Origin of the sequence: Fulvivirga sp., from assembly GCF_040218215.1 — a bacterium.
In the GTDB taxonomy this organism is placed as follows: domain Bacteria; phylum Bacteroidota; class Bacteroidia; order Cytophagales; family Cyclobacteriaceae; genus Fulvivirga.
Window position 1 is genome coordinate 692,059 of record NZ_JAVJQL010000028.1, and the last position, 57,671, is coordinate 749,729.

Sequence of the window (57,671 nt, forward strand, 5' to 3'; positions counted from 1 at the left end):
TGGGTATAAGGAAATTGTAAGTACGGTAACAGGCCATGAGGCTTATGGTACTCTAAAATTTGAATCCGGGGTTCACCGTGTTCAGCGTGTACCACAGACAGAAACACAGGGCAGGGTTCATACATCAGCGGCCACGGTAGCGGTTTTACCCGAAATGGACGAGGTAGATGTGGAAATTGATATGAATGATGTGCGAAAGGATACCTTCTGCTCATCTGGACCCGGTGGACAATCTGTAAACACCACCTATTCCGCGGTACGATTAACACACGCACCTAGCGGTCTGGTAGTATCTTGTCAGGATCAGAAGTCTCAGATCAAAAACTTTGAAAAAGCACTTAAAGTGCTGCGCTCAAGACTTTATGAAATAGAATTGGCCAAACATAACGAAGCAGTTGGTGCTCAAAGAAAATCTATGGTAGGTAGCGGTGACCGTTCTGACAAAATCAGGACCTACAACTACCCACAGAGTAGGGTAACTGACCACCGTATCAACTATAGCCAGCACAATTTGCCTGCTGTTATGGATGGTGAAATAGATGAATTTATCAGCCAGCTAAGAATAGCAGAAAGTGCTGCAAAAATGGAAGATGGGGCAATGGAATAATCCATGGTTTGCATCGTTAACATAAAATCTTGAAGCGGTTATTAGTTATTCCAGTATTGTATTGTCTCTTTTTCTCGTGTACGCCAGAAGAAGAGAAATTTACTTTTGACTCGACCGCCAGCCTTAGATTTTCTGCTGACACCATATATTTTGATACTTTATTCAGCACCATTGGTAGTGTTACCAAAAGGTTCAGGGTGTATAATGATGCTGAAAATGCAGTAAATATCAGCAGCGTTTCACTTGGCTCAGGTAGTGGTTCTTCATATTCCATTTTTGTCAATGGCATAGCAGGCCCTGAAGTTGAGAATGTGCGCCTTTTGGGTAAAGACAGCCTGTTAGTGTTAGCAGAAGTGACCATTGACCCTCAAGATCAGGATTTGCCCTTTGTAGTTTCTGATCAGGTAAATTTCAATACCAATGGCAACCTGCAGTCCGTTGAGCTGGTTTCATGGGGGCAGGATGCCAATTTCTTAAGGGATTCGGTATTGGTTTGTAACACCACCTGGACAGCAGAAAGGCCTTATGTGCTTTACAACTCAGTTTTGATAGAAGAAGGCTGCACATTGACTGTTGAAGAAGGCACACGCATTTACTCCCACAATGGTTCTTTCATATTTATACAAGGAACCATTTTAGCCAATGGCACGGCAGAAAACCGAGTAACATTTACAAATGACCGCTTTGATGAACAGTTTGCTGATGCTCCCGGGCAGTGGGGTGGGCTCATATTTTTAGTAGGCAGCAACAGCAATCAAATTGACTTCGCAGATATAAGAAATGCCAATGTGGGCATCTATTTAGGCACACCGGATGATGACGATGAACCAGATTTACGCCTTACCAACACGCGCATTGAGAACATGGGTGGTAATGAGCTGATCCCGAGTATTGATAGTCTGGTGCAGCCAGGTTTTGGTTTGTTGGCCATCTCTTCAGACCTGTATGCAGCCAATGTTTTGATCAATAACTGTCAGTTAAATGCAGTAGGTAATCTTGCTGGTGGTAATTATACCTATGAGCACTGTACATTCGCCAACTTCTCATTCAACTTTTTCCGCAGAGACCCTGTACTTGTGTTGTCTGACAACCTCTTGCTGGGCGATAATTCAGTTTTGTTAGGTGACCTTAACTTCTCCATGACCAATAGCATTGTTTGGGGAAGCCTTAGAGACGAACTTTTAATTAGTAATTCCGGGGAAACCAGCACAGAAATACTGTTTACCAATAACATCCTAAAAAGCCAGAATAATGCCTTCGCTGATGTGGATAACCTCCTCAATGAAGACCCTAAATTCTTTGATCCAGGCGAATTCAACTTTCAACTGGATACGCTCTCACCAGCCAAAGATACGGCCATTGACTTAGGAATATTAATTGACCTTGAGGGCACCAATCGTGATGATAAACCCGATATAGGCGCATTTGAAAGAAAAGAAAATTAAGCCCTGAAACCATTTAAGACGCTGATGGTTTTATCAGTATGAAATCAAAGGCTATTGTGTGGTTTAGGAACGATCTTAGATTGCTTGACAATGAAACACTCGTTGAGGCAGCGGCCAATTTTGATATCGTTCCAGTTTATGTTTTCGATCCAAGGCATTACGGTGTAACTAATTTAGGTTTTACCAAGGCAGGCTCATTTAAAACCAAATTTCTAATTGAGACATTGGTCCAGTTAATAACTGATTTGCAAAAAATCGGTTCAAATCTGGTCATAAGAATAGGCAAACCTGAAATCCTCATTCCTGAAATAGCAAATGAGATAAATGCAGTAAAGGTTTATGCGAGCAAGGAAGTGACCTATGACGAAATAATTATAGAAGCTGCATTGGAGGCCACACTTTTTAAGAATGGCATTGCATTGAAACTCATTTGGCAGCAAACACTTTTTCATCAAGAAGATGTACCATGGCCAATTAAGCAAGTGCCAGATGTTTTTACACAATTCAGAAAGGAAGCTGAGAATACAGTTAAGGTAAGAGCGCTTTTCCAAAAGCCAACCAAATTGCCAGTAGTCACCAATATTGAATTAGGAGAGCTGCCAACCTTGAGTCAATTGGAACTTAAAGAAGTGGTTAACGACAAGCGGGCAGTCTTGGATTTTGAAGGCGGAGAAGCAGCAGCCAACAAGCGCCTGGATAACTATTTTTGGAAAAAGGATTTGCTGAAAAGCTACAAAGAGACAAGAAATGGTCTTGTAGGAGCCGACTACTCTTCAAAGCTTTCGCCCTGGCTGGCAGTAGGTGCTATTTCACCTAAAACCATCTACTACGAGGTAAAAAAATATGAAAAGGTTCGTGAAAATAATGACTCCACTTACTGGCTCATTTTCGAGTTGCTCTGGCGTGATTTTTTCAAGTTTATGGCCAAAAAACACGGCCAGAAAATCTTTCTTGAAAATGGAATCTCTTCATTAGATCTGAGCCTTAAAAATGACCTGGATATTTTCGAATTATGGAAAAACGGCAAAACGGAAGATGAGTTCATCAATGCTAATATGAATGAATTGCGAATGAGCGGGTTCATGTCCAATCGTGGGCGTCAGATTGTAGCGAGTTACCTTATTCATCAACTTAAAGTCAACTGGACATGGGGTGCCGCATGGTTTGAGCACTCACTGATAGATTATGACCCTTGTAGCAACTGGCTCAACTGGGCGTATATAGCGGGTGTGGGCAATGATCCAAGAAATGGCCGCGAATTCAATATTGAAAGCCAAAGACTGCAACATGACCCTAAAGGCGAGTATGTAGCACTTTGGAACTAAAAAATATCTCCGTTTAAGGCCAATACAAGCACTTCTTAAATTTTATCTGTAGAAAGTTATTGCTCATAATTTCTAAACTCCGTATGTTTGCTATCTGGATTTAGTCTAAATAATGATTAACGAATTTTATACAGAGCAGACGGATAGTGAATCTTTCAACATTTTTGAAAAGAACACACCTATGGACAGCTTCGACTGTGTATTGAAAAAATGCTGTAAAAAGTATAAGAAGAAGGGTAGGCACTGTAAAAAATGTCCGAGGTTATGATGACGCTGGATAACAATCAATTGGAATTGGTTTACGAAACCAATAGAGCTTCACTACATCAGTGTGATACTTCAGAGATATATACCTTACGCTTTAATTCAGAAGTTGTGGAATTTAGGGTTTGCCAGTTGATTGCATTCAAAAGAAAAATCCAGAAAATTGACTTGGCTCAAATGTTTGCTGATGATACTGCTGATATAGAGATAGTTTACATGCCGCATTGTGACAGACTATTTGCTCTCAATATTCACGATGTACTTCAGTTAAAGGAGCTATTTGCCGGAGCATTTACCATGCTTGAGCTTAACAGCATGATCCACAAAGAGCTGGTAAGAAGACCTTTGTAAATCGCTTCATTTCTTTAGACTAAATTTAAATTGCTTTTAAATTCGGCAAGGGTTCAACTTTTGTTGTTCATTTGCGGTTGTACCATAAAGAAATTTCCGACATGAAAGATATATTAAGGAGACATTCCGTACTGAAAGATGAGATTGTTGATGTGATCAACAAACAAATAAAAATGGAGGCCCAATCATCGGCTGCTTACCTGGCCATGGCTGCATGGTGCGATGTAAATGGCTATGACAACTGTGCCGAATTTTTCTTTAATCAATCTAATCAGGAAAGGGAGCATCAGCTGAAATTCTTTCATTATTTGGTAGATATGGAGTGTGAAGCTATCTCTCCGGCAGTAGGTGACTCTCAGCATGAGTTTGATAAACTGAGAACGGTTTTCGAAAAGTCATTGGAAATGGAAATTGCAGTTACTGATTCTATTCATGATATGGTTCGTGTTTGCAGAAAGGTCGGTGATTTGGCTACAGAAGAATTTTTGAGATGGTTTGTGCAGGAGCAAATTGAAGAAGAATATGTGTCAAGAAGATGCCTTGAGTTATTTGACGTGCTTGGTGAAGACAAGCTGGCATTAGGCATGATTGAAGATCGTATCCTTAATGTAAAATATGATGGTGCTGGAGCTTAATAAATAAAATCTCCCCGGACTTGTTCCAGTGTATTTATTAAATCGTCATTTCGACTGAGGTACGAGGGAGAAATCCCACTATTACTGTGGGAGACCTCTCTCTGCCAACTGGCGGATTCGAGGTGACGTTACTATTTTTTGTTTGCTCTTTCTCATGAAGTATTTGAATTTCTGAAGGCTGCTTTTATTGATTGCTTTTTAAATGAAAGTCTTAGTGAATTAAAAGGCACCTATCTTGATCCAACTATGCTTCATCGTTTTCCGATTTTTTCGCTGTATCTATCAAAAAACCCTCGTCAACCTGTAATAATCAGAAACAGTAATTCTAAAAGCCTCTTTAGCCTGATGGGTATCGAAAATAGGCTTCCATTCTTCACCTGCTTTTATCTCAAATTGATAGCCCTGCACCAGCAGCTCATAGGCATCTGTGCAAAAATTAAGCATGGCCTCCCGGTTCATCTCATTGAGATTTATTTCCTTAACATCACCATTATTCGGATGCTGCACTCTTAATTCAATGTTTTCACTACCTATAGCCTCACTGGGTTCTACTAACAAATAAGCCTCATCTTGCAGGTAATTGACCACAATGGCCACGTTTAAAACCCGCTCTTTTGCATTTTTACTTCTATCAGAAAACCTGAACACATTAAATTTGGCAGCCTTGTTCTCTTCCAAATCATAATAGGACTGCCGTACATTTTTAAAAAAAAGCTGCGTATCGGTTCCAATTTTGAAAGTGAGATCAGCTCGATCAATGGTTTTGTCATCATCTATTTTACAAGCCGAAATAGTCAATAACAAAAGAAATGCAATTCGCTTCATGTGGTTATTAACAATGAATCACATTGTTGGTTTCAATTGTGTAAATAGCTTAATTTAGATTCAAATTAAAAACCTATGGGAAAGACAGCTAAAATCTTATTAATCGTTTTTGGAGCATTTGTAGTCATTATTGGAATGCTAGTCATGTGGTTTGTGGGTGTTTACAATACCTTACAAGAAATGGATGAGGATGTTGCCGGAAAATGGGCGCAGGTTGAGAATGTTTATCAAAGAAGATCTGACCTCATTCCCAATCTCGTTAACACGGTGAAAGGCTATGCCGACTTTGAGCAAGAAACACTAACAGGAGTTATTGAAGCCCGATCAAAAGCTACTTCTATAAATATTGACCCTTCAAATTTGAGTCCGGCTGCTATTAGTCAGTTTCAATCTGCACAAGATGGTTTGGGTTCGGCCTTGTCCAGGCTATTGGTAACCATTGAGCGCTACCCTGACCTTAAAGCCAATCAGAATTTCCTGGAGTTACAATCACAATTGGAAGGTACAGAAAACCGAATTGCCGTAGAGCGTAAAAGGTTTAATGATGCTGTACAGACACTAAATGCCAAAATCCGTAAAATACCCGCCTCTATGATTGCCCCTATGGCTGGTGTAGAACGCAAAGGATATTTCGAAGCGGACGAAGGGGCTGAAAAAGTGCCTGAGGTGAAATTCTAAAGAAAAAACATTAGCGAAAAAGCAGGCATGCCTGCTTTTTTGTTGTTATATGCCATGAGTTCAAATCCAGGTACATATCTCCTTGAGGAACGGAACAGTAAATTCTTGCTGTACTTAGGCGTGTATTCATCCGAACAAGGGATGTCTATACTTCTAAGGGATTTAGAGATTGTGAACATCTCACTGGGAACATCCGATTACAAAAACTTGAGTTGGGCAACTGAAACTGAATTTCCAACTTTTAGAACATCTGGTGAACTTTTGGACTTCCTGAACTCAAATGAAGTTTGGTTTTTAACATTTGAAGTGGATTTTAAGGATTATGGTTCATTAAAAACTCATGATGATGGGGAGTGTCACTTTGAACTTCTGAACAAGTCTGATGTAATCGAACTAATCAAGAAGTCAGCCCCTGAAAAATATTCTAACCTAATTCTTGCGAAGCTTCTTGAACTGCCTAACAAATACCTGACAGTGAACTCCAACGGTGAACTTCAAGTGTACCATACTTTCGACCAATATCTAGAGGAGAACCAAGACACAAAATTATGAGCTGGGACTTATTTGTACAAAATTGGGGTGACGTAAAAACACTTGATGAGATACCTGACGATTTCCAACCACAACCTATTGGCACTCGAACTAAAATTATCGAACGGATCAAGGAGGTTGAACCAACAGTGAACTTTAAAGATGAATCCTGGGGAATTCTTGAAAATGATCAATTTTCAATTGAATTCAACATGGGAGATGATGAACTTTTGAACTCGTTCGCAATGCATGTAAGAGGAAATGAGCTTGCAATCCCATGTATTGGTAATATTTTGAAACGTCTGAACCTTCGAGCAACGGACGGATCTACTCCAGAATTCTTTGATACGAACAACGCTATCAAGAGCCTCAAGAACTGGATTGAATTTCGCAACAAGGTACTTAGGAATACAGGCACATAACAGGCGCTAAAAATCCATAGTCTTATGAGCTACTTGCAAAGAGCATTTGAATCAGATACTTTTATAGAAATTAAAAGCCAAGCCTACGGATTTTAGCTTGGCGTTAGCAAGCATAAACACTTTGAGATTCACGAACCTTCTTAATAGTAGTGCATGGGTATTTTTATTCTTGAGCATACTGCTTTTTATTCCAACTTGGGGAGGTTCAGTCCGACTCATGATTGTATCTGCATCATTTGGTTTTGCTAACTTCTTAACCAGGCGAAAATCCAGAAAAAGCAAAACTATTGTTGGGTCAGGAATTTATGCTTTTTTCATCCTCTTAACTCTATATTTAACAAGAAGCGTGGTTATTCATCTTGATGGAACACCAGAAAGAGTGAGCATACTAACCAATGTAGAGGGCGAACCTGAAATTCATTCAAATTTCCGATGGAAAAAACATATTGAGGCTGATAGTACCTTTGTAATTCGAACGTCTTCTCCGGGTTTCCTGTTGGAGGATATCAACTTTGATCTCAAAGACAAATCTGGAAAGAACATTGGAGGTAGGGGAACTACAACAACATATGGAACTTGTGGAAATAATGCGCTAATTATTTCTCTCCAAACAATTTACTTGGATTTTGACCCTCGAGCGGATTCAACTGACACAGTAAACTTTCAGGCATTGAAGAATGAACAACAGAAAGTCTGCGAAAGCCTAAACTAACAAGAGAAAAAAATCACCCGCCCATCAGAGTCACCTAAAAGGGACTCTGATGAGTTTTAAGGTTATTATGAACATCAACAATCCATGACAAAGAAAATTAAATGGGGAATCATCGGCCCAGGAAAAATCGCCCATAAATTCGCAGCTGATTTAGTTATTTCAAAAGACTCAGTTTTATATGGTGTGGCCTCTAGAGACCTTGATAAAGCAAAAGCCTTTGGTGAAAAGTACGGTGCCACTAACTGTTATAGTTCTTATGAGCAATTAGCGGAAGACCCGGAAATTGATGTGATCTATATTGCTACCCCACATGTCTTTCATTACGAAAATACCATGATGTGCCTTAAAAAAGGTAAGGCCGTATTGTGTGAAAAGCCGATGGGAATAAATTCTGATCAGGTGGAAGAGATGCTTCAAGAAGCAGCCAAACAGAAAGTGTTTTTAATGGAAGCCATTTGGACACGTTTTATACCTGCAACAGAAAAAATGCTCGCGCTACTTGAGCAGAATGCTATAGGTGATGTGTTATTCGTTCATGCAGACTTTGGCTTCAAAGGAGATGGAAACCTTGAAAGTAGACTCCTAAATAAGAAATTAGGCGGAGGTTCTTTGTTGGATATTGGAATTTACCCTATTTACTTAAGTCTTCTAGTTTTAGGAATCCCCACAGACATAAAAGCTATGGCTCGCATGACGGAGACAGAAGTCGATAGCTACTGTTCCATGCTCTTCAATTACAGTAATGATTCTAAAGCCATTTTAGAATCAACCATAGAGGCCAAAACGCCAACTGAGGCCTGCATTTATGGTAGCGAAGGAACCATTAAACTTCATAGTAGGTTTCACCACTCTAATAAAATCACGCTGACTCAAAATGGAACAGATGAGGTCTTTGATATTGGGTACAAAGGCAATGGATATTTTCATGAGATAGAAGAAGTGAATAATTGCCTGCGCCAAGGTCTAACACAGAGCCCAAAACTACCCTTTAAGCTAAGTCTTGATTTAATTAAAATCATTGACCGCGTTAAGAAAGAAATTGGGCTAGAGTATTAAACTGGTTCTGGAGGGTTAGATTTTCAACCTATTATAATCGGCAAAACGAAAAGTACATTTTATACAGTTCAAGGTTAATTATCCGATACAGACAACATTTTATTTTTACATCAAAAACCACTTCAGGAGCTTTCAGAAACAGATTAGAAACAAAAAGACACATTCTGAAAAATGTACTTTTCATTTTGTCTGTAGAGGCTGAAGTATACATGAAAATTGGACATAACCAGATTTCTTAATCACCGTTTAGTTGTTGATTATACCACTCATTTCTCTCCGTAGATAGTATATTAATTCAGACGCAATCTTATTGATACCTTTGTGATATCCAAAATATGTACTTTTCGTTTTGCCGATTATACTTTTTAAGATAACCATTTATATAAAATTCACGGTTACTTAAGATGGTTGATTATCAAAAGGTAAATATTTCAACTAAATTAGATTGAAATCAATTTAATCATCATGAATCAATCCATCAGACCTCTTTTAGTTTGTCTATTATTTTTCCCACTCCTGCTTGTCGCGCAGGACTTCTCTGCATTTAAGTTTAGAAACCTCGGGCCACTTCGTGGAGGCCGTGTTACGGCTGTTGCTGGAACAAGAGTAGAACTCGGCACATTTTATTTAGGTGCTACTGGTGGTGGTGTTTGGAAATCAGTAGACTATGGTACTACTTGGGAAAATGTTTCCGATGGCTTTTTTGATACTCCTTCTATCGGATCTATTTCCGTTGATCAAAAGGATCCTAACATCGTCTATGTAGGTACAGGTACCGATGGGCTAAGAAGCAATGTGATTGAAGGTAAGGGAATGTATAAGTCAATAGATGCCGGTAAAACGTGGCAACATATTGGGCTTGAAAAGGTTGGCCAAATCGGTGCCGTTGAAATACACCCTGATAACCATAACATAGTTTATGTAGCTGCCATTGGTAATCCATTTACCCCTAATCCAGAAAGAGGAGTTTATAAAACTACAGATGGTGGCGAAACATGGAGCAAGGTATTTTATGTTTCTGATAAAGTGGGTGTAAGGGACATTGTGCTTTTACCAGGCAATCCTGAGATTGTTTATGCTACAGCATGGAAAGCCCAAAGAACACCTTGGACAATTATTAGTGGAGGTTCTCAAGAAGAAGGCGGAATTTATAAGTCTATGGATGGTGGTAAAAACTGGAAGAAACTTACTAAAGGTTTACCTACCGGGCTGATTGGTAAAATAGATTTGGCGGTACCTGATGTTGATTCAAAAATATTATATGCCCTTGTAGAGGCTCCTGATGATTTGGGTGGAGTTTATAAATCTGAGGATCAGGGAGCGTCATTTAAGCTAATGTCTAACGAAGGTGGTTTGCGTACACGCCCATTTTATTATACTAATATTGAGGTTGATCCGACTAATCCTGATAAGCTTTATGTAATGGCCACTGGTTATTATACTTCTGATGATGGAGGTAAAAACTGGAAGCGAAAGTCAGTACCTCATGGCGATAACCATGACATGTGGATCAACCCAGACAATTCGGATTTATTTATTCAAAGTAATGATGGCGGAGCTAACGTCACGCATAATGGCGGCAAAAGCTGGTCAACACAATACAACCAGCCAACATCTGAAATTTATCAGGTGGAGGTTGATGATCAATATCCTTACTGGTTATATGGCGGCATGCAGGATAATTATACCACTGTTGCCGTTCCTAGTAATCCTCCAGGATCTATTCAGGCTTCTGATGTAGGTTGGATAATGAACACTGGTGGATGCGAAACCGGACCTGCCGTACCAAAGCCAGGCAATCATAATATTGTTTATACCAATTGCAAAGGCCGTTTTGGTGTTTTCAACAAGATTACCGGAACAGAAAAGGCCTACTATGTTGGTGCTGCCAATTTATATGGTCATGATCCAAAGGATTTAACTTATAGGTTTCAAAGAGTATCTCCAGTTCATGTTTCTCCACATAATCCTGATGTTGTGTATCACACGTCACAATATGTGCACAGAACAAAGGATGATGGCAAAACGTGGGAAACTATTTCACCGGATTTAACAGCTTTTGAAAAGGACAAGCAGGTTATATCTGGTAGCCCAATTACAAGAGACATAACAGGTGAAGAGTATTACAGCACCATTTATGCTATCAGGGAATCATCAGCTAAAAAAGGAGTGATCTGGACGGGTGCTAATGATGGGCCGGTCTATGTAACTACAGACGATGGCGCCAACTGGAAAAATGTTACGCCAAAAATGCCATCAGGAGGAAGAGTTGATGCCGTTGAGCCTTCACCGCACAACCCTGCCAAAGCTTATGTTGCTGTTTTGAGATATCAGCTTGGGGATAGAAAACCATATATCTATAAAACTACAGATTATGGTAAAAGCTGGACCCTGCTAACAGATGGCACTAACGGCATGGATGCTGATACTCCAACAAGGGTAATCCGTGAGCACCCTGATAGAGAAGGTTTACTATTTGCAGGAACTGATGATGGCTTATTTGTTTCTTTTGATGATGGTAAGAAGTGGCAATCTTTTCAGCAAAATTTGCCTATCACTCCTATCACAGACATCAAGCTACACCAGGGAGACATTGTAATGTCAACTATGGGTAGAGGCTTCTGGGTTGGTGACAATATTAATGCCCTCATTAACTACAATGGAACGGGTAGTGAGGCTGCTCTTTTCATTCCAAAAGAAAGCATTAGAAATAGAGAAACCTATATGGGGTTTGATGAAGAGGAGACGCCTCAGTTCTCCAAACCTGGAGTTTATGTAGATTATTACTTGCCAGAAAAGACAAAGGGCGCATTAAAATTAGAATTTATTGATGCCGAAGGTAAGGTTGTGAATACCTATTACAGTGATACAACCGGCACTAAGATGGCACCTATTAAGGAAGAGAACATGGCACTTAATAGCACAACTTATATTGTGGATAAGTCGCTCAATAATCAAAAAGGTATTAACAGATTTAAGTGGGACATGTCTGCTACAGGCCCATGGGATTTCAGAGATAATAGAAAATATAAAAATGGCCCATTGGTAGTACCAGGTAAATTCACTGCCAAACTTTATGTTGGTGATAAAGTGCTGGAGCAGGCATTTGAACTACTTCCAGATCCTAGATTGAAAGAGGCCAATACTTCTGTAGCTGATATTCAGGCCCAATATGAGTTTAGCAATAAAGTAATTGCCTTAATGTCAGAAGCTCGAATGCTGGAAGATAAAATCAATAAGGAGCTAAAGAAAATCAATGCCAAGGAGAAACTGGAAGAAACTGATAAAACCAGGAAGGCTCAGCTAGAAGGTTATTTAGAAGAAATTCGTGAGAAGGACATCACTTATCCACAGCCTATGATCATCGATCAGATAGAATATTTGTACTACATGACAACAGGTGCTGACCAGATGATGGGGAAAGATGCCTACGATCAATTGGAGAAATTAACCAAGCAGTTTGAAGCGTTTAAAGCAAAGGCTGAGATCAAGTAAACATAAAAAACTCTGTGCTTCTCTGCGACCTCTGTGGTTTAATTTACCGTAGAGACACAGAGTTTTAAAATGTGGTAAGAAGGATTTACTCCTTCGTAAACCTGATGCTTGAGTCGTCAGCACGAATACTGAATTTAGCATTTCCACCTGCCAACTCCAGCACAGTCTCTTCCTCTTTTTCCCTGATAATCTCGAAATCATTGGAAGAAGATACCCTGCTATCATCATGGCGAATGTCAAATCTGCCACCACCACCTAGGGTCACGATATAAATCCCCGCGTCATCACCACGGATATAATAGTCACCATCATCATCAAGTGTTGTGGCCAGTTTAATGTCACCATCATTCACTGTGGCGTCTATCCTTGAGAATGCCGCATTATCAATTTCTAAATCACCATCATCCATTCTTACTGATAATCTTCCTGCCGCCTTGTCCATTCTTATATCTCCATCATCCAAATCAAATGAGAAATCTCGGCCATTGCAGTTTTTAAAATCTGCATCGCCATCATCAAGGTCAAGCACTATTGATCCATCTATATTGCTGATGAAATAGTCGTCATCATCTCCATCCAAATCAAGGTTCACGCCTCTGGGTGCTTCAATATCTATTTTGTAGGTCTCGCTCATATAGCCAACAAAGGAAATATGGCTCCCTGATGAGCGCTCGATAATTTCAAGGTTTCCACCTCGCTCTTCCACTTCAACGGCAAACTCTTGTGTGCCCATTGTCCAGCCTTTTGTGGTTATTTTTCGCATCACCTTGACGCGTACGTCAGTTCGGTCAGAACCACTTATGGTTATATCGGCATCGCTTGTTTTCAGAACGATAGTTCCTGACAAGTTCATAGCATAAGATTCATCGAGGTTAAATTCCCCATCCTGGGCGAATAGAAGAGTGCTTGAGAATAAAGCAGCAATTAGCAGTAAATTATTTTTCATGATAGTTTGTTGATTGAGTCTGATAGTTAGACCACACATTGTGGCAAAAGGTTGCGTTGGAATATGACAATTGCCTGAGATTGATTAATAATTACCAACAATCGTCATCTCGGAAATTTTATTCATTTCGTTTTTTAAAGAATAAAATTATCCGTGATTGGCCTTAAGTCGCAAAGAGATACCGGATAAATAAAGGTTTAAAAAAAAATTAAACCTTTATTTTCCGGCATGACGGTTATTTTATAAATCCAACCTAGATCATTCTAAATATATAGAATGCTTTTACTGTTTGACTGAAAAAATAAAAAAGCGCTACTTTACGTTGATTACAAAGCAGGTGAAAAAATTAATTTACATATCGATTTTAGCTCTTTTGCCGAATATCCTATTGGCACAAGAAGATGTTGACCCAAATAGCACGGATGAGCGTTTTTCCATAAGTTCACCGGTAACAATCGACCTTGATGAAAGGGAGGATTATTTGGAAGATGTAGAGGTAAAAAAGAAGAAACGCAAGCGCAAGGTTTTTTATGGGTTAAAGACCAAAAAGAGATTTACCAGAGAGGGTTTTGGAGAAAGAATGACCTACGAGCTGTTTTTTGTATTGAAAGAACCCATTGAACTTGACACCTACGTGCGTGACATCTACTGGTATGACTACAGAAGGCAGGAAATTAGAGTTGGTGGCAAGGTAGATCAAAAGTATGGGGCAATACTGCATGGCACATATAAAAAAATGCAGGGTGATCAGGTGTTAAAAGAAGGCATATTTTTTAAAGGTATGAAACATGGGCGCTGGATGGAGTATGATAAAAATGACCTGCTGGTAGACAAAGAAAAGTACTACAAAGGCTGGCCAAGAGAATCACAAGTTACTTATTATGACCGTGAGCATGATCATATGAGGGAGATTATTCCTATTGAGTATGGTGAAAGGGAAGGCAACTACTATTACTTTTTTGAAGATGGCCGCGTAGGTGTAGCGGGGGAATACAACTGGGACAACCGCGTTGGCGACTGGGTGGAGTATTATCCTTCAGGGCGTAGAAAGAAAATCATCCGCTATTCAAAAGACGCTTTTGATGATGAATTTAGACCCTTTATCTGGAAAGAATGGAATGAAAAGGGCAAGCTGGTTTATGAGAAGCGGTAGTCGATTCATATTGTTGAAGTCTGTCAAACAAGCACTAGCTAAGGCATGATATTAGAAATGGAATACCCAGTACTGCGTTTGGTATTACGCTATGTTCTGCCCCTAATATTATTTATGGGTTTAATTTACTTCATATCCGAAGAAATCATTTTACTAGACTTAATAGTTCTAGGGATTTTGTCAATACTCTTATACAGTATATTTTTTCAATTTGAATATAAAAAAATCAAAATTAACCGAGAACAAATTTTAATAGAGTATCCAGTTAGTTTTATTAGAAATACAAAAATCATAAATGTCAATGAAATTGAGTTAGTTCAATTTAAGCCAATAAACAATTCTTGGGCGGATCCCTTTATAAAAATTTATGTTGGAGAGCAAAGACGCATTAAATTGACTTTTCCAAAACACATGCTAATCAGTATTGTCAATCATTTGGAGATTTTGAATATAAAAGTTGAAAAAATATCATATTAGTACCGTGCTAGCCAGTGCTAAAAGTAAATAGTCTACTAATAAAAAGCATCTCGGCTAGCGCTCGTTTGCAACGAGTGCTTTCAGCTACTCTTAGCTCAACTATAACTAATGCCAGTGCTCACCAATTAACGAGTACATTTAATCTTTTCCTTATTTCAACATCAAGCCATATCTTTATTGGATGTCTGAAAAGTATAAGTTTCACAATCCGGAAGGCCTTTATTTTGTTACCTCAACCATTGTTTATTGGATTGACTTGTTTTCTAGAAATGAATTCAAACATATAATAGTGGAATCTTTGAAATATTGTCAGAAGGAAAAAGGTTTAACCATTCACGCTTGGTGTTTAATGTCCAGTCATCTTCATATGATCATTAGTGCTAAGAATGGTGATTTAGCTAGCATAATTAGAGACTTTAAAAAACACACATCAAAAAGGATAATTAAAGAAATGGATTTGATCAATGAAAGCAGGAAGGAATGGCTTTTACGTGCATTTAAAAAATCGGGAGAACCATTGACTAGAATAACCAATTACAAAGTCTGGCAAGATGGTAATCAACCTAAGGAAATAGTTACCAATCAATTTCTAGATCAAAAATTAGATTACATTCATCATAATCCTGTGGAAAACGAAATTGTTGAAGAACCTGAACACTATCTTTATAGTTCGGCTAGAGACTATACTGGGGTTAAAGGTTTGTTGAATATTGAACTTTTGGTATGATAAGCACTCGTTAAAAACGAGCGCCAGCTAAGGTGTTGCATTTAAACAAGGTATATGAAGAATATGAAAAAGATATGAATGAAGGGAAACCAATTGATGATGCTTTTCTTGCTAAAAATAGACTGTCAATATATGGAGTAATTATCTTTGGAATTCTATCTTTAGTTGGCCTATTTATGGAGTTTTTTTAATATAGGTTGTGAGCTAGCGCTCGTTTTTAACGAGTGCAATTAGATATTTTTCTAATAAAAAGCATCCTCAAAATGCTCAATCGTAAACTCACCTTTAGATTTTACCAGGGCGATAACATCAAACCGCACATCTCCTTTCCAGTCTGTTTCCTGAATGTAGTGCTCTGCCCCTTCCATAATTTTGGCTGCTTTTTTATCATCTACGGCAACTTCAGGTTCTCCAAAGGCCGTATAACTTTTGGTTTTTACCTCTACAAACACCAAAAGCTGTTCGTTGGTACAGATAATGTCTATCTCTGAGCGTCTGTGCCTGAAGTTGCGGCAGAGTATTTTAAAGCCTTTGCTTACCAAATAGTCGGCTGCGGCCTTCTCACCCTCAAAACCAATTTTAGCTTTTGTGTTCATAGAATTATCTACCTTTGAAGCTTGTTATAATGCGGTGTCATTGCAGAAAATTTCTTCTTAAACTAAATTAAAAGAAGAAATTTATCCGTAATCTCAATATCTGGAAAATAGATTCCTGAGATTTATTGTCTATATAAATTTAAGACATTATTTCACCGAATGGTCAGTAAGAAACATAAAAAGTGAACCACATTCTCAATAAAAAAGTAAAATTTATAGACTTAGGCCTTATCGATTATCAGCAGGCATGGGATTACCAGACTGGAATTTTTGATGGCATTGTAAAGCTTAAGATTGAGAACAGAAAAGTCACTGAAGCAGATCAAAAGCCAACCAGCAATTACCTTCTATTTTGTGAGCACCCGCATGTTTATACTTTGGGTAAAAGTGGTAGTGAAGAAAACCTTCTGCTTGATGAAAAAGGCTTAACAGAAAAGCAAGCCACCTTTTACAAAATCAATAGAGGTGGCGATATCACCTATCACGGTCCGGGTCAGATTGTAGGTTATCCAATTATTGATTTAGATAATTTCTTTACTGATATTCATAAATACTTGCGTTTGCTTGAGGAAGCTGTGATTTTAACGCTGGCTCATTATGGTATTGAGGCGGGTCGAATTGAAGGTCTCACAGGTGTATGGCTTGATTATGAGAAGCAGGAAAACCCAAGAAAAATATGTGCTCTTGGGGTGAAATCGAGCCGTTGGGTGACCATGCATGGTTTTGCATTTAACGTCAATGCTGATCTTAATTATTTTAATAATATTATACCCTGTGGCATAGATGACAAGGCCGTGACTTCCTTGAACAAAGAGTTGGGTCATGACCTGCCTATAGAGGAAGTGGAACTAATACTTAAGAAGAATATAGCGAGCCTTTTTGAAATGGAGCTAATATGAAAAAAGACATTAAAAAACCGCAAGTAAAAAATGTAACGGTGGCTATTGCCAAAAAAACCAATGAGCTTAATGTTGATGAGTGGTCGGTCTATCTGATCAACCAGAACAACTTTAAAATAGAAAACACGTTAGTGGCTTCAACGGGTTATGGGGAAACGGCTGGCGAAATTCAGAAAACATCTACCTTAAGACACTTCCTGGAGACCATAAACCCTCATAGTGCCACTTTAATTGAGCCCATCGCTGAAGATATTTTTCACCTAAACAATGAATACTGGGTGAGTTATTATGTTGAAGGAACCCTATTCGATAAAAGATTCATTTTTCTTCCAGATTCGATAAAAGACGAAAATTTAACTTACATTAAAGAGTTAGATACCAAAGGCATATTGCATTCGTGATTCGCGATATAAAAAATATTCTTTTTCTCGATATTGAAACAGTAGGACAAACTACTGATTATCAAAGCCTTGATGAGCGGCTAAAAAACCAATGGGCTAGAAAAGCGTCATTTTTAAAAAAGGAAGAGGGCATTACAGATGAACAACTGTTCTTGGACAGGGCTGGAATTTATGCTGAGTTCGGAAAGGTGGTAGTTATAGGTCTTGGCTACTTTCATATAGAAGGAGAAGAAGTTCAACTAAGAACCAAAGCCCTGTCTGGAGATGATGAAAAAGAACTCTTGTTGGAATTTAAGCACTTGCTGAGCAAAATGGCCCCTGATATTAGGCTTTGTGCACATAATGGAAAAGAGTTCGACTTTCCCTATTTAAGTAGAAGAATGCTGATCAATGGCATAGCATTACCAACGGCACTTAACCTTTCGGGGAAAAAACCATGGGAAGTTAATCATCTTGACACCATGGATATGTGGAAATTTGGGGATTGGAAGAACTACACTTCTTTGGATCTTTTGGCAGCCATTTTTGGCATCGAATCCAGTAAAACGGATATGGATGGCAGCATGGTTAACACAGTTTACCACGAACAAAAAGACCTGAATAAAATAGCGAAATACTGCCTTCAGGATGTAGTAGTTACAGCCAAGCTGTACACAAAACTACAGAGCATCGAGCTCCCTGAGATTAAGGTAATTGAAACCTGAATGCACTAACGCTTAACCAATTAATAATTTTTCACAGAGCACTACCCGCCAAAATAGTTGCATCTTTACAACATCTTATAGATAAAAATAATGAGCAAAAAACGAAATAAAACCAAGTCAGGTAAAGCTGACGATATAAAGCAAAAGCTCGCCCACAAAATAGTTAACCTACTTAATTCAAATATTAATAGAGCCTACACGGTAAGTCAAATCACTAAAAAACTTGGCTTCCGCAGAAAAGATTATAATCGTGAAATACCATTTGTTGTCAACCTGCTGGAAAAGGAAGGCAAGATTGGCCAGTTAAGCAATGGAAGTTATAAAGGCAATCACGAGCCTGATTTTGTAGTTGGCAAGGTAGACCATGTAAACCAGCGGTTTGCCTATGTTATCACTCCCGATGAAGAGGAGGATATTTACGTAGCGGCCAAAGACTTGAAGTATGCCATGGATGGTGATACTGTTAGGGTTGGAATTAAAGACAAAAAACATGGTAAGCACCGTGAGGGTTTTGTACTTGAAGTAGAACAGCATGGCAAAGACCAAATTGTAGGAAGAATAGAATTCTCACCAAGGTTTGCCTTCGTAATACCTGACAATCGAAAAATCCATCAGGATATTTTCATCAACCTTAATGATACTAGTGGTGCTGCCCATAACGACAAAGTTATTGTCAAGATCACCCAGTGGCCATCTGACGATAAAAGTCCTGAAGGCGAGGTGATCAGGGTATTGGGCAAGGCTGGTGACAACAATGCGGAGATACACTCTATCATGGCAGAATTTGACCTTCCTTTTGAGTTTCCCAAACATGTGGAGGAAGAAGCGGAGGCCATCAGTGATAAAATTTCTAAGAAGGAGATTGAAGCCCGGAAGGATTTCCGTGATGTATTGACATTTACCATTGACCCGGCTGATGCCAAGGACTTTGATGATGCCATATCCTACAAACCATTAGACAATGGCAATATTGAGATAGGTGTCCATATTGCTGATGTTACCCATTACGTGCTCCCGGGTACTGATTTGGAGAAAGAAGCCTATGACAGGGCCACTTCAGTGTATCTGGTAGACAGAACGGTGCCTATGCTTCCTGAAAAGCTTTCTAACGGATTGTGTTCGTTAAGGCCTAATGAAGATAAGCTGACTTTTGCCGCGGTATTCGAGATGGATGAAAATGGCGGAGTGATTAATGAATGGTTTGGAAGAACGGTGATTCACTCTGACCGTAGGTTTACTTACGAAGATGCCCAGGAAGGTATAGAAAGCGGAGAGGGTGATTATTGCAAGGAGCTTCAGACATTAAACGCATTGGCAAAGAAACTTCGGGAACGAAGATTTGGACAGGGTGCAGTGAATTTTGAAACCACAGAAGTAAAATTCAAGCTGGACGAAAACGGAAAGCCTTTAGGGGTTTTCCCAAAAGTGAGAAAAGATGCTCATAAGCTTATTGAAGAATTTATGCTGATGGCAAATAGGCAGGTGGCGCGCTTCGTGTACAACAAGAAAAAGGGGGAGGAGAAGCTGACCTTTGTTTACAGAACACACGACTATCCTGACCCTGAAAAGATTGATACATTTGCCACTTTTGCCAGAAGGTTTGGCCATGAAATGCAAACAGAAGAACAGGCCATTTCTAAATCACTGAATAAATTGATGACCAATATTGAAGGCAAGCCTGAAGAAAATGTTTTGATGCAATTGGCTATCAGGTCAATGGCAAAGGCAAAATATACCACAGAGGCCATGGGCCACTTTGGGTTGGCGTTTGATCATTATTCGCACTTCACATCTCCTATCCGTAGATACCCTGATATGATGGTGCACCGATTACTCCAAAAATATTTGGATGGTAACAAGTCGGCCAAAAAGGAAGATTATGAAGAGAAATGTGTCCACTCTTCTGAAAGGGAGAAAAGAGCCGCTGAAGCAGAAAGGGCTTCCATTAAGTACAAACAGGTTGAATTTATGTCAATGGTGGAAGACAAAGTGTTTGACGGCATTATTTCTGGCGTTACCGAATGGGGTATTTTTGTTGAAATAGTAGAGACCAAATGCGAAGGTATGGTGCGGATGGTTGATCTTAAGGATGACTATTACGAATTTGATGAGAAGAACTACCGTGTAATTGGCCGAAAAAACAAGAAAATGTACGAGCTTGGAGGCAAGGTATTGGTAGCGGTTAAGAATACTGATATAGACAGAAGAACAATTGACCTGGAATTTGTTGATGAGAAGGACAAATTCTTTTACGAGTAGCGATTGATTACATGCAAAATAAAATAGCAAAGCTTCACGCTCTGATTGAGGAGCAGATTGAAAAACAGGAATATGGGCAGTCTCCAAAAGAGCTTTATGAACCCATAAAATATATCATGTCACTGGGCGGCAAAAGGCTTCGCCCCACATTGGTTTTACTGAGCTACAGCTTGTTTGAGATAGATCCTGAAGAGGTGATAGATCAGGCACTGGCCGTGGAGGTTTTCCACAATTTTACCTTGATGCATGATGACATCATGGATGAAGCGCCATTGCGCAGGGGCAAGAAAACTGTGCATGAAAAATGGAATGGCAACACCGCTATTTTATCTGGCGATGTCATGCTGGTGAAGGCTTATGACATGCTTTTATCTACCAGAAAGAAGCAGCTTAAACCTGTGCTCAGAATATTTAATAAATGTGCCGCTGAGGTCTGTGAAGGACAGCAAATGGACATGAATTTTGAGACCCAAAACAAAGTTACTGAAGCGGAATACATTGAGATGATCCGCCTAAAGACTGCTGTGCTGATAGGCATGAGTTTGGAACTTGGGGCGATACTTGCCGAAACTAAATCTTCGACTCAGGAATACTTGCGTGAATTTGGTGAGAACATAGGCATAGGCTTTCAGCTGAAAGATGACTTGCTTGATGTGTATGGCGATCAAAAGAAGTTTGGTAAGCAGGTAGGTGGTGACATCATCTCAAACAAGAAAACCTTCTTGTTGATAGAGGCCTTAGAAAGGGCCAATAAAAAGCAAAAAGCAGAGCTCAACAAATGGCTAAAGGCAACAGACTTTGACCCTGCAGAGAAGGTGAAAGCGGTAACTGCTATTTATGATGAAATAGGCATCAAAGAACTGACTGAGGTCAAGATGAATGAGTACTTTGACAAAGGCTTCAGTGCTTTCAAAAGAGTGGACGCCTCACTTTCTAAAAAGGCACTATTAAGAGAGTTTGCAGAGGCTTTGATTGATAGGGTGCATTAGAAACAAGTAACCCGGTGACTCAAAGTCACCGGGTTACTAAATATCTTACAGAAACTAGCGCAAGTGTCCACTTGTGCCTTTCTCTTTGAAGCTCTGGGGCAGTTCAGGCGGGTACTTGAATTAGTATGGATTAATGTAAACCAATACATTTTGAATAGCAAAATCTAATGTTAACCTCTGATTCGAAGAATAGCACATAAATGTAATTGTATTCATTACGGCTAATTATTTCAATTTCTTGCTTACTATCAATGGTTAGTGATAATGCTTGGAGGTTGTTTTTACTTACTTCTAAATCTGCTATTGATTTAAAGGATGGGCCTAAATTTTGATTTAACAATTCACCAATATTTTTATTTTCGAGCCTGATATTATAGTTATTGATTTCAGAAACAACAATTATCTGAATCGTTTCTTTGAAAGATACTTGTTCTTTTAGTCGAGAGTAAAATATGGTGCTATCAATACTAAAGGTGTTGTATAATTTGGATTTATACTCTTCTTCATAGTCACTTAGATCAAAAGTGACTTTTAAGTTTTTATAACTAACATCCTTAGGCGAAGTGCATGTGCTTATAAAGGCAAGTAATAATGTTACCCTGAGAAAATTCATTGTTTTTATTATGACATAGTTCTACTTTAATGAAAGTAATCTAAAATGCCTTAAAACAAAAAACCCTTCCGAGTTACCGGAAGGGTTTTCAACAATCAAAACTCAAAAACCTATTTGAAATTTATCTCCAATGTGGTGGTCTCTAAAGGATTGTAAGGGGCAAGATTTTGTATCCTTTCGGCCATTGGGTTCCAATCAGCGCCAGGAGAAAGCTCTGATCTTATAAAACCGTCCCTGTCAAAAAACCCGGGAGGGTTGGTATTTACCAAATAAGCATCTAATAAATTCTGAGGGATATTTGGGAACACAGACTTAATACGTGTTGTGAACACGTTTCTGACAGAATAGTCTTCCAAAAGCATAGCCCTGCTGTCAGCATCTAAGTTGCTTGGTGGTAAGCCTACTTCAGCGACAGCTAAGTTTAGCGCATCATTTCCAGAGGCTACAAAAGCCCAGTTAAACCCAACATTCGCTTCATCAAGCAGCCTTGCTCTTGGGTGGTTAGAGTTGCCATACACATCTATAAAGTCACCTTTTTTACCCACGAACATTCTTAGGTTTTTCATTGAAAACTCATCGGCATCGGGTCTGTCAAAGGCAAGTCCTGCAATGCTTACTTCCATAGTTGCATCATAAACATCATCGCCTGAAGCGTCATAATCTATTCTGTAGATAGCGTTAAAACCATTTTCGGTATCATTCCTGTTAATGTTGTAAGGCTTTAAGATTGAAATGCCATTTAGTGAAGGCTCATTGTTCCAGAATACCTGCATGGCCATGCCGCCATCAGCCTCGTTTTCAGAATCAGCATCAATAACGGTGAGCATGTATTCCCAGGTAGTACCTTCAAATTCTACATTTTGTGTTACTGTCAAGGTTTTGTTACGCCCATCATCTTCACTTTCATATGTTAATACCTGCAGGCTTTCAATATTAAAAGTCTTGATAGCTGAAATAATTTCCTCGGTAATTTCTTTTGAAGCTTCACCTATGAAAATAAATAGTCTTAGGTGCCTGTAAATGGCATCTCCTGATAATTCTTCTTCGGTACGTCCAATGCGTCCACCGCCCAGTGTTGTTGGGTTGCTTATTGAAGAAGGGATGTCAACTCCAAAGGACTCAGGTAGATAACCCTGCTCAGCTACAATTTCCGGGTTCTCGTCACATGATGTCAATCCTATAGAAAGCATCAACACAAGTGCTGCTACTAATAATAGTCGAAAATCTGATTTTAACTTTTTCATAATTTTGATTTTAAATTCTTAATCTCTTTTGGTTAAAGGATGTTTTTATATCCTTTCGCTATTAGAACACACCAAGTTTGATCTACCCTTACTCTGGGTGAAACATTTTTTTATTCTATTAATGTCGTATCAGTAACCAATAAATTTTTTTAGGTGGCATTTACACTGAATTTAACAAAAACACCCCCGTAAACCCCTCAAAGTAATATTTTGACATCCCCCTAACCCCCTTCAAAAGGGGGAATTCCTCCCTCAAGGGAGGTTAGGAGGGTGTCTTATCCGAATCATTTTTATGTTTATCAATCCAATCAATTATCGACTGCAAAACATGACTTATGTTCTTCTTTACATCCATATCATCAAACCTTAGAAATGTCACGCCATACTCTTCAATTCTCGTTTGCCTGATTTTATCCCTTTCAGGTGCGCCTTCATGATAATGGCTTTCACCATCAATTTCAATTACCAGTGACAATTCATGACAGTAAAAATCAACAATATAATCAAGCATAGGCACTTGCCGATGAAACTGATGGCCAAGCTGTCGATTTTTGATTTCACACCACAACAAAACTTCCGAGAGGGTACTATTCTTTCTTAGTGCCCTGGCCTTTTCTTTTAGGTCTGCTCGATAAGGTATAATTCTGTTTTTCGGCATAAGCACTGAAGTTAACAAATATAAAACACCTCTATGATACTCTCCGATGCGATTTTTAACACCCCCTTTCAAAGAAGGAATTCCTCCCTTCAGGGAGGTTAGGACGGTGTGGTTTACTCCACAATAGTAGTATCCGTAACCACAGTAGTCACCGCAAAAAAGCCAACAGCACCTTCACTAAGGTTGGTGGGGACCTGGTCTTTTTGTATGTCAAACACTCCGCCTCGCCATTCCGTTTCCGAAAGAAAGGACCTTAAAAACTCCTGATATGCCGGACTTATGGAGTACCGCCTTCTGATCACCATACTTTGAGCAGGAAAGTAGAATTCTTCTTTTTCCGGAGCATAGATTTTCTGAACATCAATATTTTTCAGGTCATAGTAAACCAACTTTGCCCGGCATTCTTCTGGTTGGCCTACACACTCTTGAGTACCACTCCAATCAATATGATAGTTGATATAATTTGGATTGACCCCGGAGTCTTCAAAAGTGATTTTGAACTTTTGTGGCCCATCTACCTCTACCGGTTCATACTTTAGGGGAGGAAGCAACTGCCCGGGCGGAGCTGCATCAAAAGCCCTGTATTCTTTGCCTTTATATCTGATAATTAAAGCATAGGCCTTTCCAAATACTGCCCGCAGCGAGTCTGTAAAATACTCTCCAGAGCCTCTAGGCCGCTCTCTAAGCAACGTAAAATTTTGATCGCTATCAGCTATAATCACCACCGCACCTGTAGCAGGTATTTCAGGTTGGTTTTGTGAAGCATATGGATGTGTAAGTTTTATTTTTTGAGCCACTCGTCTATTAGTCAAGACACCTTCAACGACCAGTAAATCGGTATTTTCAAACTCAATGGTTTCATCAAGCACCTCTTCGCAGCTCCAACCAAACGTGGCCAATAGAATTAATATGATCAAGAGCCTCTTATTCATAATATCCTAAAATTATAAGTTAATGAAGGCGTAAACCTGAAAAGGTAATATTGTGATGTCACCCTATTATCTTCCAGCAAGTTGGCCGGTATTTTAAACTCATTTTCTCCAACCTCGGTCTTATTATAATTGATAAACAGGGTATTTTTTCGGCCGTATAAATTATACAATGACAAGGTAAGGTCATGGTGAAACTTAGTATTCTGAGGCTTATTTAAAGTGAAAGTAGCCGATACATCCAGCCTGTGATAATCGGGCAACCGGGCATTGTTTTTCTTGCCATATACCGGAGTTTCCTGATCGTTAAATTTGTAAAATCCCACTGGTGCAGAGTATGGCGAACCTGTGTAATAGATCCAGTTGGCTCCCAAGGTTATTCTTTCCGTAATGTCATAAGCAGAAACAATATTGACCTCATGCGGACGATCATAGAAAGCATTAAAAGTTTCACCATTGTCTATCTCATCAAAAGTTCTGGTGGCTTTTGAATAAGTGTAGCCTGCCCAACCTCTTAATCTGCCCACCTCCTTTTTTAAGGTGACCTCGGTGCCGTAGGCTTCTGCATCTCCAAATAGTAATTCTCTTTCTACAAGCGGGTTGAGCAATGTTTCCGCATGGGGTTCATAGTCAATTTGATTGAACATCCTTTTGGCGTAGGCTTCTACATTAAAAGTTAATCCACTATTTGGCCAGCTTTGTTGATAACCCAGGGATACCTGATTAGCAATTTGTGGTTTTATATTGATGCTGCTGGGCAGCCATACCTCAAGTGAGGTAAAAGGACTAATGGAATTGGTAATGAGGTGGAGGTTTTGAACCGTTCGGGCATAGCTGAGCTTGATGGCAGACTGACTGTTGATGAAATAGCTGATACCAAGTCGCGGCTCTGCATTTCTATATTCATTATAGTCTTCCCCAGCTTCATAAAACAGGGTATCAGTCACATTTTTGTTTTCATCGAACTGAAACTCAAAGGCGTTACCTTGGTTGGTCCACGTGGTAAGTCTTAGCCCATATTTCAACCCCCAATGCTCACCTAGTTTCACCTCCTGCTGACCATAAAAGACACCTTCAAAGGCATTTTTTATAGAAACGAGTGGGGGCTGAACATTTGGATCATCCGTGGTTAGGTTACCAGGATTGAAGTTGTGGCCATTGATAGCCAGCCCGAAGGTGACCACATTATCAGGGTTAACGAAATAGGTAAAATCACCTTTGATATTTAAGTTGGCAATGTGAGATTTCCACTTGGTATTATTTTCAACATCAGTGTGCAAATAATAGTCATAGGAGCTCGCTGCTATTGTAGTGTTTAGAAATAACCTGTAATTGACTATATGACTCCACCTGAAAGTGCCTGCCAGATTAGCCCATTCTATCCCGCTGTTATCAACAAAATAATTATCCCTACCGGAATAAGTGGAGAAATAGATTTTATCCCGACTGGAAAGCTTGAAATTTAGCTTTGCTGTCAAATCATAAAAATACAACTGCTTTAAATCAGGATTTTCCCTTTCAAAAATCCACTTGATGCGTGATAGCCTGCCGGATACCAAAAAGGAGCTTTGATCTTTCCTAATGGGGCCTTCTACACCTAGTTTGGTGCTTATTAAACCTACATTTCCCCAAACCTGAGTACGCTTGTCATTCCCCTTTTTTGTACGAATGTCTATTACCGAAGAAAGTCGGCCGCCCATAGAGGCTGGCATGTCACCAGAATAGATGTCTATACTGTTTATGGCATCTGGAATGATGGTAGAAAACACCCCTAGCATATGGCTAGAATTAAATATTGGTGCATCATCAAGCATTATCAAATTTTGGTCACGGTTGCCACCTCGCACGTAAAAAAAAGTAGAGCCATCAGAATGTGCCTTTACGCCTGGCATAAACTCCATGGACTTTACCACATCCATTTCTCCAAAAAGTGCTGGCATTTCGCTCACTGCCTCGGGGCGTAAAATAGATTTGCTGAGCTGAATTTCTCCAATTTCCGGGTTGGGACCAGAAGAGATGACAACTTCTTCTAGCATTGGAATAGTTTCCTTTAATTCTATTACCTCTTCCGCAGTACTATGATCATAGGTTTTGCTGATATCACCATATCCAATAAATGAAAATTTAACATCATGTTCCTGGGCAGGCACTGTCAGAGAAAAGAAACCGTAGACATTGCTTGAGGTTCCAATATTGAGCGAGGGTATAGAAACGGTCGCCCCAATAAGTACTTCCCCATTTTTGCTGTCCTTTATATAACCGCTTATGGTATAGGTCGAGGTCCGTTTGTCATTGACTTTTTTTTTAGGCTTTACGATAATCTGCTTCTCAACAAAATCAAACTCAATAGAAAACTTGTCACTCAAATCATCAAGAATCTCACTAAGGGATTTCTTGGCTGAGTAGGTAATCTTTTCTGATAGAGGAAGCTTGTTGGGGTTATAAGAAAAGGAAACAGCAACCTTTTCTTCAATGATTTCCAGCAGCCTTTTTAGTGATTCATCGTTAACGTCAACTTCAATTACCTGATTTGCATCTTGATTTTGAGAGAAGGAATCAAATGGCGATAAAGCAGAAATAAGTATTCCGACAATTAAGAAAAACTGTTTGGCTTTTATCTCCATGAAGATGGTTTTTAGCATCCAGCATTGGTAATGTTTACCTGATTCTCTTCCCTGACTATTTCAAGCTCTAAGGTAGACTCAAGAACATTCAAAACGGCATCAAATGATTGATTATCAAAAGTAACGCTCACTTTGCAGTTTCCTCCTACACCTTCAACCAGATTCAGTCTCATGTTATAAACATGATTTAGTGTAGAAATCACCTCGGCTAAATCTGCATTTTCAAAGATGATGGTTCTTGTTTTCCAAGCCAGAAAGTTAACATCGTCATTTCTGCTGCTGCTTAGTTCATCATTGTTGTGGGCCAGCACTCCTTTATCGCCTGCATTTAATTTTATGGATGCTTTGGTTTCAAGAGAAGACAAAGCAACTAATCCTGTGGCCACAGTAACTTCAGTTTTATCGCTTTCAACGGAATTGATATTAAATGAAGTTCCTAAAACCTGCACACTTGCCTCTGCTGTATTAATAATAAAAGGCTTTTTCTTGTTAGGGGTGACTTCAAAAAAGGCTTCACCTGTAAGCTTCACTTTTCTGTCAGTAGCACCAAAATCTTTTGAGTAAGCCAAGGTCGAATTTTTGTTTAGAGTAACTGTTGAGCTGTCTGGTAAGACAAAGACTTCAGCTGATGCTGCAGTTTCATAAAACGTTTCATCATTCTTGAGAAGGCTTAGGTATAATATGGCTCCTGAAACTAATAATATCAAAAATGTGGCGGCAACTTTATACCAAATACTTGTTGAAGAAGTGACCATTTCAATGGTCTTCGTTTTGCCTTCTACATTACTTTTGAACTTGCTCCATTCTGCATTCACATCAATGTCCAATGCTGTTTCTGAGCTGTGGCTTTTAGTTAATGCAATTACCTTTTTGCTTTTCTCGAAGATCTCCTGATTGGCAGGGTCATCTTTTAACCAACTAGCAAGTTGTTCCTCCTCCACGGAGGTAGTTTCACCAGCCAGAGACTTGGCAATTAGTTGTTCAATATCGTTTTGTTCTTCTTTCAATTTTATATGCTTACCTGGATAACACTCAAGTCATGGTTTACCCTTATTTAAAAAGTAGAAAAATTAAAATTGTTAAATATTCTGCCAAATGCTCTCGTAACAATCTCAACGCTTTTGACATTTGAGCTTCTACCGTTTTTACCGAAATTTTCAGCCTGTCAGCAATTTCAGCATACTTTAGCTCCTCTACTCTGCTCAATTCGAAAACCTCGCGGCATTTCTTTGGCAATATGTTAAGTGCAAATTCTATGTCTTTGGCCAGTTCTTTTGTTTCAATACTGCTGTCTTCAGCAGAATGTGCCCCATCATTAACTTCAGATAAGGCCACCATCTTCTTGTTGTCCCTGATAAAGTTCAGGCACTTGTTACGCACAGCAGTGTACAAATAGCTCCTGTAATTGGTGTCTGGTTCCAGCGTTTTATCCTTCTCCCAAAGGCGCACAAATACATCATGAACAATGCCTTTGGCATCATCAAGATCGTGCACATATTTCATGGCAAAACCCGTAAGTGGCTTAAAATGCTCCTTAAATAAGGTTTCGAATAAGGGGAGATCGGTCTTGTTCAAATTAGGGTCGACTTTGAACTAAATATACACTATAGAATGGGAATGTAAAAAGTGATAAACTATTTAAGTTGACATGAAATCATCACATAGAAGAAGACTGAAAATTTATGTAATCTTGGTGCCATGAATCTGGTAGCCTTTTTGTCCTTTATTTTCATTACCACCTATACTCCCGGGCCAAACAATATTACCTGCGCTTCTTTTGGAATGCATTTGGGATACAAACAGACCTTTAAGTTTTTGATGGGTATAGTATCAGGGTTCTTTACAGTGCTTTGGATTTGTGTTTTGCTCTCATCGGTGATCCTTGAAGTAGCACCGTTTATCAATACCTACCTTAAGTATATAGGAGCAGCTTACATTTTGTGGCTTGCCTATCATACATTAAAAGCGAGCTATACTTCTTCATCGGAAATTAAAGTATTGGCCACATTTAGCAGAGGGTTTTTACTACAAATGGTCAATCCCAAAGGCATATTTTATGGGATGACTGTTTTTACAACCTTTCTCTATGAACCAGACAAGGCGGTAATTTCACATGCTCCGTGGATATTTGTTTTGGCAGCAGTGTGCTTTAGCTCTGTTTCTGTGTGGACCTTGTTCGGCAACTTTATTCAGAAGTACATGCAGAATGAGACCCTGAAAAAGGCTATTAACATTGTCCTTTCCTTGGCGCTGGTTTATACTGCACTGCAGATTTTAGAGTTGTTTTAACTATCTGCGTCTATAGAAATATAATACCGCTTCTATTTCCCTTGGCTCTTCACTTAAAGTGAAAAAACCAGAACCATCTTTCTTCCAGGCAATGGATTCTCCTTGTGGTTCGATAACATAAGGTACGAAGGTAGGCTCCGTCATTAAAAGGTCAGCGATTGATTGGCCGTCTCTTTTCCAATAATAAATACCATCATAAGTTTTGGTGAGAATCTCCTGGCCATCTGGAGTGATGTCAGCAGCTACCGTGTTGAAGAAAGGCATTTCACCCAGCTTTTCAAGGGTATTGGTCCTTGAAGTTGATTGCGGATAGCCAGCTTTATAAATACCAATGTTTTGCTCTCTTTTTGAAAGCACATAAATGTCTTTGGTTTGGGGGTCTACAAAAAGACTTTCGGCATCACGTCTTCCATCAGGATAAATGAAGGTAATGACTTCAATATTAGAAATTTCCCTGCTTTCATCAGAAAGTTTAGGTTCTTCAAATCTGTAAATGTATTTGAGCTCATGCACGGCATTATTATCTCCCATTTCAGCAAGGTAGATGTAGTTTTTTTCCGCTTCTGGTCCCGGGCCAGTGTAGATATCTTCCCAGTCGCGGTTATCCACTCCTTTTAACTTAAACTCAGCTTTGAAATGGCCATACTCATCAAGTAGAAATATCCTTGCCTTGTCGCCACTGTCATTATGTGTCCAAAGCATGTTCGGATTGTTGATGCCTGCAGCCAGCCCTGAGGCTTCATTGATTTGATTATTTTCAATCTCTCCTCTCGACTCGGCTGGGTAGAAGGGGCTTTGTGCAAGAACACTGGCTGACAACAGCATAAAGCCAATAGATACTATTTTTCTGGCTGATTGAAGGAACTGAATATTCATAAGTAAAAAAATTGAAGCCTGAACTTAGCACAAAAAATAAATTAAACAAAAGAGGTTGGAAATCATTTTCCAACCTCTTTATGTGCTTAATTATCAGCCGGTTGATCCAGGGGTTGAATAATATCAGACCAGGAATACAGTTGAAATGTTTTGTCATCTGACATGGCGACAAATAGTCCTTGCGGAAACTTGGTGCCAAGAGGAATACTTGTAACATCACTGCCGTCACTTTCATTGGTAGAAGTATTCACAGCGCCTAGAAGCTTGTGCTCATGTGGATTGGTGGCTGAACCTTCCCTTGCATATATATTGAAACGGTTAGCCTGCTGATCAGAGATCAGAATATAGCCTTTACCACCATCCATTTTGTAGATGGAAATGCCCTCATTATCATCTTTAAAATCACCAGAGCCAAAAAGTGCTAACTCAGTGCCTGTGCTATCTGGGTGTGCATAATATTTATGTGTGCCAGTTCCTTCGTCTGAGTAATAAACATAACCGAGCTCATTGTCCACGGCAATGGATTCTATCTCTTTGATGCCACTGAATGCTCCAAATTTACGGAGTAGTTGAACTTGAACCATTCCGGTGCTATCTGCAATAAGATTATATTGCCACAAATATGTGCTATCAGTTGGGCCAGACTTACGGCCAACGATGGCTGAAATCTCATTGGTTTCTGGGTTAGTGAAAAGCGCTATGCCCATTGGGTCCCTTAGCGCTTCGCCTTCAAAAACTTCAATGCCTCCATTATCCAATGGCTGTATGTCTGGCAAGCTGAAAATCCTGATGCTGTTGGTATACCTTTCTGTGCAAACGGCAATATCCAACATTTTGTCGCCAGCTTTTAGACCGTAAGCGATATCAACATTGTTTGGTCTCTGGATTCCTGATACAGTTTTCTCTTTAATGATATGGCCTTCCAGATCATAAACGTATAGACCGCCTACACCTTCGTCACCTCCTTTGTCAGTACCTATAATCAGACTTTGAGAGGGGTCTTCTTTGTTTATCCATATTGCAGGATCATCAGTGTCATGGGCCGCTGGTTCAGTAACAACTAAAGGTTTAATGTTGGAAGGAACATCGACAGTTGCTGTAGCTTGTTCCTGTTGTTTTTGATTACAGCCAGAGGCTGCCAATAATATTGATAAAATTAATATTCTTTGATGCATATAATGTACTTGTAATATGAAAAGAAAGCTTGCCTAGCACCATTCCTCAAAAGGATGATCACTAGACAAGCCAACATGTTTTTAATTGTTTCTACTTCTTAAATAAGTCAAACTTAGCACCAATATTAAAACGGGCATTGTAATATTCACTCTGCATCGTTCTTGACTGGATACCCTGATAATATCTCAAAGGCTGATTAGTTAAGTTGTTACCTTCAAGGAACACTCTGAATTTTGGTGTGATAGCATATGAAGCATTGATGTCAAGAAATGTTTGCTCATCATAGAATCTGTCTTCGAAAGAATCTCCACCAATTTCATCTATATAATCACTAGCATAGTTTACAGATATTCTAACTACCAGTTTTTCTGTTTCATAGCTCAAAGAAACGTTGAACATATTGTTTGCCGTTCCCGGAAGCTCAAGGTCATCGTCCTCTCTACCTTCGATACCTTCAGTAGTAGATTCTGTTCTGGTATAGTTTAAATATAGCCCTAGACCTTTCCAGATTTGCTTTTGGAATGATGCTTCAAAACCATAAACACTTGCCGTTCCACCATTTCGTGGGAATGAATATTCTAAGTCATTTCCAAATTGAGGATCAGAGTAGTTTTGGGTAGTTTGACCATAAATAAAACTATCTACATCTTTATAAAACAAACCAGCAGAAACCAATCCTACAGTGTTGAAATATTTCTCAGCCATTAAATCAAAATTCATAGCTGTGGTTGCTTCCAAATCTGGGTTACCTCTTGCCAATTCCTGATCACCTGGGCTGAATTCAGCATAAGGTACAAGATCAAAATAGTTTGGTCTTGCAATGGTGTTAGTCCACGCCATTCTTAATATAAACTCTGGGTTTATATCATACTTCAAATGAACTCCAGGCAAGAAATTAGCATAGTTGCTGGATCTTGTTTCTTTAGTAAATGTCTCTTCGTCAAGGTCTAGAATATTACCAGTGTATTCAATGTCTGTAAACTCATATCTTACCCCAACTATGGCAGAGAATTTGGAAGTAAACTGATGGTCAGCCATCACATAACCTGCGTAGATATTTTCCTTTGCCTCGTAATTACCAGGTAAATATTCATCAAGAACATCTTCTCTTTCAAAGATTGCCGAGTTAGCAAGATCTAATCCACCAAGGTATTCAGGAGTCGCGAAAAATCCTGCCTGATACTGAGACCCTGCTAAGAAATCAGGATTGCTCTGGTCACTGTTTGGCACGCTTGAAAGTGTAGTAATAAGGTTATCATCCAGCGGGCTGTACTCAAAGAAGTTGTTTTCCCTGTTTTTGTCCTTTGACCTGAATCTACCGCCAAATTTAAATATTCCATTTTCGCTGTACTGATATTGGAAATCAAGCTTTCCGTTCAAGTCAACATCTTCAGTATAGCCGTACTGTTCGGTAATCTCATTCAGCTCTAAATTGAAGTTGTCTTGTCTGTTAGTAAGGTAAGCAAAGGGCTCTTCTGGATTTCTTACATCCATCAAGATGTTTTGACCACCATTTCTGAAGCTCATGTAACGCTCATTAGGTCTTTCTTCAGAAGCTTTGGCATAAGTTACACTCCAGGTAGATTTTAGCTTGTTGAAAACATGCTTACCGCCTAGTGTTACATTATACACTCTTTGGTCTTCAAGTCGGGCTGCCTTTATTCTATCGCTGTCTAAACCACCTTTTGTTTGGTATTCTACACGGCCATCAGTTATATCATAAGTGCCATTTTCTAATTTTGTAAAAGCACCATCATCAAAGGCATCTTCTAATGAGCTAACACGCATTCTAAACCTGTTTTCCCAGTCATCTCTCCAGTTGTACATAGAAGATAAGTAGAGGCTGTGGTTAGAATTAATATCATAATCAAGAGCAAGCGAAGTACTTCTTCTTACACGTTGTACCTGATATTCCCTGATATCAAACTCATCAATAACAGCGCCTTCGTCAGTGTCAATCCAAACGGCTTCTATATCATTTGATCCAAAATCATGGTTGTTATAAGAGGCAGATAAGATCACTCCTAATTTATCATTTAAGATTCTATCTCCAATGGTAAATGAACCCGTGTAAATAGGCTTATCAGACAAGAGGTTTACTCCTGATGCCAGTGTACCCGAGAATCTAAAATTTTCAGGAGCTCTTCTGGTCACAAGGTTTACTGATCCTCCAATTGCATCTGCATCCATGTTTGGTAGCACTGCCTTGTTTACTTCTACAGTTTGTATCATATCAGAAGGAATCAAGTCCATCTGAATTCTTCTGTTATCACCTTCTGCAGATGGAAGACGCTCTCCATTCAATGTCACAGAATTAAGTTGCGGAGCCATACCTCTGATGATAATGTCTCTGGCTTCACCTTGATCATATTGCATTGTAATACCAGGAATTCTTTTCATAGCATCACCAATGTTAGCATCTGGAAATCTTCCCATTTGGTCAGAGGCCACAATGTTGGTAATATTAGAGTTGGTCTTTTGCTGATTTAGTGCTTTTGCCTGTCCTTTAAGACGGTCACCAATCACCACGACTTCATCGCCAAGCATGGTGCTCACTTGCATATTGAAGTCTAATGATATACCAGAAGTAACTTCTACGTCTTGTTCTATTGTAGCATAGCCAATGAAGCTAATCTTTATTTGGTGCGACCCTGTTGGTACATTAAGCAATGTAAAGCTACCTTGATTATCAGTTATTGCGCCCCTATTAATGTCCGTAAGTACTACCAGTGCGCCAGGCATTGGCAGGCCGTTTTCATCTGTTATTTTTCCACTTACTGAGGCAGACTGGGCAAACAGCGCTCCCGTGAAGAGTAAAAAATAAAGTGTTGATAGTAATTTTTTTGTCATAGTCATGAGTGGTTAGATTTAGCCAGCTAAGCTAGTAACACACTGTTATGACAATTTGAGAGAAATGTTAAGTCAAGGATATGATTAGGAAGCTGATGTTAAAACGGTGTTAATTATAAGAGAAACTGTATCAGTTGGTTTAATCAAAAGTTTAACTGTCTCACCAAAAATCTATTTTGATTGCCCATTTTGGATGAAAGTGATTTGTTAACAAGATGTTAATTCGCGAAGGATGACATAAATATTTACTACTTTCAAAGAGCGGTTGAAAAATTGTTGATGAAAAGAAAATCCATTTTAGCACTGGTCATCATGGCTGCCATAAGCATACTGGGCATTGTAGCTACTCAGGTGTATTGGTTTAACAAAGCTTTTGATACGGAGGAGGATCTGTTTAATCGCGATGTCAATACGGCTTTATTTAATGTAGCCAACCAGTTTTTTGAGATTAATGAGGCAGCTGTTCCTACGGTGAACCCAATCAAACAGCTCAGCACTAATTATTATGTGGTGATGATCAATAATGAGATCGATGCCAATTTGCTGGAATATTTACTGAAGACTGAGTTTGAAAAGAGAAACATCGCTTTCGATTTTGAATATGGTATTTATGACTGCACTAATGACAAAATGGTGTATGGTAATTATGTTTCTTTTGATCAAGAGAAAACCCATGCCTCTGGTTCAGGCCTTCCTAAATGGGAAAATCAGAGTTATTATTTCGGAGTTCAGTTTCCTAATAAAGCATCCATTATTACCAATAGGATGGGCATCTGGATTTTCTCTTCATCCGTTCTTTTACTGGTAGTCATTTTCTTCTCCTATGCCATGTTTGTTATACTGAAACAAAGAAGACTGTCTGAAATTCAGAATGACTTTATCAACAATATGACCCATGAGTTTAAGACGCCAATTTCTACTATAGCTTTGAGTGTTGATGTTTTGAGTGATCCTAAGATTACACAGCAGCCCGAGCGCTATCTTAACTATACGGCTATAATTAGGAATGAAAACCAGCGCCTTAAAAACCAGGTGGAAAGGGTATTGCAAATGGCGGGGATGGATACCGATGAGATTGCTCTTAAAAAGGAGCCAGCTAATATCCATGAAGTAATAGCAGAGGTAGTAGAAAGCATATCAGCCGGGGTGGAGCAGGACAAGGAAATTCAGATGAACCTCAATGCTGCCAATACAAGCTGTGACATTGATAAACTACATTTTTCAAATGTCCTTTTTAATCTTCTTGATAATGCAATCAAATATTGCAGTAACAAGCCTGTAATTAAAATTGAAACTTATAATCAAAAGCAAAATTTGATTATAAGAATTCAGGACAATGGCATTGGAATTGGTGCTGAAGATAAAAAGCGGATTTTTGAGAAGTTTTTTAGAGTTTCAACTGGCAATCTTCATGATGTCAAGGGCTTTGGGTTGGGGTTGAGTTATGTTATGCAGATAATAAAGGCGCATAGAGGAAAAATAGAATTGGAAAGTAAGGAAGGGGAAGGCAGTACTTTTACAATTACGTTAAAAAATGGCAAAGGGTAAAATTCTAATGGTTGAAGACGATGCGTCTTTGGCTTTTGTAATCAAAGACAATTTGTGTTTGCATAAATACGAGGTGGTCCATTGTGACAATGGGCAAGATGCGCTCGCTGCATTTTCAAAAGAGCCATTTGACCTCTGTCTGCTAGATGTTATGCTTCCTAAAATGGATGGATTTGCTCTGGCTGAGAACATCAGGTCAAATAATAATAAAGTGCCCATACTGTTTCTCACTGCCAAAGCAATGCAGGAGGACCGGCTTGAGGGTTTTAAAAGAGGCGGTGATGATTATATCACTAAGCCCTTTAGCATGGAAGAGCTGGTGTTTAGAATCGAAGTGTTTTTAAGAAGAACGGGCAAGCAGGATATTGTTCTGCAAGAATACCAAATAGGTGAATACACCTTTAATTATGAAGACCTCAGCTTGAGTTATAACTCAGAAAAGAAGCACCTGACCCAAAAAGAAGCACATATTCTAAAATTCCTTTGTAACAACAAAAACAGGGTAGTCAAACGAGAAGAGATATTGATTGAAGTCTGGGGAGAGGACGATTACTTTTTAGGAAGAAGCCTGGATGTGTTTATATCAAAGCTGCGTAAATATTTATCTAAGGATGAGCGGGTTTATATCTTCAACAGACATGGAGTGGGCTTCGAGTTTATCATTGAGGATCACTAATTCTGAATTTAAATTTTTAAATTACACTCAACTTAAAATATAGAATCACTTAATAGCAATCTAATGAAATTAGAAAAACTGACTCCAAACTTGATGGTCGAAGATGTGCAACAAACCATCAACTACTACCATGGCGTTTTGGCCTTCGAAACAATAGATACCGTCCCGGAAAATGGAGAGGATTTAGTATGGGCACGCATGAAAAAAGGTGATGTTGAGATCATGTTTCAGGAAGAGGATAGCCTGAAGGCAGACATTCCTGAGATAAGACACGAGAAAATTGGAGGAGGCACAACCCTTTTCATACAGATGACAGGTGTTCAGGAATATTATGATTACCTATATTCTTCTGCTGATGTAGTAGTGCAAATGAAAGAGACATTCTATGGAATGAGGGAATTTACCATCAGGGATATCAATGGCTATTATTTGACCTTTGCAGAGCCTATCTAAAAACTTAAAATGCTAAAAATATTCTAAATTACTAATATTATTAGTAATTTAGAATATGAATGATCTACTCAAAGGGAGAGGTACGCAATCGCGCGTAAGTAATGATTTTCTGAAATCAGAAATTGTTACTGATAATATTGAAGGTATTGATGAGCAGATATTATTAGAGCGCCCAAAAACTGAGCTCTTCTACGAAAGTCCCAATAAAGTTGTAAATAGAGTGACCAGCCCCGATGTGGGCATGGAGTATTCACTCAATCCTTATCAGGGCTGTGAGCATGGCTGTATTTATTGTTATGCCCGCAAAACCCACGAATATTGGGGCTTTAATCTGGGTTTGGATTTCGAAAGCAAGATTGTAGTTAAGAAGAATGCCGCTGAGCTGCTTGAAAAACATCTCCTCCAGACATCATGGAAGGCTAAGCCAATTATCCTTTCAGGCAATACCGACTGCTATCAGCCTATTGAGAAGAAGCTGAAAATAACCAGGTCTTTACTGCGGGTATTTCAGAAGTACCAGCACCCTGTTGGTATCATTACCAAGAATGCCTTGGTAACAAGAGATATAGATATTCTTAAACCATTGGCTGAAAAAGGCCTTGCCAAAGTGGTGATTTCAATTACCACACTGGATGAAAAGTTGCGGCAGGCAATGGAACCCAGAACCGCCAGTGCGGCTAAGAGATTGCAGACCGTGAAAGAGCTGACCCAAGCGGGCATTCCAGTTATCATCATGAACGCTCCTATTATTCCGGGCTTAAATCATCATGAAATACCAAAAATCATTAAAGCTGCTGCTGATCATGGTGCTTTGGGTGCTGGATATACGACAGTGCGGCTCAATGGTAAAATAGCAAACATCTTTGAAGACTGGCTGGAGGTTCACTACCCTGACAGAAAGGAGAAAGTGATGAATCAGATTAAAGCCATGCATGACGGGCATGCCAATGACAGTGAATTTGGCAGGCGCATGCGCGGTGAAGGCAATATTGCGCTGACTATAGAAAAGCTTTTCAAAATATCAGCAGGCAAGTATTTCAAAGATCGAAAATCTCCGCCTTGGAATTTGAGTGCATTTAGGAAGGGCGGTAATTATACCTTGTTTTAATAAGGCCCTTGTTGATGTTGTCACCAACAAGAAAACCTATATATTATCAGTTGGTGGCAACACTAAATGAGGTATCAAACGCCTGTTTTATATCCTTTAAATCCATTAATCGACCAAATGTCGTTCATATGTCATAAATGCATGAAACATTATAACTTTATAAAAGTTAGAACAGGTGAACCTAAAACAAGACTTATGAAAATCTTCAGTGCCATAACTCTCATTCTATGTAGTATTCTATTAGTATGCTGTGCTGCTAAAAATAACAATCATGAAAACAAGAAAGTTGAGGAACCAGTAGCTATTGATCCGGCCTTGGCTGCAAAATTAGACACCGCCTACTTTGCAAGCGGATGCTTCTGGTGTACTGAGGCTGTTTTTGAAAGAGTTAATGGAGTAGTAGATGTAGTGTCAGGTTATTCGGGAGGCACTATCGATAACCCTACTTATGAAATGGTAGGCGCAGGTCTTACCAATTATGCAGAGGCAGTTAGAATTGCTTATGATCCATCTGTTGTGACCTACGAATTGTTGGTGGAGTTCTTTTACGCTAGTCATGACCCAACGACATTAAACCGCCAGGGGCCAGATGTTGGTAAGCAATACAGATCAGCCATATTTTACAGAACTGAAGCAGAGAAAAAGTCTGCAGAAGACAGGAAGGATTATCTTGATAAGTCAGGTAAATATGATTCGGAAGTTGTTACCCAGATTGTTCCGTATACTAACTTCTATATTGCAGAAGACTATCATCAAAACTACTATGAGTTGCATCCTAACCAGCCCTATGTTTATTCTGTATCAAGACCCAAGGTGGAGAAGTTTGTGAAAGAGTATAAAGACTATCTAAAGAAGAAATACAAAAAGTAATTTTTACCAGCGCCTTAAAGCTGCTGATCCAAGAATTTATTTCAATTAATCGCTTTATTTGTATAACGGATAATTATACCACTAAGGCATGAAAGAGGCATTTGAAATATTAAGGGTTTCCAGAAGTAATCAGCTGGCAGTTATTAAGGATTTAACACTTGAGCAGTTAAACGTAATCCCCCAAGGGTTTAACAATAACCTGATGTGGAACCTTGGCCATGTGATTGTTACGCAGCAGTTGTTATGTTATAAACTGTCAGGCAATGCGCTGAATTTGGATGAAGATTTTGTTCAGAAATTTGCCAAAGGCACACTGCCATCACCCAATTTTGAGCATACAGATCTCGAGAAAATAAAGAAATACGCCAGGAGTTTACCCGACCTTTTAGAGTCTGATTATAATTCAGGACTTTTCAAGACCTACAATAAGTACCCAACAAGTTATGGCTATGAATTGAACTCTATTGAAGATGCCATAACATTTAACAATGTGCATGAAGGTGTTCACCTTGGTTATCTGATGGCCTTGAAAAGGGCAGTTTTATCATTAACATAAATTAATATGGATTCTGTTGTATCAGCTGCCTGGTTAAAAGATAATTTTAATGACCCTGACTTGGTGATTTTAGACGCCAGTCTAAAGGTAAATGTGTCAGGCAAGAAGTCTGACTATGATGGAATTCAAATTACAGGAGCAAGGTTTTTTGACCTTGAAGGTACGTTTAGCGATGCCAGCTCAGGATTACCCCATACCCTTCCGTCTGCTCAAGATTTTCAGGAAGCAAGTCGGGCATTAGGCATCAATAATAGCAGCAAAATTGTGGTATATGATAATATGGGCATTTATACTGCACCCAGAGTTTGGTGGATGTATAAAGTAATGGGGCATAAAAATGTAGCCGTGCTGGATGGTGGTTTGCCTGGCTGGGTCAAGCGAGGGTTGCCAACAGAAGATATAAAGGAACAAGAAATTGAGAAGGGCGACTTTACCGCCCACCTAGATATTGCACAAGTCAAGAACATTGAGGATGTAAAAAGCAATCTTAATGCTACCGACTTTACTGTTATCGATGCTCGCTCAGCCGGCCGATTCAATGGCACAGAACCAGAGCCAAGAGCAGGATTAAGAGGAGGCCATATACCTAATTCATTAAGTGTTCCTTTTCAGAGTCTGATTGAAGGCGGCCATTTTAAGTCTAAAGAAGAAAGGACAGCTATCTTTTATGCACTTAATCTTAAAGATGAGCCAGTAGTATTTAGCTGCGGATCTGGCGTGACGGCTTGTGTTACCTTGTTGGCTAGCGAAGGTATACTCAATAATGAGAAGGCCGTTTATGATGGCTCATGGACGGAATGGGCGCAGCGACTTGATCTGCCGGTGGAGAAGTAGGGTTGCTCGCTGGACTAATTAGGATTAGGTAGAATAATATTGTTAATCAGGAGTTAGAATTTATTAATACATGAGAATAATAGCAGCCTTATTTTTTTTCTTAATGTCTTATGCTTCGGCATATGCAGATTATGGTAAGGTGTATTATTTTAAATGTGAAATTATAACGAGTGATACTACTCTGGTTGGATATTATATAGCTCCTTTCGAGCTAATATCGGATAGTATGATGGTTAGACTCAAGCAATCAAATGAGTATCTAACCAGAACTATGTTAGACGAGTGGAATAAGTCTAACAACAGAAGTGATATTGATGTCTTTGATTTTGTGCATTTATATGAATTCCCTGATCCAAACCAGGATTTGAAAAGAGTTAGTGCCGCTAGATTTGTATCGACCAGAAAAACGGTTATTTCAAAAAGGAGTATTAAGGAGCTTAAATATCAAGACGTAGTTATATATGAATCATGGGGCTATGGTGTATCTTCTTCGATTGAGAGATCTGATACTGTTTGGATGAATAAGAATCCAACATTTTATGAAATTGATAAAAGAGATGGCTGTTGTCCACAAGCTTTTTTTATTCATGATGGCAGTTCAGAATATGAAGAATTAATAAACAAGATTATTTCGACTGAACATTTTGAGGAAGGGGAATTTAAAACACTATACAATCAACTAAGAAGCCATAAGGTTATTGCAGTCACGTTATGTTTTTGCAATTGACTTAATTGTATAGACTAAATCTTTATATCTATCTCAAAATTTTGACTTGCATCCACCTCATAAGTCACCTGCCTTGAACCCAGAATATACTAGAGCTCATCGCCATAGTTAGCTAAGTCCTATAAACCACTGTGTTACAATATTTCGTATCTTTATAAAAAGGTGAAATTATGAGTGCCACAGAATTCTATTTATTGAGAGAGGAGTTAACTAAGTGGGTGGGTTCCCTGAATGATTCCAGCCTTCTAAATTTATTAAACTCCATAAAGCTTTCAAGAGGTACTGCTACGGGTGACTGGTGGGATTACCTTAATGACAAAGAACGTAAGAACATCACATTGGGCTTGAAAGATTTGGAAGAAGGAAATACCCTTACTTCAAATGAATTTTGGAAAGCTTTAGAGTCACATGAATAAACCATTAGAGGTTAGGTGAACGGCACGTTCATTGAGAAATGCTCAAGATATTCGCGATTATCTCATCAGAAAATTCACCATCAAGGAGGCAGAAGATTTTTTAAAATTGCTCTCACAGTTTGAACAGGTGATTTCGTTATTTCCTGAGTTGTACCCTGCTACTAATTCTTACCCCAACTTGAGAAAGGCCGTTTTGCACAAAAACACTTCGGTGTACTATAGTGTTGAGAAGGATTCAATTATCGTGGTTGCCATGCAAGATAATAGACAGTTAAAACCAGGGCGATAGCATACGAAATTTAGTAAGAGTAAGGATTTTCCTTACCAGAAAATGATTTGAACAGTATTAACGAGACTCTATACCTACTCCCACACTCCCCTCTTATTAGTTGTTTAGGTCTAAAAATACCCCTAAAAAACCAAAATTCACAATCATTCAGATTTATTAGGATCAAATTATGCCCTAAAAAATCGTTTGCATGAAATAATATTATTAAATAGGGTTAAATAATACCCTATAAACTTAATATACATTGATTTTATTAGTAATTTGATTCTTTGTTGATGCAATAATCACTAATGCATTACTCAAAGCTTAGCCTTAAAATCAATACCTATAAATCACTACTAAAATGGAATCAACCAAACTAAACCGAAGAGACTGGCTCAAATCAGGACTATTATCCATTGGCGGACTAGCCATAGCGCCTCATTTGAGTTTTGGAGAAACACCCAGAGTATTTCCTAACACTGATAAATATGGCGATTTCTTATACAGCCCTTTTTTCAAAGAGCATATCAATAAGCCATTTGCTGAGCCAAAGGCACTATTAGCAAAATTGAATGCCAATGAAAATCCTCACGGGCCGTCTCCAAAGGCGCTTGAAGCTTTTAAAGATGCGGCAGTTAAAGGCAACAGGTATGCCTGGCGTGAGCTGTTTGATTTGATGGAGAAGATTGCCGAGAAAGAAGGTGTAGCTGCTGAAAATATTATGATGGCCCCTGGCTCTTCAGACCTTTTGGAGAAAACAGGAATGGTACTTTTTCTTGACGGTGGCAATGTGGTTTCGGCAGACCCATCTTATATGTCATTAATAAGAGTGGCGGAGGCGACTGGTGCCAGCTGGAAAGGCGTTCCGCTAAAAGATGATTGGTCGCACGATTTAGACGGTATGGAAAAGGCCATTGATGCTGATACTAAGTTGGTATACATCTGCAACCCTAACAACCCAACCGGTACCATCACTGATGGCAAAAAGCTGGAAGACTTTTGCTCCCGAGCATCTGATAAAGTTCCGGTGTTTATAGATGAGGCTTATTTGGACTTCATGCCCGATGATGTACAGAGGAGCATGGTCTCTTTGATCAATAAAGGAAAGAATGTAATCATAGCCCGCACATTCTCTAAAATTCATGGCATGGCAGGCCTTAGGGTTGGTTATGTGGTGGCTCAAAAGGAGATGTTGGACAAGCTGCAAAAAATAACCCGAGGAGGCATGGGCATCACTTACCCTTCTATATATGCTGCTTCAGCCAGTATGGATGATACCGTATTTCTTGAAAAGTCCAAGAAGCTAAATACTGAATCTAGAGAGCATGTCTATGCCAGTCTTGATGCCATGGGCATGGACTATGTGAAGTCATACACCAGCTTCGTGCTTTTCCCGATAGAGCTTGAAGGCAAAGCATTTTTGAAAATGATGACCGAGCAGGGCGTTGGTGTGCGATCATTTGAAATCCATGGAAAGAACTACTGTAGGGTTAGTATGGGTACTATGGAAGAAATGAAAATCTTCAGCAAAGCTTTGAAAAAAGTGATTGTCTAATTCACCACTAATTAAGAAGCATTTAAAATGAGTTTGGGTTTTCAAAAGGCAATAGGCTTTCTATTACTTATTCTTTTGGGGTTGTTACTCCAAAAGAAGATCACTAATGATCAAAACTTAAAAGGTATTAAAGTACTTATTTTAAGTGTTGCCTTGCCGGCTACCATCTTTGTAGCCCTACTCAAAATAGAACTCGAGCTGGGGCTGATGTTGCTCCCAATTTTGGCCTTGCTGTTCAACTTTATACTGTTGACCCTTTCATACTTTTTACTCGGAAGTTTTGGGGTAAAAAAGAATTCAGCAGAACACCGAACATTATTGATGCTACTTCCATCATTGGCTCCGGGCCTCTCATGTTTTCCATTTATAATCGAGTTTTTAGGGGATGGAGAGCTGGCCATGGCCGCTGTGGCGGATGTTGGCAATAAGGTGTTTGTACTAATCCTGCTTTATATGCTGGCCATGCACTGGTACCACTTGCAGTTTAAGTCTAGCCCCCAAGAAGAAGGAAGCAGTAAAATCAAAAGTCTATTACTGTCATTGATCAATGAACCCATTAATATGGTGATGATCATCGCTTTTGTTCTATTAGGTTTTGGCATTCATTTGTCTTCCTTTCCGGTATTTTTAGAAAATACCATTTTACGGCTCAGCACTATCATGACTCCATTGGTACTGCTTTTTATAGGTATGGCCGTCAAAATCAAATGGAAAGAGCTAAAAACCATTTTCTTCTTATTGACATTAAGATCGGGAATCACATTTATCCTCAGCGCTGCGTTTATCTACTTTTTTCCGGCACTAACACCAGCCGTAGCATTGCTTGTGATTGTGTTTCCACAAAGCTCATGCAGCTTCTGGCCATTTGCCCACATGAGTGCAGTCAATACTCTGGAAGAGAAGAATAGAAATTTAAACAACACGTTCAACACCAATTTTGCAGTATCAGTACTGGCACTTTCATTGCCTTTTTCAACACTGCTGATAATAGGAATATTCACTTTTCAAACGGTCTTTCTAAACCCATTTATTGTTGCAGCTATTGGCCTAGGGTTGATTGGCGTTTCTATTATACCAATACTTGTTAAGGCCATTCATACAACCGCCAGCAGCGATCGTTCTATAAAGGAAATCCCCTTCTTCAACAGAATGCTGGAAGATTTGAGATCTAAAAAGGCTTCTTAAATTTCTGTTCCTACCTGATGTCTTAAGATGTCTCTCAAAAAACAATTAGATTAGTCAGATAAATAAAACATGTGTTTGGTTGCTGTAACCAATTAAAAAATGAAATCTGAAAACGTCATATCGCAATCAGGAAGGGAATTTAATTCGAAGATTCTAAAAGAAGATTTAGACTGGGCTTTGGAATTGAAATGGACTGAATCAATTTGGAAACCAAAGGATGCATTAGTTGATAAAAATGGCGGATCCACTTGGTTATACACAGGACAAACTTTTGATGATAAAAAGATTTTATTAGTTAAAAATGGATGGACTCATGATCATTGTGACATTTGTTCAAATGACATTAGAGAAAATGATTCATGTGTTACCAGTGACAATCAAACTCTATGCATTGAATGCTATAAAGACTTTATAAAAAATAAAAACTGGTGGCAACAAAACTTATTAGGAATAGTGCCCTGTAAAATTATCAGAGTCCTCTGCAAGCGACTCTGATAAGATTGACTTCTCCTCTTCAAAATTTCAATTAGATTAGCTAGACAAAAAATAACACGCACTCGGTTGTTGATAATGGGGTGTAGGCATACAATAACTGCATGAAAAAATTTCTTAAATACGTACTCCTAGTTATCCTTAGCAGCTTTCTGACAAACTGCGAAATGCCAATTAACCAGGAACCATTTGATAAGGAGCTATGGAACAAGCAATTTGATTTTGGGTATACACATCGTGAAGAAATGCTTGTAGACCTTGCAAACAACCACCTTAGATTAGGAATGACTCAAACAGAAATTGTCAAACTTCTTGGACAACCTAACAAAAACCCCACAAACGTTAAACCTAGTGAGCATGCTTATTTTCTAAATGAAGAATATTCTTGGCCGGATATCGATCCAACGGTTATGAAATATCTTATTCTATCCTTCAAGATCGGCTCAACTCTTAATGGCATTTACAAAAGAACAAGGAGATCTGGAAAAGGAACTGAAAACAAAGAACTCGTCTTAACATCCTCACCAATATAAAGAAAACTAAGGCCAAAATTATTAAAGGGCACATTTGGACTTCACCGCCCGAAGTTCCCTAAATCTCTATCTCCAACTGATGTCTTCTTTTATATCTGGTGTGATGTCTCTCAAAAATCAATTAGATTAGCCGGACTAATAAATAATAACACTCGGTTGTTGATATCGGGGTGTTAAATGTCATTGACTAACAAATGATTCTTCAAATCTACTTTTTCATAGTTATTGCTAGCTTTTTTGGTTGTATAATTATCTACATCACCTATCTTAATAAATTAGGAATCAACACTAATCCTAACCGCCCTTACTTTGGTAATCCTGTTAAGGTAATTGAAGAATATTTACAGTCGAATAGTCCTGATTTAAAGGAAACTAGAAGGTTGGAATTTTTAAAAAAGTGGTACATAATAAACTTCTTGCTATTAATTATTGAACACCATTAATAGCATTTTTAGAAGTTACTTTATTCAGCTAGTCTAGATTGGATTGTCTACAGAGCGAAATAAGGTCATGTAACATGTTGTAAGAGCTCACTTGGATTCACATTGTGAAGTCCCTAAATCTCTATCTCCACCTGATGCCTTAATATATCTTCCATGGTCTCTCTTTCTCTGATCAGCTGGGCTCTACCATTATAAACCAACACCTCAGCTGGTCTGTATCTAGAGTTATAATTAGAAGCCATAGAGAAGCCATAGGCTCCGGCATTTTTCATCATTATGATATCACCTTCTTTTACCTCATGCATTTTCCTGTCCCACCCGAAAGTGTCGGTTTCGCAGATGTAACCCACAACGGTGTATACCCTTTGCGTACCCTTTGTGTTTGAGATATTCACTATTTCATGATAGGCATCATACATCATTGGGCGGATCAGGTGATTCAGCCCAGAATCAACACCCACAAATACAGTTGCCGGAGTGGTTTTTACCACATTGGCCTGCACTAAAAACACTCCTGATTCGCTTACCAAATACTTACCCGGTTCAAACCACATTTCCAGCTTTCTGCCATATGATTCGCAGAAGGCATCAAATGCTTTCCCCATTTTAACACCAACATCATACACGTTAGTAGTAATGTCACCTTCTTTATAGCCTACTTTAAAGCCACTGCCAAAGTCTATAAATCCCAAATCAGGGAAATCACGAGCTACACCAAAAAGTATCTCAGCAATTTTTAAGAATACATCGGCATCTAAAATGTCCGAACCAGTATGCATATGCAATCCGGTAACATGAATACCATTGGTCTTTACAACCCTTAATATATGTGGGAGCTGATAGATAGAAATACCAAATTTTGAATCAACGTGACCAGTAGAAATTTTCGCATTGCCACCAGCCATAATGTGTGGGTTCAGCCTGATGCAACACGGAACTTTATTGTGGTATTTATGTCCAAACTGCTCTAAAATAGAAATGTTGTCGATATTGATCATCAACCCAAGATCCACAGCTTCCACTATTTCAGCAAAAGACACACAATTGGGAGTAAAAAGTATTTCGCTGGGTTCAAAACCTGCTTTCATGGCCAATTCAGCTTCCTGCACAGATACAACATCTACCCCTGCGCCATGCTTTTTCATTAACTTAAGAATGGAAAGGTTGGTTAGGGCCTTAGCAGCGTATTTAATCTTAATTTTTTGATTAGAAAATGCATTTTTTAACGCCTGCAATTGCGAAACAATTTTATCGGCATCATAAACATAAAGCGGGGTACCAAACTGCTTTGCAATCTTAGTAAGGTCAAGACCCTGCATTGTATAGGCTCCATTTTTCAATTCCATGGTCGAAATTATTCTTATGCTGCTTAAAAACCAAGCAGAAACCGCTAAGGATTGAATTTATTGTTGTGTGTTAAAAAAAGTTAAATAGAATTAGCCAAGGGAATAATCCCTTATTTTTGTATCATGAAAGGCTCTACCATATGGACAATTATCGTATTAATGTCAGTGGCATTGGTGGGCCTAACTTCATTTCAAGTGTACTGGATCAATAATGCCATTCAGCTGAACAAAAAGGCCTTTAAGGAAAATGTAATCTCTTCTTTGCATCAGGTAGCCACTACTTTAGAGCGCAGGGAGGTGGCGGAGATGGCCACGGCCAATATCTTTTCTTTTTATTCCAAGGATGATACCCGATTGCGGTATGAGTTTAAGCAAGAGGGCTTCTTTTCTGATGGCAAGCGATATGTTTATATCAACCATGATTCAATTATGCCTCCTCCCGCGCCACTTCATCCTTCAAAAGTTGATGATCTAAAGTCAGTTACCGTGCTAAAACAGCGTATTTCTAAACCTTCTGAGACGATTGAAATTATAGTAGAGGGCGATACGCTATCTGGCTCATCACGGGATTCTACTTTTAGGATTTTGGCCAAGGCCGAAATGGTTAATGTGGTCTTGGAGAATTTGATGGGGCCTAAAACAGAGCATGAAAGAAGAATAGATCTAAACAGAGTAGATTCTCTTTTAAAGAAATCGTTGCTCAGCAAAGGAATTGACCTCCACTATAATTATGCTGTCTGGAACGCTGATGAGAATAAGTTTTTGAGTAAGGAAAGGGAAGACCCCAGTGTTCTTAAAAAAACAGAATTTAGAGCTGCGCTATTTCCAAATGATATTTTCGAGAACGCTAACTATCTGCTGGTCAATTTTCCAAACCAAACATCCTTCCTGTACAAACAGATTTGGACCACACTGGCAGCATCCATACTCTTCATTTTGATTATTGTGACATGCTTTAGCTATGCCATCTACATAATATTCAGGCAAAAGAAGCTTTCTGATATTAAGAATGATTTTATCAACAATATGACGCATGAGCTCAAGACCCCTATAGCTACTGTATCACTGGCTGTGGAGGCTTTGAATGAAAAGGAGATGCGTGCTAATGAGTCAACCCTACTCAGGTACCTGGGTATGATCAAGGATGAGAACACTAGGCTTTTTAACCAGGTAGAAAAAGTGCTACAATCGGCCTTGCTGGATAAGGACTCATTTTCCATAAAGCAGGAAAAGCTTTCAATGCATCAATTGATCACCCAGGCCACGGCTAATCTGATGATAGCCATTGAAGATAGAAGGGGAAAACTAGAGCTAAACCTTGATGCCATAAAGGACAGTTTAATTGGCGATGAACACCATTTGAGCAATGTACTGAGGAACCTGATTGACAATGCTATAAAATATTCAGTGGAACAGCCCACAATTTCAATATCCACTACTTCGACAGACAGTGCTTTTGAAATCAACGTGCGGGATAATGGCATTGGCATGTCCAAAGACACTGTTAAGAGGATTTTTGATAAATTTTATCGGGTGCCTACCGGCAACAGGCATGATGTTAAAGGTTTCGGGCTGGGGCTGAGCTATGTTAAAACCATTGTGGACAAACATGATGGTCAGATTCAAGTGGATTCTTCTCCCGGGAAGGGGAGTAATTTTAAAATCACATTACCTTATGGCGGATAAACAAAGAGTCCTTTTGGTGGAAGATGACCCTAACCTTGGGCAGATATTGAAAGAGTATTTAGAACTTAAAGGTTTTCAGACTACGCTGGCTAGAGATGGACAGGAGGGTTTGGAAAAGTTTAAAGTCGGGCAGTTTGTACTTTGCATTTTGGATGTTATGATGCCCAAAAAGGATGGTTTTGAACTGGCTGGCGAGCTCAAAAATATAGACAGTAACATTCCTGTAATTTTCCTTACTGCCAAGGCTATGAAGGAAGATGCCATCAAAGGGCTTACGCTTGGCGCTGATGATTACATTACCAAGCCATTCAGCATGGAAGAATTGCTGCTAAGGATAAAGGCCATATTGAAAAGAACCAATCAACAGCCTCCTGAACTGGCTGAGGAGGTACAATTGGGCAATTATACCTTTCATCCTGATAAAAGAGAGTTGGCTTTAAATGGTTCTGCCAGAAGCCTGACCACCAAAGAAAATGAACTTTTGAAAATGTTTGTTTCCCATAAAAACCAGGTTTTGTCAAGAAAAACCGCCCTTCAACACATTTGGGGAGACGATTCTTATTTCAATGCCCGCAGTATGGACGTTTATGTGGCCAAACTTCGCAAATACCTCAATCAGGATGATTCGTTGCAGATATTGACCATACATGGTGAAGGTTTTAAGCTTGTAAAATTCTAAATATTTTCTTATTTTACCTTTTCCCCTTAGGAAGAACAGGTAAAAGTGCGGCCCTACAAATTCCTTCGGATATTTTAATAAATTTTTACGTGTTGTATTATCAATCAAATATCTTGATTGATTAGAATTGTAATCTCTAAACCAACGGACATCAATGATTCAGATTATACCTTCAATTGTCATAAATGATGGAAAAGTTATCAGACTTCAGCAAGGCGACTTTAGTAAGGAAATAGTGTATGACCAAACCCCAATAGACCTTGCCAAATCTTTTGAAGATCATGGCATTGAAGTAGTACACCTGGTGGATTTGGATGGGGCAAAAAGGGGGCAACCCAAGAACTATCATATTCTGGAAGCCATAGCCGGCTATACTAATCTGAAGGTGGACTTTACCGGAGGAATCCATACCGATGGGGATATTTCCAAGGCCTATGAATATGGAGCCAGTTACATTACCGCAGCAAGTATAGCAACAACCCGAAAGGAACTATTCGCTTCCTGGATAGTGTCATATGGTAGGGAAAAAATTACGTTAGGTGCAGATGCCCTTGATGGAAAAATAGCCATTCGTGGTTGGCAAAAGCAAACAGACCTTGACATCTTTGAGCACATAGATTATTTCTATTCCCGTGGCCTTAAGTATGTTAAAACCACTGATATTTCCAGGGATGGTGTGATGGAAGGCCCTGCTTTTGATCTTTATCAACAAATTATTGATAAGTTTCAGGACATCTGTGTGCTTGCCAGTGGTGGTGTGAGAGATGTTGCTGACATTGAAAGGTTAAATGACATGGGCGTTTTTGCTGTTATTTTTGGTAAGGCTTTCTATGAAGGAAGAATCAAACTAAAGGAGCTGGAGAAGTTCATCGTTAAGGTATCATAAAAAAACCTCCTGAATTACTTCAGGAGGCTTAACTGATTTCAACTTAAACCAAATCGAACTATCAGTTTACTGTAATGTCAAATTCAAGATCAATATCAGACTCACCATCTTGAGCGGTGGATGTAGCTGATTTAATATCTGGCTGATGTTTCAAAATAATCCTGAATTTTCCTGATTGCGCAGTTGCAGCAGTTTGCCAAACCGTAGTTAATCCTAATGGATTACCATCAGCATCATTTTCAGAAGCATCATAATTTACCGCACCATCCCTGCTATCCACATTGCCATTGCCAGAAGGACTGGAAAATAAACCAGAAGTAAATTCATAAAAGAACATATGTTCATCATCTTCTTCCCTTATTTCATCTGTAATACTTTCACCTTCGATTGTATTATTGATTTCCAATGTAAGGGTGTAGGTTTGATCAACTGAAAGTGCAATAGCAGGTGTAACAAAATCAGCTGCACCGTCACCATCAGGATCAGTTGCAGTAACAACAACATCCGCTCCAGCACCGGCCGGTGAAAAAGTTAAAATTACTTGATCGATTACTTCTTCTTCGTTTTCAGCTTCAGGAGCATCATCATCGTCACATGATGCAAATCCAACCAATAGAGCTAACATTAAAATGTTCAGGTATTTCATAATTCTAGTTTTTGTTTTAATTATATGCAATATTATTGCAACTGCAACAATGTTGCAAGAAGATTATAATTTTAATTGCACCCCAAGTTGAAAGTTTATGCCAGGTTCATCAGCAAAGTAGCGTATCAGGTTAGTGTACTGTCTGTAAGAGGTGTTTAATGCATTTAATACCCTCAATGAAAAAACCCATTTTTGTAAACTTAATTCAGATGCCAGGTTAACCAATGCATAGCCATCAGGTGCTTTGGTAAAGTCAAAATTAGCATTGTTATCGATGAAGGGGTTGTAATCAGGGTCATCAACAAAGACTTCCGGTCTTATTACCCTGGGGGCATTGTATTGCTTAAAGGTATAACTAATATCTGCCTTGGCGCCCCACTCATATTCTCCGATTTTCGTTTTGTAGCTAAGCCCATAAGAAACCATGTTTGGAGGGATATTAAATAGCACATCGTTATTTCCAACATCTTTGGTATAAAGAAAGGTACCACTTATTTTAGAAGACCATCGCAAGGTATGTTGATAATTAATAGTGAGGTCTGCCCCGGCAAATACAGCATCAGTCTGTTTGTATATAAACAGGGGAAGTGTACCTCTTACTGTTCCAGAAATGCCACCAGGCGCTTTATAAATGTAGTTATCAATGATGTTTACATAAGGAGAAGCGTCAATTTGAATAAGGTCATTTGAAAAGGTATAATTGGCTATGAATTTATACCCTAACTCATTTTTTACATCTAGAGTGTTATTATCCAGCACTTGAGAGGTTGACAGTGTTTCTCCCTCAAGGGTATACCTGTAAAACCCGTATTCATTGGTAAACTGATGCTTACCAAAACTATAGAGTTCAGCTATGTTAGGTGGCCTCCAGGCTGTTGCAATATTGAACCTGAGTTTGCCGCTAGTTTTTAGGGTTTTGGAAATACCTAGAATACCACTTACACTCGTAAAGTTTTGTTCGTTTCTAAAAATATCGTTGCGGCTGTCCCTACCTCTGAACGAAGCCAATTGTATATCATATCTAAGTCCAAAGTCAAATTCTACATTAGGGTTTAATGGCCTTGATTCGGTAATAAAAATTCCAAACCGGGTGTTATTATAATTTGGTATAAAAGGTATGGTGTTAGTTCCGGGAATATTATTGTTGTCCTGGTACAACCACTGTCCACCTATTGAACCCTCCCATTTGTTCACAATCGGATGCAGCCATTCTGCATCGATGGAGTGTGTTGTAAGTTCTAAATCTATAGATGGTACTTCATTATTACTGCCTCTTCGTACATCAAATTCCTGGCGGTTATTCATTTGCAAACCATATGCTATATCCAGTCTGCTATTACTAAAATTATATTGGGCTTCAGTTTTTAATAGTGTGTGCGTTACCCGCTGCTTAGGTGTATTTATACTATAGGAGAAAGCAGAAGTAAAATCAGGAACTTCATCATTAATGGCATCTGCCAAATCTTCTATATTTCCGGTAATAGAACCCCTTAGAATTCCAAGTTCTTGATCTAAGTAGCTGAAAAAGGACTTTATGTCCAGGTTTTTTCGATGGTACCTCAAACCAAATGCAGTACTATACTCCCGCATACCAGTGTTTGTCAATTCATAATCCGGGGCACTCATATCACCTTGATATCTGGCAGCACCCTGTGCCATCCACGCCAGATTGCCATATCCTTTTTGAATAAGTAAGTTGCCGTCAACTGCCCTGCCATTGGTTTCTCCTTTTAAATTCAAATCACCATGCAGGTGAGAAGTTAATTCCATTTCAGGTGGACGAATCAGAATTACTCCACCCAATGCATTGGGGCCATATTTAACGGCAGAAGCACCTTTTATTACCTCGATTTCATCAATAAGTGAGGCATCAATTTCCGGGGCATGTTCCTGACCCCAGTCTTGGCTTTCATGTCGGATACCGTTGTTGATTATTAGAATTCTGTTGCTGTGCAAACCATGAATTATCGGCTTTGCTACATTGCTGCCAGTTGTGAGTGTTGATACCCCTGAGATACTTGATAATACATTTCCTAAAGAAGAAGATTTAATCTGATCTAAATCTTTACCCTGAATTTTCGTAGTTGTGTTACTCTTAAAAGCGTTGGCATTGCTGAGTTCTTCGATTACAACACTTTCAAGTATCAAATCGTCTGGAGCCAGTTTAATTACTGGGTTATTATGAAATTGATCATGGTGATGGGTTAAGGTTTTATAACCAATGTGTGTAAATACTAAATCGAATTCATCTACGCACAATGCTGTTAACGAGAACTCCCCATGCTCATTAGTGGTTGTTCCCTTATTTGTATTTGCCAACTGCACAGTGGCAAAGGGTACCGGCTTCAAATTGGCAGCGTCTACTACCTTTCCTTGTACAGTACAGCTGCAATCATCTTTGCACGATTGTTTTTGACCAAATGCGTTTAGGCTCGAAAAAAATATTAATAGAATTAGTAAGGGTCTCATAAGTTAATGCAACAAAGTTGCAGAAACTTATTCAACATCAGCAAGGAATTATGCAAATGGTGATATTAGTACTTATAGGGAAATCTATTGATCTATGACGTTAACGTCATTGAATTTGAATTTTTGAATCATGTAATAAAGTACATTAAATCCTAGAACGGACTCGTTGTTTTCGGCATTACCTGCATTTTCGGTAGTGTTACCTGCTGTACCTGAAGGTGTAATTTTTTCTGCCGTCTGTACTTTTTTTGGTTCAATAGGCTTCAAAACCTTTTTCTTTTCCTGAGTATTATTGGCAGCTGGCTTTACTACTGAATTTTCTTTGATGGATGTCGCATTGTTATGTGTGTCACCAATACCATCAGCGGGTAATTGCTCTTGATTATAATTACCGTCATTTTGATTAAAATCCCCCAAACCATGACCCGGGCTACCCTCTTGGGCTAAACTATAAAATGGATTTAGGAATAAAACCCCTGATATTAACAGGACAGTCAATAATGGCTTGTTAGTAGTTTTACTCATCTTAACTTTTCGAAGTGCCCTAATATACGCATTAAAATCCAAAAGGTTATTGAGTCCATTGGCTCATGTACCTTATTTTTGTTAATTACATAAAAATAAAATTATGGAGGAGATTTCATGGGCAGATTTTGAAAAAGTAGCCCTCAGAGTAGGTACAATTATAAGGGTTGAGGACTTTCCAGAAGCCAGGAAACCTGCCTATAAACTATGGGTAGATTTTGGCCCTGAAATAGGGGAAAGAAAGTCTAGCGCGCAGATTACAAAACATTATTCTGTTGATGAATTAATAGGAAAACAGGTTGTAGGCGTGATTAATTTTCCAGAAAAGCAGATAGGCCCTGTTATTTCCCAGGTTTTGGTTACTGGATTTGCTGATGAAAATGGCGATGTAATATTGGCAGTACCAGATAAAAAAACGCCAAATGGTGCTAAATTGCACTAAATTATGGCCGACTCGATATACATCAAAAACCTTAAGCCTGTAGACCTCACAGAAATGTACATCACATTTCTTGATGCCTTTTCAGATTATGCCATTCCATTTAAGCTGACTAAGGAGCAGTTTGTAAGAAAGTTTGTCCAAAAGCTAAAGATTGATTTCAACCTCACTGCCGGAGCCTTTAATTATGATGGGTCTTTGATTGGGTTTATTTTTTCTGCTGTCAATTATTATGATGGTAAACTTACAGCATATAATGGCGGTACCGGGGTAAGACCAAGGTATAGGGGTCAGCAGATTACAACTCAGATGTATGAGTATCTTAGGCCACTTTTCGATGAAAGAAAGATAAAGCAATGCGTGCTTGAAGTGCTTACATCTAATGACAGGGCTATTAGGGCTTATCAAAATATAGGCTTCGAGAAAACCAGGTTTTTTAAGTGCTATATTCTGGCAGATGTGGATAACTTGAAGGTAATGGCGAACAATACAAACGTGGATATTTTTGCAGTGAGACACCCTAATTGGGATGTTTATGATAAGTTCTATGATTATCAGCCAAGTTTCCTTGACTCTTCCAGAATGATAACAGACAACCTGGCCAATGAAACAATTATAGAAGCCCGCATTGAAGATGAGTGTGTGGGATTTGCAATTTTTCAGCCTTCATTTGGGCGAATTAGCCAGATCGGTATTAAGCCAGATTCAAGAAGAAATGGGATTGGTAGTGCTATTATTAATTACATTTTTGAAGGGAGTCTACAGAAAAAGCTTACAATAATCAATGTGAATGACGAAGCTGAAGGTACTAAGTCCTTTTTCACCAAGTTGGGATTTGATAACCAGATTGATCAATATGAAATGATATTGTCATTATGAGGTTTAACGAAATTGCTGAAGCCACTAATGGCATGGTGCTTACAAATTATTCCAACGATCAGATCAAATCCCTGATCATAGATAGCCGAAAACCATTTATATCCCGAGATGCCCTTTTTTTTGCTATAGCTGGTGAGCATCATGATAGTCATGACTTTTTGGAAGACCAGTATGCCAAGGGGGTTAGAAATTTTGTCGTTCAAAAAGAAGTAAAAATAGGGTCTGAGGCGAACGTTATTCTTGTTGATAACACTATTAAAGCGCTGCAACAAATTGCAGCAAAGCACCGCTCGCTATTTAAATTGCCCGTGATTGCGATAACAGGAAGTAATGGAAAAACCATTACCAAAGAATGGCTTTTCACTTGTCTGAGTCCTTTCTATAATATCGTGCGAAGTCCAAAAAGTTTTAATTCGCAGGTCGGGGTGCCCCTTTCTGTGTGGGGCATAGACAAAGCTCACAATATGGCCATTTTTGAGGCGGGCATATCTCAACCCAATGAGATGCAAAACCTTGAAAGGGTTATTCAGCCTACCTTTGGCATTTTCACCAATCTCGGTGCAGCCCATGATCAGGGTTTTGTATCCAGGGAGCAAAAGTTATCTGAAAAGGCACTGTTATTTGAAAATGTAGATAAGGTGATTTTCAATGGAGATGATGACCTGATTTATAACAAATTTTCGGTAAAGGGCTTTTGCTGGGGACATAATGATCGTTGCGCTCTTAAAATCATAAATGTTGATAACTCTTCGAAAGGTGTGCAGGTACAACTGCAGTTGGAGAAAGCAACTTTTGAGTTAAAACTACCATTTGCTGACTCGGCCTCTTTTGAGAATATGATGCATTGTATAGCCACAATGCTCTACCTCAAAATAGGTAAAGAGGATATTCAGGAGCGGATTAACAAGCTGCTGCCTGTAAATATGCGCCTCGAATTGAAGAAGGCAATAGGCAATAGCTATATCATCGATGATACGTACAATAACGATTTGGGAGGACTTCAACGTGCCATTGAGTTTTTAATAGCGCAGCAACAGAAAAGCAGGAAGGTTGTAATTCTCTCGGATATATTGCAATCGGGCTTGCCGGATGAAGTTCTTTATAACCAGGTGTTTGAGAAACTTCAGGCAGCCCATGTGGAACTTGTCATAGGAATTGGAAGCGACATAAGTGGTTATCAATCTTTATGTAAACAACCGGCCTATTTCTACAATAGCGCTGATGAGTTTCTAGATCAAATGGGTCAGTTAGACCTGAATGAATCCGTGATTTTAATTAAAGGGGCCAGGGTTTTTGGTCTTGAGAGGGTTGTGAAATCTTTGGAAGAAAAAATCCATGGGACAGTACTTAAAATTAACCTGGATGCCCTGACCAACAACCTTAATTTTTACCGGTCGAAGCTTGAAAGCAAGACTAAAATTATGGCCATGGTAAAGGCTTTTTCTTATGGAAGCGGAAGTTTTGAAATTGCCAATCTCATGCAGTTTCATCGTGTTGACTATCTGGGTGTTGCCTATGCAGATGAAGGTGTGAGACTAAGGGAAAACGGCATTCACTTGCCCATTATGGTGATGAACCCAAGCCCAGACAGTTTTGAAAGTATCTATAAAAATAATCTGGAGCCCGAGATTTATAACCTTGGTCTGCTTAATCAATATTTGCAATTTCTGAATGGCCGTGAAGGATCTATTCA

General features: G+C 39.0%; 56 protein-coding genes (2 of these 56 only partly in view). 39 read left to right on the top strand and 17 right to left on the bottom strand.

The window, feature by feature from the left end:
• The 5 genes from prfA to RIB54_RS21360 form a co-directional block, all read left to right on the top strand.
• Window positions 1–607, top strand: the 3' portion of a protein-coding gene (prfA, locus tag RIB54_RS21340; protein ID WP_350065724.1) for a peptide chain release factor 1. The gene continues 467 nt to the left of window position 1, outside the view; 607 of the gene's 1,074 nt are visible here — the last part of the coding sequence; the start codon falls outside the window, past its left edge; its stop codon occupies window positions 605–607.
• 29 nt (window positions 608–636) lie between these two features.
• On the top strand, window positions 637–2,052 hold the full coding sequence (locus RIB54_RS21345; RefSeq protein WP_350102922.1) for a beta-helix domain-containing protein: 1,416 nt from the start codon (window positions 637–639) through the stop codon (window positions 2,050–2,052).
• A 38-nt stretch (window positions 2,053–2,090) separates the two neighbouring features.
• Window positions 2,091–3,377: a DASH family cryptochrome gene (locus RIB54_RS21350; RefSeq protein WP_350102924.1), complete on the top strand. Its 1,287-nt coding sequence runs from the start codon at window positions 2,091–2,093 to the stop codon at window positions 3,375–3,377.
• Between the two features lie 264 nt (window positions 3,378–3,641).
• Window positions 3,642–3,992, top strand: coding sequence for a hypothetical protein (locus tag RIB54_RS21355; RefSeq protein WP_350102925.1), 351 nt, complete (start codon window positions 3,642–3,644; stop codon window positions 3,990–3,992).
• A gap of 101 nt (window positions 3,993–4,093) precedes the next feature.
• Window positions 4,094–4,627 (top strand): ferritin, encoded by a 534-nt coding sequence (locus RIB54_RS21360; protein ID WP_350065732.1) that lies wholly within the window; start codon window positions 4,094–4,096, stop codon window positions 4,625–4,627.
• Between the two features lie 282 nt (window positions 4,628–4,909).
• On the opposite strand, the gene RIB54_RS21365 is transcribed toward RIB54_RS21360, so the two are convergent.
• Window positions 4,910–5,452 carry a hypothetical protein gene (locus tag RIB54_RS21365; RefSeq protein WP_350102927.1) on the bottom strand — a complete coding sequence of 181 codons (543 nt, stop codon included), beginning with the start codon at window positions 5,450–5,452 and terminating at the stop codon, window positions 4,910–4,912.
• 75 nt (window positions 5,453–5,527) lie between these two features.
• Here RIB54_RS21365 and RIB54_RS21370 point away from each other — a divergent pair, with 75 nt between their 5' ends.
• From RIB54_RS21370 to RIB54_RS21395, 6 genes are all read left to right on the top strand, one after another.
• The gene (locus tag RIB54_RS21370) at window positions 5,528–6,130 is read left to right on the top strand and encodes a LemA family protein (RefSeq protein WP_350065735.1); all 603 of its coding nucleotides are present in this window, start codon (window positions 5,528–5,530) and stop codon (window positions 6,128–6,130) included.
• Between the two features lie 54 nt (window positions 6,131–6,184).
• The gene (locus tag RIB54_RS21375) at window positions 6,185–6,682 is read left to right on the top strand and encodes a hypothetical protein (protein WP_350102928.1); all 498 of its coding nucleotides are present in this window, start codon (window positions 6,185–6,187) and stop codon (window positions 6,680–6,682) included.
• Complete coding sequence (locus tag RIB54_RS21380) at window positions 6,679–7,083, top strand: hypothetical protein (RefSeq protein ID WP_350102930.1); 405 nt, start codon at window positions 6,679–6,681, stop codon at window positions 7,081–7,083. The genes RIB54_RS21375 and RIB54_RS21380 overlap by 4 nt, the downstream gene beginning before the upstream one ends.
• 217 nt (window positions 7,084–7,300) lie before the next feature.
• Window positions 7,301–7,795: a hypothetical protein gene (locus RIB54_RS21385; protein WP_350102931.1), complete on the top strand. Its 495-nt coding sequence runs from the start codon at window positions 7,301–7,303 to the stop codon at window positions 7,793–7,795.
• 84 nt (window positions 7,796–7,879) lie between these two features.
• Complete coding sequence (locus RIB54_RS21390) at window positions 7,880–8,851, top strand: Gfo/Idh/MocA family protein (protein WP_350102933.1); 972 nt, start codon at window positions 7,880–7,882, stop codon at window positions 8,849–8,851.
• A gap of 465 nt (window positions 8,852–9,316) precedes the next feature.
• Window positions 9,317–12,346: a WD40/YVTN/BNR-like repeat-containing protein gene (locus RIB54_RS21395; RefSeq protein ID WP_350102935.1), complete on the top strand. Its 3,030-nt coding sequence runs from the start codon at window positions 9,317–9,319 to the stop codon at window positions 12,344–12,346.
• 85 nt (window positions 12,347–12,431) lie between these two features.
• Here the strand turns inward: RIB54_RS21395 and RIB54_RS21400 are convergent, their stop codons facing one another.
• A complete protein-coding gene (locus tag RIB54_RS21400) occupies window positions 12,432–13,292 on the bottom strand; it encodes a DUF4097 family beta strand repeat-containing protein (RefSeq protein ID WP_350067318.1) in 861 nt (286 codons plus the stop codon).
• Between the two features lie 337 nt (window positions 13,293–13,629).
• On the opposite strand from RIB54_RS21400, the gene RIB54_RS21405 reads away from it, so the two are divergent.
• The gene (locus RIB54_RS21405; RefSeq protein ID WP_350102936.1) at window positions 13,630–14,445 is read left to right on the top strand and encodes a toxin-antitoxin system YwqK family antitoxin; all 816 of its coding nucleotides are present in this window, start codon (window positions 13,630–13,632) and stop codon (window positions 14,443–14,445) included.
• A gap of 658 nt (window positions 14,446–15,103) precedes the next feature.
• Window positions 15,104–15,649, top strand: coding sequence for an REP-associated tyrosine transposase (locus RIB54_RS21410; RefSeq protein ID WP_350102937.1), 546 nt, complete (start codon window positions 15,104–15,106; stop codon window positions 15,647–15,649).
• A 242-nt stretch (window positions 15,650–15,891) separates the two neighbouring features.
• Here RIB54_RS21410 and RIB54_RS21415 read toward each other — a convergent pair whose 3' ends face one another.
• Window positions 15,892–16,245 (bottom strand): YraN family protein, encoded by a 354-nt coding sequence (locus tag RIB54_RS21415; RefSeq protein ID WP_350102938.1) that lies wholly within the window; start codon window positions 16,243–16,245, stop codon window positions 15,892–15,894.
• 182 nt (window positions 16,246–16,427) lie between these two features.
• On the opposite strand from RIB54_RS21415, the gene lipB reads away from it, so the two are divergent.
• The 5 genes from lipB (at window position 16,428) to RIB54_RS21440 (ending at window position 21,497) form a co-directional block, all read left to right on the top strand.
• Window positions 16,428–17,144 (top strand): lipoyl(octanoyl) transferase LipB, encoded by a 717-nt coding sequence (gene lipB / locus RIB54_RS21420; RefSeq protein WP_350102940.1) that lies wholly within the window; start codon window positions 16,428–16,430, stop codon window positions 17,142–17,144.
• Window positions 17,141–17,545: a hypothetical protein gene (locus RIB54_RS21425; RefSeq protein ID WP_350102941.1), complete on the top strand. Its 405-nt coding sequence runs from the start codon at window positions 17,141–17,143 to the stop codon at window positions 17,543–17,545. The genes lipB and RIB54_RS21425 overlap by 4 nt, the downstream gene beginning before the upstream one ends.
• Complete coding sequence (locus tag RIB54_RS21430; RefSeq protein WP_350102942.1) at window positions 17,542–18,249, top strand: 3'-5' exonuclease; 708 nt, start codon at window positions 17,542–17,544, stop codon at window positions 18,247–18,249. The genes RIB54_RS21425 and RIB54_RS21430 overlap by 4 nt, the downstream gene beginning before the upstream one ends.
• 90 nt (window positions 18,250–18,339) lie before the next feature.
• Window positions 18,340–20,508 carry a ribonuclease R gene (gene rnr, locus RIB54_RS21435; protein WP_350102943.1) on the top strand — a complete coding sequence of 723 codons (2,169 nt, stop codon included), beginning with the start codon at window positions 18,340–18,342 and terminating at the stop codon, window positions 20,506–20,508.
• Between the two features lie 11 nt (window positions 20,509–20,519).
• Window positions 20,520–21,497, top strand: coding sequence for a polyprenyl synthetase family protein (locus RIB54_RS21440; RefSeq protein WP_350102945.1), 978 nt, complete (start codon window positions 20,520–20,522; stop codon window positions 21,495–21,497).
• Window positions 21,498–21,627: 130 nt separating this feature from the next.
• Here the strand turns inward: RIB54_RS21440 and RIB54_RS21445 are convergent, their stop codons facing one another.
• The 7 genes from RIB54_RS21445 to RIB54_RS21475 all read right to left on the bottom strand — a co-directional run bounded on the left by RIB54_RS21445 (window position 21,628) and on the right by RIB54_RS21475 (window position 29,140).
• The gene (locus RIB54_RS21445) at window positions 21,628–22,110 is read right to left on the bottom strand and encodes a hypothetical protein (protein WP_350102946.1); all 483 of its coding nucleotides are present in this window, start codon (window positions 22,108–22,110) and stop codon (window positions 21,628–21,630) included.
• A 110-nt stretch (window positions 22,111–22,220) separates the two neighbouring features.
• Window positions 22,221–23,354, bottom strand: a complete 1,134-nt coding sequence (locus RIB54_RS21450; RefSeq protein ID WP_350102948.1) for a hypothetical protein — start codon at window positions 23,352–23,354, stop codon at window positions 22,221–22,223.
• A 262-nt stretch (window positions 23,355–23,616) separates the two neighbouring features.
• Window positions 23,617–24,012, bottom strand: a complete 396-nt coding sequence (locus RIB54_RS21455) for an endonuclease domain-containing protein (RefSeq protein ID WP_350102949.1) — start codon at window positions 24,010–24,012, stop codon at window positions 23,617–23,619.
• A 113-nt stretch (window positions 24,013–24,125) separates the two neighbouring features.
• Window positions 24,126–24,944, bottom strand: a complete 819-nt coding sequence (locus tag RIB54_RS21460; RefSeq protein WP_350102950.1) for a DUF4249 family protein — start codon at window positions 24,942–24,944, stop codon at window positions 24,126–24,128.
• Window positions 24,941–27,565, bottom strand: coding sequence for a TonB-dependent receptor (locus RIB54_RS21465; protein ID WP_350102951.1), 2,625 nt, complete (start codon window positions 27,563–27,565; stop codon window positions 24,941–24,943). Before RIB54_RS21465 ends, RIB54_RS21460 begins: the two co-directional genes overlap by 4 nt.
• A gap of 11 nt (window positions 27,566–27,576) precedes the next feature.
• On the bottom strand, window positions 27,577–28,572 hold the full coding sequence (locus RIB54_RS21470) for a FecR family protein (protein WP_350102952.1): 996 nt from the start codon (window positions 28,570–28,572) through the stop codon (window positions 27,577–27,579).
• A gap of 43 nt (window positions 28,573–28,615) precedes the next feature.
• A complete protein-coding gene (locus RIB54_RS21475; RefSeq protein WP_350102953.1) occupies window positions 28,616–29,140 on the bottom strand; it encodes an RNA polymerase sigma-70 factor in 525 nt (174 codons plus the stop codon).
• Between the two features lie 123 nt (window positions 29,141–29,263).
• Between RIB54_RS21475 and RIB54_RS21480 the strand changes: the two genes are divergently transcribed.
• Entirely contained in the window at window positions 29,264–29,854 is a 591-nt protein-coding gene (locus tag RIB54_RS21480; protein WP_350063659.1) for a LysE family translocator, read from the top strand.
• On the opposite strand, the gene RIB54_RS21485 is transcribed toward RIB54_RS21480, so the two are convergent.
• The 3 genes from RIB54_RS21485 to RIB54_RS21495 form a co-directional block, all read right to left on the bottom strand.
• Window positions 29,855–30,730 carry a hypothetical protein gene (locus RIB54_RS21485; protein WP_350102954.1) on the bottom strand — a complete coding sequence of 292 codons (876 nt, stop codon included), beginning with the start codon at window positions 30,728–30,730 and terminating at the stop codon, window positions 29,855–29,857.
• A gap of 86 nt (window positions 30,731–30,816) precedes the next feature.
• A complete protein-coding gene (locus RIB54_RS21490; RefSeq protein ID WP_350102955.1) occupies window positions 30,817–31,905 on the bottom strand; it encodes a phytase in 1,089 nt (362 codons plus the stop codon).
• Between the two features lie 91 nt (window positions 31,906–31,996).
• Complete coding sequence (locus RIB54_RS21495; RefSeq protein WP_350102956.1) at window positions 31,997–34,756, bottom strand: TonB-dependent receptor; 2,760 nt, start codon at window positions 34,754–34,756, stop codon at window positions 31,997–31,999.
• A gap of 279 nt (window positions 34,757–35,035) precedes the next feature.
• Here RIB54_RS21495 and RIB54_RS21500 point away from each other — a divergent pair, with 279 nt between their 5' ends.
• The 14 genes from RIB54_RS21500 (at window position 35,036) to RIB54_RS21565 (ending at window position 45,980) form a co-directional block, all read left to right on the top strand.
• Window positions 35,036–36,304 carry a sensor histidine kinase gene (locus RIB54_RS21500; protein WP_350102957.1) on the top strand — a complete coding sequence of 423 codons (1,269 nt, stop codon included), beginning with the start codon at window positions 35,036–35,038 and terminating at the stop codon, window positions 36,302–36,304.
• Entirely contained in the window at window positions 36,291–36,980 is a 690-nt protein-coding gene (locus RIB54_RS21505) for a response regulator transcription factor (RefSeq protein ID WP_350102958.1), read from the top strand. The genes RIB54_RS21500 and RIB54_RS21505 overlap by 14 nt, the downstream gene beginning before the upstream one ends.
• 63 nt (window positions 36,981–37,043) lie before the next feature.
• Window positions 37,044–37,433: a VOC family protein gene (locus tag RIB54_RS21510; protein ID WP_350102959.1), complete on the top strand. Its 390-nt coding sequence runs from the start codon at window positions 37,044–37,046 to the stop codon at window positions 37,431–37,433.
• Between the two features lie 55 nt (window positions 37,434–37,488).
• Window positions 37,489–38,541, top strand: coding sequence for a PA0069 family radical SAM protein (locus tag RIB54_RS21515; protein ID WP_350102960.1), 1,053 nt, complete (start codon window positions 37,489–37,491; stop codon window positions 38,539–38,541).
• Between the two features lie 195 nt (window positions 38,542–38,736).
• On the top strand, window positions 38,737–39,411 hold the full coding sequence (msrA, locus tag RIB54_RS21520) for a peptide-methionine (S)-S-oxide reductase MsrA (protein ID WP_350063643.1): 675 nt from the start codon (window positions 38,737–38,739) through the stop codon (window positions 39,409–39,411).
• 88 nt (window positions 39,412–39,499) lie between these two features.
• A complete protein-coding gene (locus RIB54_RS21525) occupies window positions 39,500–39,967 on the top strand; it encodes a DinB family protein (protein WP_350063641.1) in 468 nt (155 codons plus the stop codon).
• 6 nt (window positions 39,968–39,973) lie between these two features.
• Window positions 39,974–40,801, top strand: a complete 828-nt coding sequence (locus tag RIB54_RS21530) for a sulfurtransferase (protein WP_350102961.1) — start codon at window positions 39,974–39,976, stop codon at window positions 40,799–40,801.
• 70 nt (window positions 40,802–40,871) lie between these two features.
• Window positions 40,872–41,528 (top strand): hypothetical protein, encoded by a 657-nt coding sequence (locus RIB54_RS21535; protein ID WP_350102962.1) that lies wholly within the window; start codon window positions 40,872–40,874, stop codon window positions 41,526–41,528.
• Between the two features lie 170 nt (window positions 41,529–41,698).
• Window positions 41,699–41,944: a hypothetical protein gene (locus tag RIB54_RS21540; protein ID WP_350069671.1), complete on the top strand. Its 246-nt coding sequence runs from the start codon at window positions 41,699–41,701 to the stop codon at window positions 41,942–41,944.
• A gap of 31 nt (window positions 41,945–41,975) precedes the next feature.
• Window positions 41,976–42,233 carry a type II toxin-antitoxin system RelE/ParE family toxin gene (locus RIB54_RS21545; protein WP_350102963.1) on the top strand — a complete coding sequence of 86 codons (258 nt, stop codon included), beginning with the start codon at window positions 41,976–41,978 and terminating at the stop codon, window positions 42,231–42,233.
• A 343-nt stretch (window positions 42,234–42,576) separates the two neighbouring features.
• Window positions 42,577–43,770 carry a pyridoxal phosphate-dependent aminotransferase gene (locus RIB54_RS21550; protein ID WP_350102964.1) on the top strand — a complete coding sequence of 398 codons (1,194 nt, stop codon included), beginning with the start codon at window positions 42,577–42,579 and terminating at the stop codon, window positions 43,768–43,770.
• Window positions 43,771–43,797: 27 nt separating this feature from the next.
• Window positions 43,798–44,955, top strand: coding sequence for an AEC family transporter (locus tag RIB54_RS21555; protein WP_350102965.1), 1,158 nt, complete (start codon window positions 43,798–43,800; stop codon window positions 44,953–44,955).
• Window positions 44,956–45,054: 99 nt separating this feature from the next.
• Entirely contained in the window at window positions 45,055–45,450 is a 396-nt protein-coding gene (locus RIB54_RS21560) for a hypothetical protein (protein ID WP_350102966.1), read from the top strand.
• 101 nt (window positions 45,451–45,551) lie between these two features.
• On the top strand, window positions 45,552–45,980 hold the full coding sequence (locus RIB54_RS21565) for a hypothetical protein (protein ID WP_350102967.1): 429 nt from the start codon (window positions 45,552–45,554) through the stop codon (window positions 45,978–45,980).
• Window positions 45,981–46,536: 556 nt separating this feature from the next.
• On the opposite strand, the gene lysA is transcribed toward RIB54_RS21565, so the two are convergent.
• The gene (gene lysA / locus RIB54_RS21570) at window positions 46,537–47,769 is read right to left on the bottom strand and encodes a diaminopimelate decarboxylase (protein WP_350102968.1); all 1,233 of its coding nucleotides are present in this window, start codon (window positions 47,767–47,769) and stop codon (window positions 46,537–46,539) included.
• A 123-nt stretch (window positions 47,770–47,892) separates the two neighbouring features.
• Here lysA and RIB54_RS21575 point away from each other — a divergent pair, with 123 nt between their 5' ends.
• From RIB54_RS21575 to RIB54_RS21585, 3 genes are all read left to right on the top strand, one after another.
• Window positions 47,893–49,455, top strand: a complete 1,563-nt coding sequence (locus RIB54_RS21575) for a sensor histidine kinase (RefSeq protein ID WP_350102969.1) — start codon at window positions 47,893–47,895, stop codon at window positions 49,453–49,455.
• The gene (locus RIB54_RS21580) at window positions 49,445–50,134 is read left to right on the top strand and encodes a response regulator transcription factor (RefSeq protein ID WP_350102970.1); all 690 of its coding nucleotides are present in this window, start codon (window positions 49,445–49,447) and stop codon (window positions 50,132–50,134) included. The genes RIB54_RS21575 and RIB54_RS21580 overlap by 11 nt, the downstream gene beginning before the upstream one ends.
• A 154-nt stretch (window positions 50,135–50,288) precedes the next feature.
• Entirely contained in the window at window positions 50,289–51,020 is a 732-nt protein-coding gene (locus RIB54_RS21585; protein WP_350102971.1) for a 1-(5-phosphoribosyl)-5-[(5-phosphoribosylamino)methylideneamino]imidazole-4-carboxamide isomerase, read from the top strand.
• 61 nt (window positions 51,021–51,081) lie between these two features.
• Here the strand turns inward: RIB54_RS21585 and RIB54_RS21590 are convergent, their stop codons facing one another.
• The 3 genes from RIB54_RS21590 to RIB54_RS21600 form a co-directional block, all read right to left on the bottom strand.
• Window positions 51,082–51,666 carry a hypothetical protein gene (locus tag RIB54_RS21590; RefSeq protein WP_350102972.1) on the bottom strand — a complete coding sequence of 195 codons (585 nt, stop codon included), beginning with the start codon at window positions 51,664–51,666 and terminating at the stop codon, window positions 51,082–51,084.
• 63 nt (window positions 51,667–51,729) lie between these two features.
• Window positions 51,730–54,135 (bottom strand): TonB-dependent receptor, encoded by a 2,406-nt coding sequence (locus RIB54_RS21595; RefSeq protein WP_350102973.1) that lies wholly within the window; start codon window positions 54,133–54,135, stop codon window positions 51,730–51,732.
• An 84-nt stretch (window positions 54,136–54,219) separates the two neighbouring features.
• On the bottom strand, window positions 54,220–54,660 hold the full coding sequence (locus RIB54_RS21600; RefSeq protein WP_350102974.1) for a hypothetical protein: 441 nt from the start codon (window positions 54,658–54,660) through the stop codon (window positions 54,220–54,222).
• Between the two features lie 103 nt (window positions 54,661–54,763).
• On the opposite strand from RIB54_RS21600, the gene RIB54_RS21605 reads away from it, so the two are divergent.
• The 3 genes in view from RIB54_RS21605 to RIB54_RS21615 are tightly spaced (at most 3 nt apart) and all read left to right on the top strand, a layout consistent with a single transcriptional unit that may run on beyond the window.
• Window positions 54,764–55,102 carry a tRNA-binding protein gene (locus RIB54_RS21605; RefSeq protein ID WP_350069628.1) on the top strand — a complete coding sequence of 113 codons (339 nt, stop codon included), beginning with the start codon at window positions 54,764–54,766 and terminating at the stop codon, window positions 55,100–55,102.
• Window positions 55,103–55,105: 3 nt separating this feature from the next.
• The gene (locus RIB54_RS21610; RefSeq protein WP_350102975.1) at window positions 55,106–55,978 is read left to right on the top strand and encodes a GNAT family N-acetyltransferase; all 873 of its coding nucleotides are present in this window, start codon (window positions 55,106–55,108) and stop codon (window positions 55,976–55,978) included.
• Window positions 55,975–57,671 carry the 5' portion of a bifunctional UDP-N-acetylmuramoyl-tripeptide:D-alanyl-D-alanine ligase/alanine racemase gene (locus tag RIB54_RS21615; protein ID WP_350102976.1) on the top strand. The gene runs 733 nt beyond the window's last position, so only the first 1,697 of its 2,430 coding nucleotides appear in the window; the start codon lies at window positions 55,975–55,977; its stop codon lies beyond the right edge, outside the window. Before RIB54_RS21610 ends, RIB54_RS21615 begins: the two co-directional genes overlap by 4 nt.

Coding starts and splice junctions, on each gene's coding strand:
- RIB54_RS21485 (WP_350102954.1), bottom strand. CDS start 30,730: ATGAATATTCAGTTCCTTCAATCAGCCAGAAAAATAGTATCTATTGGC.
- RIB54_RS21550 (WP_350102964.1), top strand. CDS start 42,577: ATGGAATCAACCAAACTAAACCGAAGAGACTGGCTCAAATCAGGACTA.
- RIB54_RS21375 (WP_350102928.1), top strand. CDS start 6,185: ATGAGTTCAAATCCAGGTACATATCTCCTTGAGGAACGGAACAGTAAA.
- RIB54_RS21390 (WP_350102933.1), top strand. CDS start 7,880: ATGACAAAGAAAATTAAATGGGGAATCATCGGCCCAGGAAAAATCGCC.
- RIB54_RS21360 (WP_350065732.1), top strand. CDS start 4,094: ATGAAAGATATATTAAGGAGACATTCCGTACTGAAAGATGAGATTGTT.
- RIB54_RS21410 (WP_350102937.1), top strand. CDS start 15,104: ATGTCTGAAAAGTATAAGTTTCACAATCCGGAAGGCCTTTATTTTGTT.
- RIB54_RS21505 (WP_350102958.1), top strand. CDS start 36,291: ATGGCAAAGGGTAAAATTCTAATGGTTGAAGACGATGCGTCTTTGGCT.
- RIB54_RS21600 (WP_350102974.1), bottom strand. CDS start 54,660: ATGAGTAAAACTACTAACAAGCCATTATTGACTGTCCTGTTAATATCA.
- RIB54_RS21445 (WP_350102946.1), bottom strand. CDS start 22,110: ATGAATTTTCTCAGGGTAACATTATTACTTGCCTTTATAAGCACATGC.
- RIB54_RS21490 (WP_350102955.1), bottom strand. CDS start 31,905: ATGCATCAAAGAATATTAATTTTATCAATATTATTGGCAGCCTCTGGC.
- RIB54_RS21555 (WP_350102965.1), top strand. CDS start 43,798: ATGAGTTTGGGTTTTCAAAAGGCAATAGGCTTTCTATTACTTATTCTT.
- RIB54_RS21540 (WP_350069671.1), top strand. CDS start 41,699: ATGAGTGCCACAGAATTCTATTTATTGAGAGAGGAGTTAACTAAGTGG.
- RIB54_RS21575 (WP_350102969.1), top strand. CDS start 47,893: ATGAAAGGCTCTACCATATGGACAATTATCGTATTAATGTCAGTGGCA.
- RIB54_RS21525 (WP_350063641.1), top strand. CDS start 39,500: ATGAAAGAGGCATTTGAAATATTAAGGGTTTCCAGAAGTAATCAGCTG.
- RIB54_RS21510 (WP_350102959.1), top strand. CDS start 37,044: ATGAAATTAGAAAAACTGACTCCAAACTTGATGGTCGAAGATGTGCAA.
- RIB54_RS21460 (WP_350102950.1), bottom strand. CDS start 24,944: ATGAATAAGAGGCTCTTGATCATATTAATTCTATTGGCCACGTTTGGT.
- RIB54_RS21515 (WP_350102960.1), top strand. CDS start 37,489: ATGAATGATCTACTCAAAGGGAGAGGTACGCAATCGCGCGTAAGTAAT.
- RIB54_RS21385 (WP_350102931.1), top strand. CDS start 7,301: ATGATTGTATCTGCATCATTTGGTTTTGCTAACTTCTTAACCAGGCGA.
- RIB54_RS21560 (WP_350102966.1), top strand. CDS start 45,055: ATGAAATCTGAAAACGTCATATCGCAATCAGGAAGGGAATTTAATTCG.
- RIB54_RS21455 (WP_350102949.1), bottom strand. CDS start 24,012: ATGCCGAAAAACAGAATTATACCTTATCGAGCAGACCTAAAAGAAAAG.
- RIB54_RS21355 (WP_350102925.1), top strand. CDS start 3,642: ATGATGACGCTGGATAACAATCAATTGGAATTGGTTTACGAAACCAAT.
- RIB54_RS21415 (WP_350102938.1), bottom strand. CDS start 16,245: ATGAACACAAAAGCTAAAATTGGTTTTGAGGGTGAGAAGGCCGCAGCC.
- RIB54_RS21585 (WP_350102971.1), top strand. CDS start 50,289: ATGATTCAGATTATACCTTCAATTGTCATAAATGATGGAAAAGTTATC.
- RIB54_RS21580 (WP_350102970.1), top strand. CDS start 49,445: ATGGCGGATAAACAAAGAGTCCTTTTGGTGGAAGATGACCCTAACCTT.
- RIB54_RS21465 (WP_350102951.1), bottom strand. CDS start 27,565: ATGGAGATAAAAGCCAAACAGTTTTTCTTAATTGTCGGAATACTTATT.
- msrA (WP_350063643.1), top strand. CDS start 38,737: ATGAAAATCTTCAGTGCCATAACTCTCATTCTATGTAGTATTCTATTA.
- RIB54_RS21480 (WP_350063659.1), top strand. CDS start 29,264: ATGAATCTGGTAGCCTTTTTGTCCTTTATTTTCATTACCACCTATACT.
- RIB54_RS21565 (WP_350102967.1), top strand. CDS start 45,552: ATGAAAAAATTTCTTAAATACGTACTCCTAGTTATCCTTAGCAGCTTT.
- RIB54_RS21610 (WP_350102975.1), top strand. CDS start 55,106: ATGGCCGACTCGATATACATCAAAAACCTTAAGCCTGTAGACCTCACA.
- RIB54_RS21500 (WP_350102957.1), top strand. CDS start 35,036: ATGAAAAGAAAATCCATTTTAGCACTGGTCATCATGGCTGCCATAAGC.
- RIB54_RS21535 (WP_350102962.1), top strand. CDS start 40,872: ATGAGAATAATAGCAGCCTTATTTTTTTTCTTAATGTCTTATGCTTCG.
- RIB54_RS21595 (WP_350102973.1), bottom strand. CDS start 54,135: ATGAGACCCTTACTAATTCTATTAATATTTTTTTCGAGCCTAAACGCA.
- RIB54_RS21450 (WP_350102948.1), bottom strand. CDS start 23,354: ATGAAAAAGTTAAAATCAGATTTTCGACTATTATTAGTAGCAGCACTT.
- RIB54_RS21495 (WP_350102956.1), bottom strand. CDS start 34,756: ATGACAAAAAAATTACTATCAACACTTTATTTTTTACTCTTCACGGGA.
- RIB54_RS21380 (WP_350102930.1), top strand. CDS start 6,679: ATGAGCTGGGACTTATTTGTACAAAATTGGGGTGACGTAAAAACACTT.
- RIB54_RS21530 (WP_350102961.1), top strand. CDS start 39,974: ATGGATTCTGTTGTATCAGCTGCCTGGTTAAAAGATAATTTTAATGAC.
- RIB54_RS21605 (WP_350069628.1), top strand. CDS start 54,764: ATGGAGGAGATTTCATGGGCAGATTTTGAAAAAGTAGCCCTCAGAGTA.
- RIB54_RS21395 (WP_350102935.1), top strand. CDS start 9,317: ATGAATCAATCCATCAGACCTCTTTTAGTTTGTCTATTATTTTTCCCA.
- RIB54_RS21590 (WP_350102972.1), bottom strand. CDS start 51,666: ATGAAATACCTGAACATTTTAATGTTAGCTCTATTGGTTGGATTTGCA.
- rnr (WP_350102943.1), top strand. CDS start 18,340: ATGAGCAAAAAACGAAATAAAACCAAGTCAGGTAAAGCTGACGATATA.
- RIB54_RS21370 (WP_350065735.1), top strand. CDS start 5,528: ATGGGAAAGACAGCTAAAATCTTATTAATCGTTTTTGGAGCATTTGTA.
- lysA (WP_350102968.1), bottom strand. CDS start 47,769: ATGGAATTGAAAAATGGAGCCTATACAATGCAGGGTCTTGACCTTACT.
- RIB54_RS21425 (WP_350102941.1), top strand. CDS start 17,141: ATGAAAAAAGACATTAAAAAACCGCAAGTAAAAAATGTAACGGTGGCT.
- RIB54_RS21365 (WP_350102927.1), bottom strand. CDS start 5,452: ATGAAGCGAATTGCATTTCTTTTGTTATTGACTATTTCGGCTTGTAAA.
- RIB54_RS21440 (WP_350102945.1), top strand. CDS start 20,520: ATGCAAAATAAAATAGCAAAGCTTCACGCTCTGATTGAGGAGCAGATT.
- RIB54_RS21400 (WP_350067318.1), bottom strand. CDS start 13,292: ATGAAAAATAATTTACTGCTAATTGCTGCTTTATTCTCAAGCACTCTT.
- RIB54_RS21350 (WP_350102924.1), top strand. CDS start 2,091: ATGAAATCAAAGGCTATTGTGTGGTTTAGGAACGATCTTAGATTGCTT.